The sequence below is a fragment of the Pseudomonas sp. BF-RE-22 genome (assembly GCF_019956155.1).
GTDB classification, from domain to species: Bacteria; Pseudomonadota; Gammaproteobacteria; order Pseudomonadales; family Pseudomonadaceae; genus Aquipseudomonas; species Aquipseudomonas migulae.
This window is the reverse complement of sequence record NZ_JAHBDD010000033.1, coordinates 1-57671: the sequence shown is the minus strand read 5'-3', so window position 1 is coordinate 57671 and position 57671 is coordinate 1. Positions and strand designations below refer to the sequence as shown.

Annotated in this window: 50 protein-coding genes (1 of these 50 running past the window's edge); 35 read left to right on the top strand and 15 right to left on the bottom strand. The window is 60.7% G+C overall.

The genetic code is table 11. The features are described 5' to 3' along the window. From KGA82_RS16940 to KGA82_RS16915, 6 genes are all read left to right on the top strand, one after another. Window positions 1–682 carry the 3' portion of an ABC transporter substrate-binding protein gene (locus tag KGA82_RS16940; RefSeq protein WP_223451408.1) on the top strand. 506 nt of this gene lie to the left of the window's left edge, so 682 of the gene's 1188 nt are visible here — the last part of the coding sequence; the start codon falls outside the window, past its left edge; the stop codon is at window positions 680–682. Then, the gene (locus tag KGA82_RS16935; protein ID WP_223451406.1) at window positions 679–1740 is read left to right on the top strand and encodes a FecCD family ABC transporter permease; all 1062 of its coding nucleotides are present in this window, start codon (window positions 679–681) and stop codon (window positions 1738–1740) included. Before KGA82_RS16940 ends, KGA82_RS16935 begins: the two co-directional genes overlap by 4 nt. Further along, entirely contained in the window at window positions 1734–2489 is a 756-nt protein-coding gene (locus KGA82_RS16930) for an ABC transporter ATP-binding protein (protein ID WP_223451404.1), read from the top strand. The genes KGA82_RS16935 and KGA82_RS16930 overlap by 7 nt, the downstream gene beginning before the upstream one ends. A gap of 192 nt (window positions 2490–2681) precedes the next feature. After that, a complete protein-coding gene (locus KGA82_RS16925) occupies window positions 2682–3695 on the top strand; it encodes an iron ABC transporter substrate-binding protein (RefSeq protein ID WP_008026448.1) in 1014 nt (337 codons plus the stop codon). Between the two features lie 3 nt (window positions 3696–3698). Next, a complete protein-coding gene (locus KGA82_RS16920) occupies window positions 3699–5297 on the top strand; it encodes an ABC transporter permease (protein ID WP_223451661.1) in 1599 nt (532 codons plus the stop codon). After that, window positions 5294–6364, top strand: coding sequence for an ABC transporter ATP-binding protein (locus KGA82_RS16915; protein WP_207284299.1), 1071 nt, complete (start codon window positions 5294–5296; stop codon window positions 6362–6364). The genes KGA82_RS16920 and KGA82_RS16915 overlap by 4 nt, the downstream gene beginning before the upstream one ends. Here KGA82_RS16915 and xerC read toward each other — a convergent pair. Then, a complete protein-coding gene (gene xerC, locus KGA82_RS16910; protein WP_223451395.1) occupies window positions 6361–7251 on the bottom strand; it encodes a tyrosine recombinase XerC in 891 nt (296 codons plus the stop codon). The genes KGA82_RS16915 and xerC overlap by 4 nt on opposite strands. Window positions 7252–7684: 433 nt before the next feature. On the opposite strand from xerC, the gene arnB reads away from it, so the two are divergent. The 11 genes from arnB (at window position 7685) to KGA82_RS16855 (ending at window position 22268) form a co-directional block, all read left to right on the top strand. After that, the gene (gene arnB, locus KGA82_RS16905; protein ID WP_223451386.1) at window positions 7685–8833 is read left to right on the top strand and encodes a UDP-4-amino-4-deoxy-L-arabinose aminotransferase; all 1149 of its coding nucleotides are present in this window, start codon (window positions 7685–7687) and stop codon (window positions 8831–8833) included. Continuing rightward, window positions 8830–9849: an undecaprenyl-phosphate 4-deoxy-4-formamido-L-arabinose transferase gene (arnC, locus tag KGA82_RS16900; protein WP_223451384.1), complete on the top strand. Its 1020-nt coding sequence runs from the start codon at window positions 8830–8832 to the stop codon at window positions 9847–9849. The genes arnB and arnC overlap by 4 nt, the downstream gene beginning before the upstream one ends. After that, window positions 9846–11837, top strand: a complete 1992-nt coding sequence (gene arnA, locus KGA82_RS16895; RefSeq protein ID WP_223451382.1) for a bifunctional UDP-4-amino-4-deoxy-L-arabinose formyltransferase/UDP-glucuronic acid oxidase ArnA — start codon at window positions 9846–9848, stop codon at window positions 11835–11837. The genes arnC and arnA overlap by 4 nt, the downstream gene beginning before the upstream one ends. Beyond that, window positions 11837–12721 (top strand): 4-deoxy-4-formamido-L-arabinose-phosphoundecaprenol deformylase, encoded by an 885-nt coding sequence (gene arnD / locus KGA82_RS16890; protein ID WP_223451380.1) that lies wholly within the window; start codon window positions 11837–11839, stop codon window positions 12719–12721. The genes arnA and arnD overlap by 1 nt, the downstream gene beginning before the upstream one ends. Beyond that, window positions 12718–14367 carry a lipid IV(A) 4-amino-4-deoxy-L-arabinosyltransferase gene (arnT, locus tag KGA82_RS16885; protein ID WP_223451372.1) on the top strand — a complete coding sequence of 550 codons (1650 nt, stop codon included), beginning with the start codon at window positions 12718–12720 and terminating at the stop codon, window positions 14365–14367. Before arnD ends, arnT begins: the two co-directional genes overlap by 4 nt. Then, window positions 14364–14708: a 4-amino-4-deoxy-L-arabinose-phosphoundecaprenol flippase subunit ArnE gene (gene arnE, locus KGA82_RS16880; protein WP_223451370.1), complete on the top strand. Its 345-nt coding sequence runs from the start codon at window positions 14364–14366 to the stop codon at window positions 14706–14708. The genes arnT and arnE overlap by 4 nt, the downstream gene beginning before the upstream one ends. Beyond that, window positions 14705–15106 (top strand): 4-amino-4-deoxy-L-arabinose-phosphoundecaprenol flippase subunit ArnF, encoded by a 402-nt coding sequence (arnF, locus tag KGA82_RS16875; protein WP_008026471.1) that lies wholly within the window; start codon window positions 14705–14707, stop codon window positions 15104–15106. Before arnE ends, arnF begins: the two co-directional genes overlap by 4 nt. Next, the gene (locus KGA82_RS16870) at window positions 15103–16482 is read left to right on the top strand and encodes a UDP-glucose dehydrogenase family protein (protein WP_008038398.1); all 1380 of its coding nucleotides are present in this window, start codon (window positions 15103–15105) and stop codon (window positions 16480–16482) included. The genes arnF and KGA82_RS16870 overlap by 4 nt, the downstream gene beginning before the upstream one ends. Window positions 16483–16821: 339 nt before the next feature. Then, the gene (locus KGA82_RS16865) at window positions 16822–20454 is read left to right on the top strand and encodes a toxin VasX (protein ID WP_223451368.1); all 3633 of its coding nucleotides are present in this window, start codon (window positions 16822–16824) and stop codon (window positions 20452–20454) included. 7 nt (window positions 20455–20461) lie between these two features. Continuing rightward, entirely contained in the window at window positions 20462–21568 is a 1107-nt protein-coding gene (locus KGA82_RS16860; protein ID WP_223451367.1) for a hypothetical protein, read from the top strand. A gap of 97 nt (window positions 21569–21665) precedes the next feature. Next, window positions 21666–22268 (top strand): GNAT family N-acetyltransferase, encoded by a 603-nt coding sequence (locus tag KGA82_RS16855; protein WP_223451366.1) that lies wholly within the window; start codon window positions 21666–21668, stop codon window positions 22266–22268. Here KGA82_RS16855 and KGA82_RS16850 read toward each other — a convergent pair. Next, complete coding sequence (locus tag KGA82_RS16850) at window positions 22171–23142, bottom strand: LysR family transcriptional regulator (RefSeq protein ID WP_223451360.1); 972 nt, start codon at window positions 23140–23142, stop codon at window positions 22171–22173. The two genes, KGA82_RS16855 and KGA82_RS16850, sit on opposite strands and share 98 nt — an antisense overlap. A 296-nt stretch (window positions 23143–23438) precedes the next feature. Between KGA82_RS16850 and argH the strand changes: the two genes are divergently transcribed. The 9 genes from argH (at window position 23439) to KGA82_RS16805 (ending at window position 32938) form a co-directional block, all read left to right on the top strand. Beyond that, window positions 23439–24866 carry an argininosuccinate lyase gene (gene argH, locus KGA82_RS16845; RefSeq protein ID WP_223434211.1) on the top strand — a complete coding sequence of 476 codons (1428 nt, stop codon included), beginning with the start codon at window positions 23439–23441 and terminating at the stop codon, window positions 24864–24866. 150 nt (window positions 24867–25016) lie between these two features. Continuing rightward, window positions 25017–25895, top strand: coding sequence for an amino acid ABC transporter permease (locus KGA82_RS16840; RefSeq protein WP_008026479.1), 879 nt, complete (start codon window positions 25017–25019; stop codon window positions 25893–25895). Between the two features lie 10 nt (window positions 25896–25905). After that, window positions 25906–26670 (top strand): amino acid ABC transporter ATP-binding protein, encoded by a 765-nt coding sequence (locus KGA82_RS16835; RefSeq protein ID WP_008026481.1) that lies wholly within the window; start codon window positions 25906–25908, stop codon window positions 26668–26670. A gap of 38 nt (window positions 26671–26708) precedes the next feature. Then, window positions 26709–27533 carry an ABC transporter substrate-binding protein gene (locus KGA82_RS16830; RefSeq protein ID WP_008026483.1) on the top strand — a complete coding sequence of 275 codons (825 nt, stop codon included), beginning with the start codon at window positions 26709–26711 and terminating at the stop codon, window positions 27531–27533. A 140-nt stretch (window positions 27534–27673) separates the two neighbouring features. Beyond that, entirely contained in the window at window positions 27674–28516 is an 843-nt protein-coding gene (locus tag KGA82_RS16825) for a polysaccharide deacetylase family protein (RefSeq protein ID WP_008038392.1), read from the top strand. After that, window positions 28509–29396, top strand: coding sequence for a polysaccharide deacetylase family protein (locus KGA82_RS16820; RefSeq protein ID WP_223451358.1), 888 nt, complete (start codon window positions 28509–28511; stop codon window positions 29394–29396). The genes KGA82_RS16825 and KGA82_RS16820 overlap by 8 nt, the downstream gene beginning before the upstream one ends. Next, entirely contained in the window at window positions 29393–30742 is a 1350-nt protein-coding gene (locus KGA82_RS16815) for an MmgE/PrpD family protein (RefSeq protein WP_223451356.1), read from the top strand. The genes KGA82_RS16820 and KGA82_RS16815 overlap by 4 nt, the downstream gene beginning before the upstream one ends. 150 nt (window positions 30743–30892) lie before the next feature. Beyond that, window positions 30893–32071 (top strand): MFS transporter, encoded by a 1179-nt coding sequence (locus tag KGA82_RS16810; protein ID WP_008026490.1) that lies wholly within the window; start codon window positions 30893–30895, stop codon window positions 32069–32071. A 159-nt stretch (window positions 32072–32230) separates the two neighbouring features. Next, a complete protein-coding gene (locus tag KGA82_RS16805) occupies window positions 32231–32938 on the top strand; it encodes an HPP family protein (protein WP_223451355.1) in 708 nt (235 codons plus the stop codon). Window positions 32939–32989: 51 nt separating this feature from the next. Here KGA82_RS16805 and astA read toward each other — a convergent pair whose 3' ends face one another. From astA to KGA82_RS16770, 7 genes are all read right to left on the bottom strand, one after another. Then, complete coding sequence (astA, locus tag KGA82_RS16800) at window positions 32990–34024, bottom strand: arginine N-succinyltransferase (RefSeq protein ID WP_223451353.1); 1035 nt, start codon at window positions 34022–34024, stop codon at window positions 32990–32992. Next, on the bottom strand, window positions 34021–34959 hold the full coding sequence (gene ctlX, locus KGA82_RS16795; RefSeq protein WP_223451351.1) for a citrulline utilization hydrolase CtlX: 939 nt from the start codon (window positions 34957–34959) through the stop codon (window positions 34021–34023). The genes astA and ctlX overlap by 4 nt, the downstream gene beginning before the upstream one ends. Window positions 34960–35214: 255 nt before the next feature. Further along, window positions 35215–35694: an Lrp/AsnC family transcriptional regulator gene (locus tag KGA82_RS16790; RefSeq protein WP_008026500.1), complete on the bottom strand. Its 480-nt coding sequence runs from the start codon at window positions 35692–35694 to the stop codon at window positions 35215–35217. A gap of 12 nt (window positions 35695–35706) precedes the next feature. Beyond that, window positions 35707–36468 carry an ABC transporter ATP-binding protein gene (locus tag KGA82_RS16785; protein ID WP_008038375.1) on the bottom strand — a complete coding sequence of 254 codons (762 nt, stop codon included), beginning with the start codon at window positions 36466–36468 and terminating at the stop codon, window positions 35707–35709. 51 nt (window positions 36469–36519) lie between these two features. Continuing rightward, window positions 36520–37230, bottom strand: coding sequence for an ABC transporter permease (locus KGA82_RS16780; RefSeq protein ID WP_008026504.1), 711 nt, complete (start codon window positions 37228–37230; stop codon window positions 36520–36522). Continuing rightward, window positions 37227–37952: an ABC transporter permease gene (locus tag KGA82_RS16775; RefSeq protein WP_008038374.1), complete on the bottom strand. Its 726-nt coding sequence runs from the start codon at window positions 37950–37952 to the stop codon at window positions 37227–37229. The genes KGA82_RS16780 and KGA82_RS16775 overlap by 4 nt, the downstream gene beginning before the upstream one ends. Before the next feature lie 75 nt (window positions 37953–38027). Beyond that, window positions 38028–38807 carry a transporter substrate-binding domain-containing protein gene (locus KGA82_RS16770; protein ID WP_223451349.1) on the bottom strand — a complete coding sequence of 260 codons (780 nt, stop codon included), beginning with the start codon at window positions 38805–38807 and terminating at the stop codon, window positions 38028–38030. A 448-nt stretch (window positions 38808–39255) separates the two neighbouring features. Here KGA82_RS16770 and KGA82_RS16765 point away from each other — a divergent pair, with 448 nt between their 5' ends. Together KGA82_RS16765 and KGA82_RS16760 are read left to right on the top strand one after the other, a co-directional pair. After that, window positions 39256–40362 (top strand): enoyl-CoA hydratase/isomerase family protein, encoded by a 1107-nt coding sequence (locus KGA82_RS16765; protein ID WP_223451347.1) that lies wholly within the window; start codon window positions 39256–39258, stop codon window positions 40360–40362. A 3-nt stretch (window positions 40363–40365) separates the two neighbouring features. Next, window positions 40366–41517: an acyl-CoA dehydrogenase family protein gene (locus KGA82_RS16760; RefSeq protein ID WP_008026512.1), complete on the top strand. Its 1152-nt coding sequence runs from the start codon at window positions 40366–40368 to the stop codon at window positions 41515–41517. 116 nt (window positions 41518–41633) lie between these two features. Here the strand turns inward: KGA82_RS16760 and KGA82_RS16755 are convergent, their stop codons facing one another. The 6 genes from KGA82_RS16755 to KGA82_RS16730 form a co-directional block, all read right to left on the bottom strand. Continuing rightward, on the bottom strand, window positions 41634–42407 hold the full coding sequence (locus KGA82_RS16755; protein WP_084320700.1) for an enoyl-CoA hydratase: 774 nt from the start codon (window positions 42405–42407) through the stop codon (window positions 41634–41636). Window positions 42408–42420: 13 nt separating this feature from the next. Continuing rightward, window positions 42421–43548, bottom strand: a complete 1128-nt coding sequence (locus KGA82_RS16750; RefSeq protein WP_008026517.1) for an acyl-CoA dehydrogenase — start codon at window positions 43546–43548, stop codon at window positions 42421–42423. Window positions 43549–43680: 132 nt separating this feature from the next. After that, window positions 43681–44874 carry an acetyl-CoA C-acyltransferase gene (locus KGA82_RS16745; RefSeq protein WP_223451345.1) on the bottom strand — a complete coding sequence of 398 codons (1194 nt, stop codon included), beginning with the start codon at window positions 44872–44874 and terminating at the stop codon, window positions 43681–43683. A gap of 12 nt (window positions 44875–44886) precedes the next feature. After that, window positions 44887–45648, bottom strand: coding sequence for an SDR family NAD(P)-dependent oxidoreductase (locus KGA82_RS16740; protein WP_008026522.1), 762 nt, complete (start codon window positions 45646–45648; stop codon window positions 44887–44889). Window positions 45649–45664: 16 nt separating this feature from the next. Then, entirely contained in the window at window positions 45665–47329 is a 1665-nt protein-coding gene (locus KGA82_RS16735; protein ID WP_008038364.1) for an AMP-binding protein, read from the bottom strand. Between the two features lie 250 nt (window positions 47330–47579). Beyond that, window positions 47580–48596 (bottom strand): AraC family transcriptional regulator, encoded by a 1017-nt coding sequence (locus KGA82_RS16730; RefSeq protein ID WP_223451343.1) that lies wholly within the window; start codon window positions 48594–48596, stop codon window positions 47580–47582. 153 nt (window positions 48597–48749) lie between these two features. Between KGA82_RS16730 and KGA82_RS16725 the strand changes: the two genes are divergently transcribed. From KGA82_RS16725 to efeO (KGA82_RS16695), 7 genes are all read left to right on the top strand, one after another. Continuing rightward, complete coding sequence (locus KGA82_RS16725) at window positions 48750–50453, top strand: molecular chaperone HscC (RefSeq protein ID WP_223451341.1); 1704 nt, start codon at window positions 48750–48752, stop codon at window positions 50451–50453. Between the two features lie 167 nt (window positions 50454–50620). Next, window positions 50621–52168, top strand: coding sequence for a hypothetical protein (locus tag KGA82_RS16720; RefSeq protein ID WP_223451339.1), 1548 nt, complete (start codon window positions 50621–50623; stop codon window positions 52166–52168). Beyond that, window positions 52165–53166 carry a DUF3829 domain-containing protein gene (locus tag KGA82_RS16715; protein ID WP_223451337.1) on the top strand — a complete coding sequence of 334 codons (1002 nt, stop codon included), beginning with the start codon at window positions 52165–52167 and terminating at the stop codon, window positions 53164–53166. The genes KGA82_RS16720 and KGA82_RS16715 overlap by 4 nt, the downstream gene beginning before the upstream one ends. 105 nt (window positions 53167–53271) lie before the next feature. Beyond that, on the top strand, window positions 53272–54114 hold the full coding sequence (gene efeU / locus KGA82_RS16710) for an iron uptake transporter permease EfeU (protein ID WP_223451335.1): 843 nt from the start codon (window positions 53272–53274) through the stop codon (window positions 54112–54114). Between the two features lie 110 nt (window positions 54115–54224). Further along, a complete protein-coding gene (efeO, locus tag KGA82_RS16705; protein WP_223451333.1) occupies window positions 54225–55424 on the top strand; it encodes an iron uptake system protein EfeO in 1200 nt (399 codons plus the stop codon). Between the two features lie 17 nt (window positions 55425–55441). Continuing rightward, window positions 55442–56740 carry an iron uptake transporter deferrochelatase/peroxidase subunit gene (efeB, locus tag KGA82_RS16700; RefSeq protein WP_223451331.1) on the top strand — a complete coding sequence of 433 codons (1299 nt, stop codon included), beginning with the start codon at window positions 55442–55444 and terminating at the stop codon, window positions 56738–56740. Between the two features lie 24 nt (window positions 56741–56764). Beyond that, window positions 56765–57589 (top strand): iron uptake system protein EfeO, encoded by an 825-nt coding sequence (gene efeO / locus KGA82_RS16695; RefSeq protein ID WP_223451330.1) that lies wholly within the window; start codon window positions 56765–56767, stop codon window positions 57587–57589. Window positions 57590–57671: the final 82 nt, after the last annotated feature.

The following is a 57671-nucleotide window of genomic DNA, read 5'->3' as shown; positions in this document are numbered from 1 at the left end:
CAACCCGATGCAAAACACCGAGCCGACCATGCGCCTGTTCGGCCAGTTGTTTGGCAAGGAAGAGCGCGCCGAGGCGTTTATCGACTTTCGCAAACAACAGATCCGTCGTGTCACCGACGTCATCGAGGCCAAACACCCTGCGCGGCCCACAGTGTTCATCGAGCGAATCGGTGGGTACACCGACGATTGTTGCCTGAGTTTCGGCAACGAAAATTTCGGCCTGTTTGTCGACATGGCCGGTGGCAACAACATCGCCAAAAGCATCATTGTGAACACCTTTGGCCAGTTGAATCCCGAACAGGTGATCGTCGCCAACCCGGATCAAGTGGTCGTCACCAGCGCCAACTGGCAAGCCTTTGCGCCCGGCGGTCGCTGGGTGGGTGTCGGACCGGGCGCGGACCTGACACAAGCGCGGCACAAACTGGCCTGGTACACCCAACGCCCGGCCTATGCCGGCATCAAGGCGCAGAACGATCAAGCGTTTCATGCCATCTGGCATCAGTTCTACAACAGCCCCTACCAGTTTGTGGCCATCCAGCAATTGGCCAAGTGGTTTCATCCGGCGCTGTTTGCCGATCTGGATCCCGACGCCGCGTTTCGCGAACTCCACGAGCGCTTCCTGCCCGTGCCCTACCAGCCGGGCTACTTCGTCAGCCTTGAGAAAACCGGGGGCAAGCCATGAGTTCGTTAGGTGAACTGCCTATTGCGCAGAGCGCGACGTACCGCCAACGGGTCCTGCGAAAACGGCTGATCCTGGTTGCGCTTGCGGTGTTGCTGGTGTTCAGCGTGTTGCTCGATCTGGCGCTGGGGCCGGCCAGTTACAGCCTGAAGGAGGTGCTTGGCGCCTTGTTTTCACCGGACACGGCGTCGGCGCAAGTGCGGGTGGTGATGTGGGACATCCGCTTGCCGGTCGCGCTGATGGCGGTTGCGGTCGGCGCGGCGCTGTCGCTGGCCGGTGCGCAGATGCAGACAATCCTCAACAACCCGCTGGCCAGTCCGTTCACCCTGGGCCTTTCTGCTGCCGCCAGTTTTGGCGCGGCAATGGGACTGGCTTTCGGGGTGGCGCTGTTCCCGCTGGCGGCGCAGTACATGGTGCCGCTGAACGCGTTCATCATGGCCATGCTCTGCGCGCTGCTGATCCACTTTCTGAGCATGCGTCGCGGCGTAACCGCCGAAACCATCGTGCTGCTCGGCATTGCCCTGGTGTTTACGTTTAACGCGTTGTTGGCACTGGTGCAGTTTTTTGCCACCGAGCAAGCGGTGGCGGCCGTGGTGTTCTGGACCATGGGCAGCCTGACCAAAGCCACCTGGCCAAAACTCGGGGTGATTTGCGCGGTGATCCTCATCACCCTGCCGATCTTCGCCAAGCGGGCCTGGGCCCTGACGGCCCTGCGCTTAGGCGATGACAAAGCCGCGAGTTTCGGGATCAACGTGCGCAGCCTGCGCTTCCAGACGCTGATCATGGTCAGCCTGCTCGCCTCGTTTCCGGTGGCCTTCGTCGGCACCATCGGTTTTATCGGGCTGGTCGGCCCACACATTGCCCGGATGCTGATTGGTGAAGATCAACGGTTCTTTTTGCCGGCGTCATTGCTGACCGGAGCGCTGATTCTGTCCGCCAGTTCGGTGGTCAGCAAAACCCTGATCCCCGGCGCGATTTTCCCTATTGGCGTGGTCACTTCGCTGATCGGCGTGCCGTTCTTCATCTCTTTGATCCTTGGCGGGAAGAAAAACACATGGTGAAGCTCCAGCTTGAAAACCTTGGCGCCCGCTATGGCCAGCGCGAGATCATTAGCGGCGTGACTACGGCAACGTTTATCGGTGGCCAGGTGGTCGCGGTGGTCGGGCCCAATGCAGCGGGTAAATCCACCCTGTTCAAACGCATGGCCGGGCTGATCGACGGCCCGGGACAGGTCAACTTGCAGGGCTCGAAAAAGGGGCCGCAGGGCATCAGCTATATGCCTCAGGGCTTGAATGCCAGCGCCCGGCTGACCGTCTATGAATCTGTGTTGCTGGCCCGCAAACAACTGACACCGGGGTGGGTCGTTCACGACGACGAACTGAAACTCGTGGACCAGATTCTCGACGCGCTCGGCATCACCGAACTATCCTTTCGCAACCTCGGTGAACTCAGTGGCGGGCAGCAGCAATTGGTATCGATCGCACAAACGCTGGTGCGCGAACCGGAAATCCTGCTGATGGACGAACCGACCAGCGCGCTGGACATGCATCGGCAGGTTCAAGTGCTGAACTTCATGCGCGCACTGGCACGCAAACGCGAAGTCATTGTATTTATTGCCATCCATGACCTGAATCAAGCGCTACGTTTTGCCGATCAGGTATTGGTGATTGCCAATGGAACGTCCCGGGGGAGCGGCCCCAGCGCTGAAGTGATCACCGAACAGATGCTGCGCGATGTCTACGAGGTCGAAGCCAGAATCGAGATTTGCAGCCGTGGCCAGCGCCATATCCTGATCGACGACATCGTTTGAATCAGATCGACCGCGCAAGGGGCTGAGTCACTGCTAATCTGAATGAAAATGACATGTATTAACGGTTTATTTAACGTTTTTTTCTCATTGTACCCACTACATTCCAGCGATCCGAAACATGCAAATGATTCGCATTGGTTGACCCGCGAATTCCTGCGCATGACGCCCAAAAAAACAGGAGCTGCCCGAAGCATGAATCGCCATATCCCCTCTTTCCTGAAAAAAGCCCTGCTGGCCACTGCCCTGCTGAGCGCCGGCCACGTCTACGCCGCCGATGCCGACGGTATCGTGGTCTACAACGCCCAGCACGAAAGCCTGACCAAAGCCTGGGTCGAAGGTTTTACCAAGGAAACCGGGATCAAGGTCACGATACGCAATGGCGACGACACGGAAATGGGCAATCAGATCGTGCAGGAAGGCGCGGCCTCCCCGGCTGACGTGTTCCTGACCGAAAACTCCCCGGCCATGGTGCTGGTGGACAACGCCGGGCTGTTTGCGCCGGTGGCGCCGACCACCCTGGAACAGGTCGATGCAGCCTACCGTCCGGCCCACGGCAAATGGGTCGGGATCGCGGCGCGCTCCACGGTGTTTGTCTATAACCCGGGCAAACTGCCCGAAGCCGAATTGCCGAAGTCGCTGATGGACCTCGCCGACGCCAAGTGGAAAGGCCGTTGGGCGGCCTCCCCGGCCGGTGCCGACTTCCAGGCGATTGTCGCCGCCGTGCTGGAGCTCAAGGGCGAAGCCGCCACGCTTGAGTGGCTGAAGGGCATGAAAAACAACTTTACCGCGTACCGGGGCAACAGCTCGGTGCTCAAAGCGGTCAACGCCGGACAAATTGACAGCGGCGTGATTTATCACTATTACCGCTTCGGTGATCAGGCCAAGACCGGCGAGAACAGCAAGAACACCGCCCTGCACTACTTTAAGCACAAAGACCCGGGCGCGTTTGTGAGTATTTCCGGTGGCGGTGTCCTGGCGTCCAGCCAACACAAGGATCAAGCACAGGCGTTCCTGAAATGGGTCACCGGCAAAGACGGCCAGGCGATCCTCAAGACCGGCAACTCCTATGAATACGCTGTAGGCAAGAACGCTGAATCCAACCCCAAACTGGTGCCGCTGCAGCAGCTCGACGCGCCGAAAGTCGACGCCTCGAAACTCGACAGTAAAAAAGCCGTGGAGCTGATGACTCAGGCCGGACTGCTCTAATTGATACCTGAAACATTACCCGCGGGCGTCGCTGAGGCGATTCCCGCAACTTTACGCCGCCGCTCCCGCGGATTGTTCGTGGGTCGCGGCGGTGCGTGGGTGATCGGTTTGTCGGTGCTGGTTTCTCTGCTCGCGCTGCTGCCCATCGCCTTTGTCATCGGCGTGTCCGTACAAACTAGCTGGTCGACCTTGCTGGCACTGGTGTTCCGGCCACGGGTTGGCGAGCTGTTGATCAATACGGTGTTGCTGGTGTTGATCACGATCCCCTTGTGCATCGCGCTGGGCGTGACACTGGCCTGGCTGACCGAGCGCAGCGATCTGCCGGGGCGACGCTGGTGGTCGTTGCTGGCGACCGCGCCGCTGGCGGTTCCGGCATTCGTCCACAGCTATGCCTGGGTCAGCCTGGTGCCGCCGATTCACGGGCTGTTTGCCGGGGTTCTGGTGTCGGTCATCGCCTACTTCCCCTTCCTCTACTTGCCGATCGCGGCGACCTTGCGTCGGCTCGATCCGGCCATTGAAGATGTCGCGCAATCGATGGGGCTCAAGCCCTGGGCCGTGTTTTTTCGCGTCGTGCTGCCGCAGTTGCGCCTGGCCATTTGCGGCGGCGCCTTGCTGGTGGGGCTGCACCTGCTGGCCGAATATGGCCTGTACGCGATGATCCGCTTCGACACCTTCACCACGGCGATCTTCGATCAGTTCAAATCCACCTTCAACGGACCTGCCGCGAACATGCTGGCCAGTGTTCTCGCGCTGTGCTGCCTGGCGATGCTCACCGTTGAATCGACGGCGCGTGGCAATGCGCGTTATGCCCGCGTCGGTTCCGGAAGCGCCCGGGAGCAGCAGCTCGTGCGCCTGAAAAAGGTGCCCACGGTGCTCGCGCTGACCTTGCAGATCGTGACCTGTGCCCTCGCGCTCGGGGTGCCGTTGATCACCTTGGGCAAGTGGCTGATCGCCGGTGGTGTGCACGTCTGGCAGATGGATGACTTGATGCCGGCACTGCAACAGACGCTGCTGCTCGGGATTGCGGGTGCGGCCCTCACCACCTGTGCGGCGATCCCGATTGCCTGGCTGTCGATCCGCTCGCCGGGGCGGCTGCAACGGGTCCTCGAAAGCTGCAACTACATCACCAGCTCATTGCCGGGCATTGTGGTCGCCCTGGCCTTGGTGACCGTCACGGTACATTTCGCCCGGCCGATTTATCAGACCACGATCACCGTGCTGCTGGCGTATCTGCTGATGTTTTTACCCCGTGCGCTGGTCAGCTTGCGGGCCGGCATCGCCCAGGCGCCGGTGGAGCTGGAGAACATCGCGCGCAGTCTCGGTCGCTCGCCCGGCCGCGCACTGTGGCTGATTACCCTGCGCCTCGCCGCGCCCGGTGCAGCCGCGGGTGCCGCGCTGGTGTTTCTGGCGATCACCAATGAATTGACCGCCACCTTGCTGCTCGCGCCGAACGGCACGCGCACGCTGGCGACCGGGTTCTGGGCGTTGACCAGCGAGATCGACTACGCCGCTGCCGCGCCATATGCCTTGCTGATGATCCTGCTGTCACTTCCGTTGACCGGGCTCCTCTATCACCAATCCAAAAAAACGGCTGGCCGATGAACGCTCTTGAACTGCATTCGATCTGCAAATCCTATGGCTCGCAACGCGCCCTGGAAAACATCAGCCTGTCGGTGCCGACGGGCAGCCGCACGGTGATCGTCGGGCCTTCCGGTTCGGGCAAAACCACCTTGTTGCGCATGATCGCCGGTTTCGAGTTTCCGGACTGGGGTCGCCTGACACTCAACGGCCAGACGTTGGTGGACGACACCCACGAAGTCCCGGCGCACCAACGCCAGATAGGTTATGTCCCGCAGGACGGCGCCCTGTTCCCGCACATGACCGTGGCCGCCAACATCGGTTTCGGCCTGTCGACCAAGGGTGCGCAAAAACAGGAGCGTATCGCTGAACTGATGGACAGCGTGGCACTGGATTCCAGCATGGCCAATCGTTGGCCCCACGAGCTTTCCGGCGGCCAGCAACAACGCGTGGCTCTGGCGCGGGCACTGGCGCAGCAGCCGCGCCTGATGTTGCTTGATGAGCCGTTTTCCGCGCTCGACACCGGCTTGCGAGCGGCCATGCGCAAACTGGTCGCGCGGTTGCTGGCAGACGCCGGGGTCACCACCATCCTGGTGACCCATGACCAAAGCGAGGCGCTGTCGTTTGCCGATCAACTGGCGGTCATGCGCGATGGCCAACTGGTGCAGTCAGGTCATCCACTGGACCTCTACCGCTACCCCGGCGACGAACAAACCGCGCTGTTCCTCGGCGATGCGGTGGTCATGCCCGCCAGGATCGAAGCTGGCTGGGCGCATTGCGATCTGGGGCGGATCCCGGTCAACAACCATCGCAACAACCGTTGCGCGCAGATCATGCTGCGGCCTGAGCAGCTGCAAGTGGTCGGCATCGTGCCGAGCGCGGTGGAGGCCACCGGGTGTCGCGCAGTGGTGACCGAGCGGGATTTCAGCGGCAATACCTGCACCTTGACCGTGGAACTGGAGTCGCCGCCATCCGCCGAACAGCCCGGTCGCACGCTCATGGTGCGCAGTTCGGGCCTGTACGCGCCACCCACCGGCAGTGCGGTGCACGTCTCGACCATCGGTCACGCCCACGTGTTGAGCGAAGCTTAAAGGTCGAAACGATCCACGGCCCGTCGCCGCTCGTTGTCATCCCGCACGTCGTAGTTGGCGGTTGTCTGGATATTGCTGTGATGGGCGAGTTTCTGCGCGATCGACAGGTCATGTTCCTCGATCACGCGGGTAATGAACGAGCGGCGAAAATCGTGGGGCATGATCTTCACCCCAACCTGCGCACCGCGCTGGCGGGCGATGTAATAGATCGCGTGCTTGGTGATGCGCTCACGAGTGATGTGGCTGCCACGGCGAATGCGATTGAACAGGAATGGATCATCCACTTCGCCTTCCTTGAGCTGCGAGCGGCGCAGCTCCAGCCAGGCATCCAGTTTGGCGAATGCCCAGGCCGGTGCGTATTTGATCAGTTGCTTGTTGCCTTTGGCGGTCACCCGCAGGCTGCGCTCGGTGAAGTCCACCTGATCGAGGTCCAGGTTCACCGATTCCGATTTACGCATGCCCGAGCCATACAGAATCCCGATGATCGCCGCGTCACGCAGGCCTTGTGGCCGAGGGTCCGCGGCACAGACCGCCATCATTTCCTGAATCAGCGAGCGTCGCAGGTTGCGCCCCTGGGACAGCCGCGTACCGGCAATCCCCTTGACCGAGCGCATTTTCAGCAAGTGTTCCTGGCTGATCAGGGTCATGCGCCACGCCTCGTTCATCACCCCGCGCACAGCGTTGACGTACAGCGACGACGTATTCGGCGCGTAGCCATCCTCACGCAGTGCCGCGACCAGCGCGATCACATCCTCGGGCTGAAGCTCGTGCCAGGGAATTTCCTCGACGTTCATGTCTTCGAAGCCCAGACGGTCGGCCGCATCCTGCAACACATAACGCATGGTCAGTTGGCTGGACGGCGCCAGTCGCGCCAGATACACGGTCATCGGGCTCTTTGCAGCAGTTGAATCAGCAACAGGTAAGTCAATCAAAACAAAACGGCCTTGAGTGGAAACAGATCATTAAAACAACTAAGGATTGAAACATCCTTCATATAAAGCGGAACACTTCTGTAGGACCTTTCTACTAAAAACGCGATGAACGGCAGTAGTCTGAACACGGGCTTAATAGCTGTCAGAAAAACGATTCGCCGACTGGTTTTTCATGTTCCTTTCACAAAAACGCGCCTAACCTCTTATGAATACGGTGAGCCGCAAGGGGCTCCCAACCTGCCGGTCCAGGCAGGAAAAGTCAATGAAAGCGGATTGTCAGCATGATGAGTCAACTCATTGATGCAGCTTTAGATTGTTCGGCTACGCTTTTATTGGATCCAATAATTATCTAGAGCCACACCACTAAGCCAACAGCCTTGAGGTGCCCATGAGTCAGGCTTTTCTCCCCTTCTCCCGCCCCAGTATCGGCGATGAAGAAATGGCTGCCGTAGAGCAAGTATTGCGCTCCGGCTGGATCACTACCGGACCGAAAAACCAGCAACTGGAAGAACACTTCGCCAACTACGTGGGCTGCCGTCATGCCGTGGCACTTTCCTCGGCGACCGGCGCCATGCACGTCACATTACTGGCCTTGGGCATTGGTCCCGGCGATGAAGTGATCACCCCGTCCCAGACCTGGGTCTCCACCGCCAACATGATCTGCCTGCTGGGCGCGACACCGGTGTTCGTCGACGTTGACCGCGACACGCTGATGAGCAACATGGAGCACATTGAAGCGGCCATCACCCCGCGCACCCGGGCAATCATTCCGGTGCATTATGCCGGCGCCGCCTTCGATCTCGACCCGCTCTATGCGTTGGCCGACAAACACGGCATCCCCGTTATTGAAGACGCCGCCCACGCCGCCGGAACCCTCTACAGAAATCGTCACGTCGGCGCGAAAGGCACGGCGATCTTCTCGTTCCACGCGATCAAGAACATGACCTGCGCCGAGGGCGCGATGTTCGTCACGGATGATGAAGCGCTGGCCAACCGGGTGCGCATGCTCAAGTTTCACGGCCTCGGCGTCGATGCCTACGACCGCCTGACCCACGGCCGCAAACCCCAGGCCCAAGTGATCGAGCCGGGGTTCAAATACAATCTGGCCGACATCAATGCCGCCATTGCTTTGGTGCAACTGGAGCGCCTGGACCAGATCAACGCCAAGCGCACCGAACTGGCCAAGACTTACCTGCAACGGCTGGAAGGCTCACCGGTGCAACCGCTGGCGATTCCGGCCTACCCGCAGCAGCACGCCTGGCACTTGTTCATCCTGCGCATCGACACCGAGCGCTGCGGGCTGGACCGTGAGGCGTTCATGAAAGCCCTGCAGGAACAAAACATCGGCACCGGCATTCACTTCATCGCCACTCACCTGCACACCTACTACCGCCGGCGATTCCCCAACATCTACCTGCCCAATACCGAATGGAACTCGGCGCGCCTGTGTTCGATCCCGTTGTTCCCCGACATGACCCACGACGACGTCGACCGTGTGGTCAGCGCCATCGAAGCCACTGTGGACAGCCGCCTGTGAAACCTTATCCGATCCGTTGTGTGTCAATTGTCATCCCGGTCTACAACGAACAGGACAGCCTGCCCGAACTGCTCAGGCGCACCGAAGCGGCGTGCCAGCAATTGCACCATGACTATGAAATCGTATTGGTCGACGACGGCAGCCGTGACCACTCGGCGCAGATACTTGAAGAAGCCGCCAGTCGCGAGTGCAGCCCGGTGGTGGCGGTCATTCTCAACCGCAATTACGGCCAGCACGCGGCAATCATGGCCGGTTTCGAGCAGTGCAAGGGGGATGTCGTCATCACCCTCGATGCCGATCTGCAAAACCCGCCCGAAGAAATTCCACGGTTGGTGGCTCAGGCCGAACTCGGCTATGACGTGGTCGCCACGGTGCGCAACAACCGCCAGGACTCGGCCCTGCGCCGTTGGCCGTCGAAGCTGATCAACCTCGCCGTGCAGCGTTCCACCGGCGTCGCCATGAGCGACTACGGCTGCATGCTCCGGGCTTACCGCCGGACCATTGTCGACGCCATGCTCGCCTGCCGCGAACGCAGCACGTTCATTCCGATCCTGGCCAACAGCTTTGCCCGGCACACCACGGAAATCCTGGTGACCCACGCCGAGCGCGAACACGGCGAATCGAAGTACAGCCCCATGCGCTTGGTCAATCTGATGTTCGACCTGATCACGTGCATGACCACCACGCCGCTGCGGTTGCTGAGCATTGTCGGCTTCGCCATGGCCGGACTGGGCGTGGCATTCGCCATGGCGTTGATCGTCCTGCGGCTGGTGTTCGGCGCCAGTTGGGCCGGTGACGGTACGTTCGTGCTGTTCGCCGTGCTGTTCGTGTTCACCGGCGGCCAGTTCATCGGCATGGGCCTTTTGGGCGAGTACCTCGGGCGCATGTACAGCGACGTTCGCGCCCGTCCGCGGTTCTTCATCGAAAAAGTCCTGCGCGGCCAGCCGGCCAGCCCGGCGCCTGTGGTCACCGTCGACGGCCTCACTTCCACCTCTTCAGATCAGGTTCTCTCATGAGCGCAAAAGCTGTTGTCTTCGCCTATCACGATATTGGCTGTGCCGGCCTCGAAACCCTGCTCGCCAGCGGTTACGAGATTGCCGCCGTGTTCACCTATGCCGATGATCCGCAGGAAAACGCGTTCTACGGCTCGGTTGCGCAACTGTGCGCCCGTCAGGGGATCCCGGTGCACGCGCCGGAAGACGTCAATCATCCGCTGTGGATCGAACGCATCGCCAAGCTCAACCCCGATTACCTGTTCTCGTTTTATTACCGCTACCTGCTCAGCGAACCGTTGCTGGCCACGGCCACTAAGGGCGCGTTCAACCTGCACGGTTCGTTGCTGCCGCGCTATCGCGGTCGTGCGCCGGCCAACTGGGTGCTGGTCAATGGCGAAAGCGAAACCGGCGTGACCCTGCACCGCATGGTCAAACGGGCCGATGCCGGCGCGATCCTCGCCCAGAAAAAAGTAGCTATTGAGCGCAGCGACACCGCGCTGAGCCTGCACGGCAAGTTGCGCGTGGCCGCTACCGACCTGCTGCGCGACACGCTGCCAGCGTTGCTCGCCGGGAAAGTCAGCGAGACCCCGCAGGACGAATCGAAAGCCACGGTGTTTGGTCGCCGCACGCCTGCCGACGGCAAGTTGATGTGGCAAAAACCGGCCGAAGAACTGTTCAATCTGGTACGCGCCGTGACCCAGCCTTATCCCGGCGCGTTCTGCGCGGTGGGTGAGCACAAACTGATTGTGTGGAGCGCCGAAGTCGCCCAGGGCAACGAAGGCCAGGCACCGGGCCGGGTCATCAGCGTCGATCCGTTGCGCATTGCCTGCGGCGAAGACTCCCTGGTGATCACTGCCGGCCAACGCAACGACAACGGTTTGTACCTGAGCGGCCCGCAACTGGCCAACGAACTGGGGCTGGTCGACGGTTCCGTGCTGTGCGGTGCCGAATCAGGGCGCGCGCCACGTCGCCCCCGCGTGCTGATCCTCGGCGTCAACGGTTTCATCGGCAATCACTTGTCCGAGCGTCTGCTGCGTGACGACCGCTACGAGGTCTACGGCCTGGATATCGGCTCGGACGCCATCGAACGCCTGCGCAGCCATCCGCATTTCCACTTCGTCGAAGGCGACATCAGCATTCACTCCGAGTGGATCGAGTACCACATCAAGAAGTGCGACGTGGTCCTGCCGCTGGTAGCAATCGCCACGCCGATCGAGTACACCCGCAACCCGCTGCGCGTGTTCGAGCTGGACTTCGAAGAAAACCTGAAACTGGTGCGCTACTGCGTCAAATACAACAAGCGCGTGATCTTCCCCTCGACCTCGGAAGTCTACGGCATGTGCCAGGACGCCAAATTCGACGAAGACACCTCCAACCTTGTGGTCGGGCCGATCAACAAGCAGCGCTGGATCTACTCGACCTCCAAGCAATTGCTCGACCGCGTGATCTGGGCCTACGGCCAGAAAGGCCTGAACTTCACCCTGTTCCGCCCCTTCAACTGGATGGGCCCGCGCCTCGACCGACTGGACTCGGCGCGCATCGGCAGCTCCCGGGCGATCACGCAACTGATCCTCAACCTGGTGGAAGGCACGCCGATTCGCCTGTTCGATGGTGGTGAGCAAAAACGCTGCTTCACCGACATCGCAGACGGCGTCGAAGCGTTGGCGCGGATCATCGATAACGACAACGATGCCTGCAACGGCCAGATCATCAACATCGGCAACCCGGACAACGAAGCCAGCATCCGTCAGTTGGGCGAGGAACTGCTGCGCCAGTTCGAAGCGCACCCGCTGCGCGACAACTTCCCGCCGTTCGCCGGCTTCCGCGACGTCGAAAGCAAGGCGTTCTACGGCACCGGTTACCAGGACGTGTCCCACCGCAAACCGAGCATCGACAACGCCAAGCGCCTTTTGGACTGGGCGCCGACCGTGCAGATGAGCGAAACCATCGGCAATACCCTGGATTTCTTCTTGCGTGAAGCGATGCTCGAAATCGCGGACAAGCACTGATGCAGGCAGGCCTTCGGATTGATGTCGACACCTACCGGGGTACTCGGGAAGGAGTGCCCCGGCTGCTGGAGATGCTCGATGAAGCCCAGGTCAAAGCGACGTTTTTCTTCAGCGTCGGGCCGGACAACATGGGGCGCCACTTGTGGCGCCTGATCCGTCCGCAGTTCCTGTGGAAGATGCTGCGTTCCAACGCCGCCGGGCTGTACGGCTGGGACATCCTGCTGGCCGGCACCGCATGGCCGGGCAAACCCATTGGCCGCGACCTCGGGCACTTGATGCGCCAGGCCCGGGATGCAGGTCATGAAGTCGGCCTGCATGCCTGGGATCACCACGGCTGGCAGGCCAATGCCGGGCGCTGGAGCGACGCACAGTTGATCGAGCAGATTCGCCAGGGCGTGGACACGCTCGGCGACATCCTCGGGCAAAAAATCGAGTGTTCGGCAGCCGCCGGTTGGCGCGCGGACGAGCGCGTGATCGAGGCCAAGCAGGCTTTCGGCTTTCGCTACAACAGCGATTGCCGTGGCCACAGTCTGTTCCGCCCGATATTGGCCGAGGGTGATCTGGGCGCGCCGCAGATTCCGGTCGACCTGCCGACCTTCGATGAAGTGGTTGGCCCAACGCTCGCGGCCAAGGACTTCAACGGGTTCATTCTCGATCGATTCTCCCCGGAAAAACTCAACGTCTATACGATCCACGCCGAAGTAGAAGGGATTCTGATGGCCAACGATTTTCGTCAACTGCTGGCCGCTGCGCGCCAGCGAGGTATCCATTTTCAACCCTTGGGCGAATGGCTGCCCAAGGCGCCAGGCACCTTGCCGACCGGTCGCGTACTGCGCGGCACGCTCGACGGCCGTGAAGGCTGGCTGGGAGTGCAAGGTGCATGAGTAAACGCTGGGTACTGCCGCTGCTGCTGGGTCTTTTCCTGCTGGGCTACCTGCTGCCGATGGGCACCCACGGTCTGTGGATTCCCGATGAAACCCGTTACGCGCAGATCAGCCAGGACATGCTCTTGAGCGGCAATTGGATCTCGCCGCATTTCATGAGCCTGCGCTATTTCGAAAAACCGGTGGCCGGGTACTGGATGATCGCCCTTGGCCAGGCACTGTTTGGCGATAATCTGTTCGGGGTGCGGATTGCTTCGGCCATCAGTACCGGGCTCAGTGCGATGCTGTGTTACTTGATCGCCCGCCGGCTGTGGAACGAGCCACGCAAAAGCTTTGCCTGCGCGTTGCTGTACATGAGTTTCACCGTGGTCGCCGGGCAAGCCGGCTACGCCAATCTCGATCCGCAGTTCACTTTCTGGGTCAACCTGAGCCTGGTCGCCTTGTGGTTTGCGTTGGACAGCACCACCCGCGCCCGACGCCTGATTGCCTGGGCAACACTGGGCCTGGCCTGTGGCATGGGCTTCCTGACCAAGGGCTTTCTCGCCTGGCTGCTGCCGGTGCTGATCGCCCTGCCCTGGATGCTCTGGCAAAAACGCTGGCGTGAACTGTTGATCTACGGCCCGCTGGCAATTGCCGTGGCCATCGCCGTGAGCCTGCCCTGGGCCTTGGCAGTGCACGCGCAGGAGCCCGATTACTGGCGGTTTTTCTTCTGGCACGAGCACATCCGCCGGTTCGCCAGTGAGGACGCGCAGCATGACGCGCCGTGGTGGTTTTATCTGCCGTTGCTGGTGGCGTTCAGTCTGCCGTGGGTGGTGCTGCTGCCGTCTGCACTTCGTCAGGCATGGCAAACCCGCAGGCAGGCAAACATCGCGTTCCTGCTGTTGTGGTTGCTGATGCCGCTGCTGTTTTTCAGCCTGAGCAACGGCAAGTTGCCCACCTACATCATGCCCTGCCTCTTGCCACTGGCCTTGCTGCTGGGGCATGCGCTGACGGATCGCTTGCGGCTGGAGCAAGGCCGGGTACTGGGCCTCAATGGTTTGCTCAATCTCATGCTGGGCCTGGCCACCCTCTTCACCCTGGTGTACCTGCAACTGAAAAAACCGCTGTACGACCACGAGTTGCACAACCTGGTGCTGGTGTTCATCGGCCTGATCGGCTGGATCATGGCCAACCTGCTGCAAGCGTTCCGGCCCTTGCAATGCTGGGCGGCGCCGGCCTTCGGCAGCCTGCTGCTGGTCGGGGTCTTGCCGGCGGCCATACCCGAATCGGTGGTGGCGAACAAAATGCCCGACCAGTTTGTCCTTGAGCATGCCCGGGAACTCGGCGAGACCGCCAGTTTGTTGAGTAACGATCTGGGCGCGGCTTCGGCCCTGGCCTGGCGCCTGAAACGCCCGGACGTGGCGTTGTACAACACGATAGGCGAACTGAAATATGGCCTCGCTTATCCTGACGGCGTGTCGCAACGCGTCGACCCTGATCGCGTGCAACAGTGGATGCACGATGCCCGTCAGCGTGGCTCGGTAGGCGTGCTGATGCGGGTCAAGGGTGAAGACGAGCTGCGTGAAATCGACCGCTTGCCCAAGGATGGCAAACGCTATGAACAAGGCAACCTTGTGATTTTGATATTCCCTCAGGGTGCGTCATGAGCCTGTTGCTGGTATTGGCGGCCTGCCTGCTGACCTGCCTGGGCCAGATCGCCCAGAAATACGCCGTGGAGAACTGGCGCGGCAAGACGTCGGGCTGGGGCGAGATATTGCGCTCGCCATGGCTGTGGCTGGCCCTCGCCGCGTTGGGCGCGGGTTTGCTGGTGTGGCTGCTGGTGTTGCAGCGACTTGAAGTCGGCGTCGCCTATCCGATGTTGAGCCTCAATTTTGTGCTGATCACCCTGATCGCTCGCTTTGTCTTCCACGAAACCATCGACCGCCGCCACTGGTTGGGCGTGGCGCTGGTGATCGGCGGTGTGATTTTGCTGGGGTTGAACGCATGAGCCTGCGCCGGGGCATCGCCTTCGCCCTGGGCAGCGTGCTGCTCGGCAGTGCCGCGCAGTTGGGCATGCGCTGGAGCATGACGCGCCTGCCGTCACCGGAGCACTTGCTGACCGCCAGCCTCGACCCGAGCGCCGTCGCCGTGGTGCTGGCCGCCATCCTCGCTTATGCCCTGTCGATGCTCAGCTGGCTCGTGGCCCTGCGCGATGTGCCGCTGGGCCGGGCTTACTCGCTGCTGAGCATCAGCTACGCGCTGGTGTACCTGCTGGCCGCCGTCCTGCCAGTGTTCAACGAAGACTTCAGCCTTTCCAAAAGCCTCGGGGTGGCCCTGGTCATTCTGGGCGTCATCACCATCAACGCTCGACCTGCTCACGCGTCCACACTCAGGAGTGACCTATGAAAATCAGTGTATTTGGTAGCGGTTACGTCGGCCTGGTGCAGGCCGCTGTCCTGGCTGAAGTCGGCCACGACGTGGTTTGCATGGACATCGACGAGAAAAAAGTCGAGTTGCTGCAGCAAGGCCACGTGAGCATTTTCGAGCCGGGGCTGGCCAGCCTGGTGCGCGAAAGCCTGGAGGCCAAGCGGTTGCAGTTCACCACTGATGAAAAATTCGCGGTGCAACACGGTCAGGTGTTGTTCATTGCGGTGGGCACGCCGTCCCGGGACGATGGTTCCGCGGATTTGCGCTACGTGCTGTCGGTGGGTGAAGCGGTGGCCCGCCACCGCGAGCAGCCGGTGATTCTGGTGGAGAAATCCACCGTCCCCGTGGGCACCGGCGATACCTTGCGCACGCACATCGACAAGTGCCTGATCAAGGTCGGCCGGTTGCTGCAGTTCGATATCGTCTCCAATCCGGAGTTCTTGAAAGAAGGTTCGGCCGTCGCCGATTGTCGGCGCCCGGACCGTATCATCATCGGTTGCGAAAACGATGACGTGCGCGATGTCATGCGCGACCTCTACGCACCGTTCAACCGCAACCATGACCGGATCATGTTCATGGACCTGCGCAGCGCCGAGCTGACCAAGTACGCCGCCAACTGCATGCTGGCGACCAAGATCAGCTTCATCAACCAGATCGCCGAACTGGCCGAACACCTCGGCGCCGACATCGAATCTGTGCGGCTGGGCATCGGCGCCGATTCGCGCATCGGCTACCACTTCATCTACCCCGGCTGCGGTTATGGCGGCTCGTGTTTCCCCAAAGACATGCGCGCCCTGATCCACAGCGCCGAGGAAGCGCATTGCTCCAGCGACCTGCTGCAAGCGGTGGAAGCCATCAACCAGCGGCAGAAACACAAGCTGTTCGAGCGCATCAACGCGTTCTACAAAGGCGATTTGCGTGGCAAGACGTTTGCTGTGTGGGGCCTGGCGTTCAAGCCCAACACCGACGACATGCGCGACGCGCCGAGTCGGGTACTCCTGGAATCGCTGTGGGCCGCCGGTGCCAGCGTGCGGGCGTTCGACCCGGAGGCGATGCAGGAAACCCAGCATTTGTATCCCGACGAAGCGAAGCTGATGCTCATGGGCACCCCGGAATCGGTGCTGGCCGGCGCTGATGCGTTGATCATCTGCACCGAATGGCAGCAGTTCAAGGCGCCGGATTTCAATCTGATCCAGCAACGATTGAAAGCGCCGGTGATATTCGATGGACGCAATCTGTATGACGCGGACCGGTTGGCACGCAGCGGGTTTATGTACTTTCCGATGGGGCGAGGCGACTCGCGCAAGTTACCGATTCCGCATCAACAATGGCCAGTGGCTTCAGTTGTTGCTTGATCGTCAAGTCACCGAGTATGCGCCAGCAGTCCCTGACGTTCGGGCTGCTGGCATTGATGCTGTTCAGTGTTGGGGTTTGTCCCTTCCTACGCTTTGCGCCCGCGATACAGCGCCCCCACCCCCCATCCCTACAGACCGCTCTTACAACCATGCGTCTTGTGACGAAGGCAGTCGGCACCTGACCGCAGATTACGACTTCACGGAGCCGTCCTACGCCAATTATCGAATCGCCTGACATCAACCAATCGGTTGATCCGCGCAAAGTCCTGAGTCTTGAAATAGACACAAGGACCTGTGGATGCTCAGCACTTTCACGCCAGTGGCTTCGGCGGGTCACCCATGACCCACCCTGCCAACCTTGCGGCGGCGGCCGCCTCGAAAACCGCCATTGGTTCCCCCGGAGCCTGCCCTCTGCGCAAAACCCATGTGCAGTTGCTACCCCTGCGCTATGGCCTGGTGGAAAAGCCCCTCGATCCCGGCTCCGAACTGAAATTACCCTACGCCCTGACGGCCCGTCCGTTGGGCATTCGTATGCTGCGCGATGGCTGGTTGTATGTGATCGACAGCGTGACCGGTGAACTCCACGAATATCAGGTGCACAACGGCTTGATCAGCGCCCTGCTGCACAAGGGCAATAAGGTCGGCAGTGATCAGCGCACGCCCATCGAGGAACGTCCGGCGCTGATTTTTTCAAGGCGCAGCACGCTGTACGTGACCTTCGCTGAAGTGCAGTGGACAGCGGCGAAATGCGCCCAGGTCATCGACAGTCGTGAGGAACGCGAACACTTCATGCAGGTCGTCGATCTCGGCCCGGTGGATTGCGAAACCGGTGGCACGCACTTGCTGACGGTCGAGCAAGGCAAACAGTGGCTGGCGGAGATTGCGACCGCCCCGGCCCGGCAGGCGCAAGCCGTACAAGACCGCACTGAACAGGCAGCCGAGTCGCCGCCGGACGCGGTTTTATTGCCGACAGTGCAGGTCAGCGACGCCCCCGAGCACGAACGTGAACCCTATCTGTGGGAGCAGCCGCGGCGCTTTCGCGAGGCGCATATCGGCGAGTTTCTGGGCCAGGTGCGCGGGCCTTATCAGGACGACACGCTGTTCCTAGTGGTGCAGGATGACCTCGGCGTGTTGCGTGATCTGGCCGAGTATCAAGACACTGTCGTCGGTTGGGTCGACGACTGGAGCAATGCCGACGCCAACGAGCGCGATTACTTGCTGGCCTTTTACATCGAATCCCTGAGCCGGCTAAGTGCCGGGGATATCGGCGGGCTGGCCAAGGCTGACGGCAACCCGACCGTGCAGGCCTTGTTCGCCGATCTGGAGCAGTTGCCGGAACCGGATCAGGAACACACCCGCCAAGCCTTGCTGGATTATTTGAACAAGGGTGGCAAGGTCGAGCCTGCAGGCGTAGCAACGCCCCCGGAACTGGAGCAATTGCGCAAAGACGCCCATGCCGAGGCGTTTAAATTCGCCAGATACCAAGGCGCCACACCCGACTTCACCGCCCACGGCCGCGCCAGTGACGAGGCGGATCGCCGTTACTACACGCGCCAGCATTTCGAGGTGGCCCCCGACGATTTCGTCGAGAGTCACCTCGATACCCTGATCAAACTCGGCCATGAGCAAGACAAGCGCATAACAGACATGCTCGAAGGTTCCAGTTTCAGTGGCAAACGCGGGGTCAACGATTTGATCGACCGCCCGGCCATGGACGCGGCGCTGTCTCAGCATCGCGACGACCTCAGCCGCTGGAACCGGATGCTCGATCGCATCACCGCCGACCGCACGATGCTGGTGGGTGCCGGTCGCTTCCACCGTTCGGCCTGGTACTACGACGCGCAGGATCAACAGCAACTGCATCAGGCTTTCACCACCGAATACGCCTGCCTCAAAGACATATGCCGCAGCGACCACGCCAGCGAAATCCTGCTCGGTTATCTGGAGGAACACCCGGAACTGACACGGCCACTGTTCTACACCTTGCCCCTGCGCCTGCAACCGGAAAAGGCCGCGCAATACGCAGCGTTGTTCAACGCCGGCATGGGTGTGTTCAACAACTTGCCGCTCTGGTTGGCCGAGTTGAACAAGATCGAACAGCTGGGTTTGCCGGCGCTCGACGACCTGCCCGACCCCACCCGCGCGGTCGCCGATGCCGCCCAGCACAGCCTCAGCCCCGCACTGAACCTGGGCTTGAACCGCGCGCTGGAAGGGTTCGACCTGACGGGCGAGAAAATCCCCGACCTCGACGAACTGTTCCGGCAACTGCCCAAGGCGCTGTCGGGTCGCATCCTCGACGCCGCGAAAACCACCGGCGTGACCTTCACCGTCGCCAGCCCGGCGGAACACGCGGCGCTGCAAACCACCCTCAAGGAACTGCTGAAGGAGCGCGACTACCTGAAAACCCTGACCCGCGAACGCAACCAGCTCACCCACAACAAAAACCGCCAGGGCCACAAAACGCCGCGGGCGGTGGAGTTGCAGGGCGAAATCGTGCGGGTGCGCGGGCAGTTGACCCAGCTCGAAGGGCGATTGGCCGGGGCGCTGAGCCCGATTGCGGAACTGCCGGATCAGTCGGTTCGGCTGTACGGCGCGGCGCAGGCCCGGGCGGGTGTGACGGCGGTGTTTCCGCCGGCGCAGCAGCTGGAGGTGCGGAGTTTGCTGAAGGACATTCGGATTGGGGTGAGCTCGGTGCCGAATGGGCAGTTGATTCGGAGCGAGGGGATGGGGTTGTTGGTGTTTTTGGTGCAGGGGGTGAATTTGCTTGCGGTCATGAGGGAGACGCTTAGCCAGTCACGGGATAAGCGTAAGTTGGCGCCTTTGTTGAATGCAGCGGCTGCCACCGGGGCTGCGGGATTTACTGCTGCGCAAAGTCTGGCGGATACCGCTCTGAAAGCGCGTAGTGCTGAGCTCGTGTCGGGGCTTCAACACCGTGCTTTGCAGAATGTGCATGTGTCGATGGGGAAGATGCATGTGGGGCTGGGTTTCTTTACTTACCTTTTTGGTTTTGCCTCTTCAGCCATCAGCCTCCATTCCCAACGGCAGAAATGGCAGCAGGCGACACGGACCGGAGATCGCGCCGAACAGATTGGCGCAGCGCTTGCCACTTTGGGCGCAGGTGGCATGACGGCTGCTAACGCCTACGGCCTAAGCCACACTGTGCACGCCACCTTCAAGGTCGTGACGGCGCGGAGTACCGCCGCCCGAACCGCAGCTTGGGCCGCGGCGGGCACTCGACTGTCCACGGTGTTCTTCCGCTTTAATCTGGCCGGCGCCTTATTCACCGTACTGGAGTTTGGGGGCACCTGGTTGTTCAACCGCTACAACCTCAGCGCCCACGACAAATGGTTGAAAACCACACCCTGGGGCCTGGATGCCGATCATCGCGGCAACCACACTCTGGATGAATATCGGCGTTATCTGGACTATTTGCTCAACGCCCCGTATGCACAACTGGGCCCGAACGAGGATGACTCGTGGCTGAAAAACCTGCTGCTGAAAGCCAAGCCCAGCGACATTCATCTGGTCCTGCCGAGGTTCAATCTCGGTGACTTCCAACCGCCTCTTAGTGGTAAACCGGCTCATCGATTGGGAATAGGTGCTCGGCGCCTTTCCGTGCCCCTTCACAGCCGAGGTGTTCCGCAAGAACGCAAGGAGGTCATCAGTGATGAGGTGTTGGCCAGCTTGCGCATCGTGCAAGCGGCACGGGATCGGCTGGTGCTGTGCCTGCGATACCCAGTCAATCCTGACGCCGAGTTTACCCCGGCGGTTGAAACGCTGGAGCTGGCGGTCTGTGTCGAGACACTGAACGCCAACGGAGCGTGGGTGCCACGGATTCAAATCATTCGAATCAACCCTCGCAGCACAGGGCGTTTCCCGGTACTGCCGCTTCAATCTGCCACTGACCATCCACCGTTGTTGCTGGTTGAAACCCATTTGCTGGAGATGGCCGACCATGCCCACAAAGAGTGATGTTCCCATGCCTGACCCGGTTGCTGTGCAATCCCGCAACGCCGGTGATGTCGAGCCGTTTCCCAGCGGTAGGATCACTTATCTCGCGCCGTTGCCCTTGCCGACGGCCATGCCACCGCATGGCCCTCATATTGGGGAACTGAATGACGTGTACATCGATTTCGGATTGGGATCGCCGCAGATTTTTTCATGGCAGGTCATATTAGGCGGGCCATTCACCGGCGCCTGGATGTTCATTTTCCTTTTACCTCTCTTTAGTTTTTGTTTTGGTCTCGTTCTTGGGTACGAGTGGCTTTACTCATGGGAGTTTGCGGTAGATGTTTTTTTCGCTGCTTCAGAGCTCGGACTCTTAACCGCATTTTTTTCTCTGCTCATCGGCCTGGGCGTCTGGCACCACAACCACAAAAAACGCCTCAGCATCATCCCCACCCGCTTCAACCGCCAACGCCGCGAAGTCTGCTTCATGCCCGAAGGCGCCACCGAACCGCTTTTCGTCCCCTGGGAATCCCTCTCCGCCTGGGTCATCGAAGCCCAAGGCGCCACTCAATACGGCATCCACCGCCAATACGGCATGGGCATCGGTTTCCAGCACGGCGAGACCCTGACCAGCGTCGAATTCCCCTGCTGTGGCCTCTCCTTGGCCATCAGCCACTGGGAAGCAATCCGCGGCTACATGGAACATGAAATCCACGACCTCAAATCCATCCAGGACCTGCAAGACCTGCAAGGCCCCGACGACCCGCCCCGCGAAGGCCTGCACACCTTCCACAACGCCCGCGCGCGCCTGCACCAACAAATGCGCGACGGCCAGCGCAATTGGCTATCGGGATTCTTCTGGTACCTGTACCACGTCATGACCTTGTGGACGATTCCGAACCACCTCGTAGAATGGGAAGTCCGCCGCCTGCAGAAAATGGGTCCGCAGGCCATGCCCGATGTAATGCGCGAATGGTCCGAGCCGCTGCCGAAAGAGCACTGGGCGAAACCGAGTGAAGAACTCGTTCGGATGAGCCTACAGGTTCGCGCCCTGCACAAACGCCAACCGCGCCGACCGATCACTGAGATTTTTGCCGAGGTGCAGCGCTTGAATCCGACCGACAAACGTCGCGCATGAACGGTGACAACCGTGAGGAGGACCATTTCCAATCGTTGCCCACCAACCCATCACCGAACGCAGCCCGAACCTTCGGCAGTTCCTACCTGTGACAGACATGACAATTACTTTACGCCGCGCCTTGATTACTGACGCCCCCGCCCTCCCCGACATCGAACGTTGCGCCGCTGAATTGTTTCGCGCCGAGCCTTCATTGGCCTGGCTGGCCGACAGCCCTGTGCCCGATGCCGAACACCATCAACGGGCAATCGAGACGGAGCAGGTTTGGGTGGCGCAATCGGCGGAAGGTGTACTTGCAGGTTTTCTCGCTGCGCGGGAAATCGACAACCAACTGCATATTCAGGAACTGTCGGTCAGCCAGCCATTTCAGGGCCGGGGCATTGGTCGAAAGTTACTGTTAACCGCTGTTTCATACGCTCGCGGGCAAGAACTCGCCGGTCTGACTTTGACCACGTTCCGCGACTTGCCGTGGAATGAACTGTTTTATCGGCGCATGGGCTTTGCAACATTGAGCCCTGCTGAAACAGGCCCGCGTTTAACCCAGGTTTTAAACGACGAAGTCGCCCACGGTTTACCCGGCGGGCGCCGTTGTGCGATGCGATTCAGCCTTGAACCGGCACCTTCAAATCCACTCCCAATGCCTGGGCAAACGCCTTCACCAACGGACTGCGCACGGTGTTGTGACGCAGGATCAGATTGAACGGTGTGCTGATGTGAATGAGGTCCGGCCGCACCGCGCGGAACTGCCCTTGGGCGACCATCGACGCAGCGTAATGCTGCGGTAGAAAACCCACGAAACGCCCGGTCTTGATCAGCAGCGCCACGGCTTCCACCTGGGTCGCCGAGGCGGAAAAACTGTCGTACCGGGCAAAATTCAGTTTGTCGCGATGGATCGCGTAGCGGTGGTTGATGCACTCGTAATCCTTGAGCACGTTGCTGCCGATTTCTGCGTCCGGCACCGAGAACAACGGGTGGCCGATTGCGCAGTAAACCTGCGAGCGTTCTTCATACAGCGTGTAATAGTCGAACTCTTCGCGTTTCTGATAAACCGGCACGATACCGGCCACCAGGCGCCCCTCTACGACCCCTCTTTCAATTTCATCCAGTTGTGACGCCTGAAGTTGAAACCTTACTTTAGGCGACTCTTCATTTATCCGTCTAAGCGCTGCAACTAACGGCGAATTAAGATCGGAAATAGTGTTATCAATAACGCCCACACCCAAGTCGCCAATAAGTTCGTTCTGCGCTGAACTAAGCCTGTCGCGAAAGTTGTCGACCGAGGCAAATAAATCAATCGACGCCTGATACACCAGGCGGCCTTCTTCGGTCAGATGAAAGCCCTCGCGACCTCGGGTGCACAAGCGCATGCCGATGCGAATTTCAAGGTCGGAGATCTGTTTGCTGATGGCCGCCAGCCCCACATTCAGCTCGTTCTGCGCCGCACTGAAACCACCGGCCTCGACCACGGCCTTGAACACTTTGAGCAGTTTGAAATCCAGCCCGCTGAGGGCCAGTGGCGCCCGATGCGCCGTTTTTGGCGCCGGGTTTCCGGAATTGGAAAGTGGGGTTTCCATAATGCTTATTTACCTCTGGCGCGCTATTCAACAACCTGTGCCCAACAACAAAAACATAGCTGGCCAATAATAATGAACACAGAAAACCAGGCTTGGCAACCGCTAATAATCCCCGTACTTCAGTGCCAACTCACTGATTTCGAACTACTAAAAGCTGACACTTCGATCAGCTCTCGCAACGCTGCAACTGCCCTCTTGAAAACTGCTTAGGCCGAACCACGCCCGAATTATTTCCGGCGGGTCTTCCCGGCTCTGCGCATCAATTTCAGTTCGCTTTACCGACGAGGAAAACAACAATGTCTCAAACCACCGACCGTCTCTGGGGTGCCCGCTTCAAAAGCGGCCCATCCGAAGCCCTGGCGGCCCTGTCCCGTTGCCCTGAGCGCTACTTTCGCCTGACCCCGTATGACCTCGCCGGTTCCAAGGCCCATGCCCGTGAACTGCAGCGCGCCGGGCTGTTGAGCGAGCAGGAAACCCACACCATGCTGGCCGCGCTGGAAGGTATCGGCGCTGACTTCAAAGCCGGCAGCATCGCGCCAACGCTGGATGACGAAGACGTCCACACCTTCATCGAACGCCTGCTGACCGAGCGCCTCGGCCCATTGGGCGGCAAGCTGCGCGCCGGCCGTTCGCGCAACGACCAGACCGCCAACGATCTGCGTCTGTTCCTGCGGGACCACGTGCGGACCCTGGCCGTCGAAGTGCTGGCCTTGCAACAAGCGCTGGTCGACCAGGCCGAACAACACATCGAAAGCATCTGCCCCGGTTTCACTCACCTGCAACAGGCGCAACCGATCGTCTTTGCTCACCACTTGCTCGCTCACGCCCAATCGATGCTGCGTGACGTGCAACGGCTGGTGGACTGGGACATCCGCACCTCGCTGTCGCCACTCGGCGCCGCCGCCATGGCCGGTTCCGCCATCGCGCGCCTGCCGCAACAGTCGGCCAAGGAAATGGGTTACAGCGGCGTGTGCGAAAACTCCATCGACGCCGTGGCCAGCCGCGATCACGTGGCCGAGTTCCTGTTTATCGCCAGCATGCTCGGGATCAACATTTCCCGCCTCGCGGAAGAATTCTGCCTGTGGTCCTCGCGGCAATTTCGCTGGGTTGCACTGGACGATGCCTACGCCACCGGCAGCTCGATCATGCCGCAGAAGAAAAACCCGGACATTGCCGAGCTGGCCCGGGGCAAGGCGGGTCGCCTGATCGGTAACCTCACCGGCCTGCTTTCCACCCTGAAATCCCTGCCGCTGTCGTACAACCGCGACTTGAGCGAAGACAAGAACGGCGTGCTCGACAGCGTCGACACCTTGCTGCTGGTGTTGCCCGCCATGGCCGGGATGGTCGCGACCATGAAGGTCAACGTTGAAGAGCTGCGCCGTCAGGCACCGCTCGGGTTCACCCTCGCGACCGAAGTGGCCGACTGGCTGGCAGTGCGCGGCGTGCCGTTCAAGGAAGCCCATGAAATCACCGGCGCGCTGGTTCAGGCCTGTGAGAAACACGACATCGAGTTGTGGGAAGCCTCGCCGGCACTGTTGGCCGAGATCGATCCGCGCCTGACCCCGGAAGTGCGCGACAGCCTGACGCTGGAAGCGGCCATCGCCGCCCGTAGTGGTTGGGGTGGTACGGCGCCGCAGCAGGTACGCGAGCAGATCGGCCGGTTGAAGACCGCCCTCGCCGCGCAACACGAATGGACCGAGAACTATCAAGGCTTCCGCCTCTAACAGCCTCCACGCATAACCCTGTGGGAGCTAGCCTGCTAGCGATTTGGCTCTGTCTGACAACCATTCGCTGATTGACACACCGCAATCGCTAGCAGGCTAGCTCCCACAAGGATCTGTGTTGGATTTGAAAGAACAGTTCGGAGAAACAACATGAGCCAGACTCAGGCAGAACGACTCCAGGCGGAGCGCAAACTGGCGGAAAACCAGTTCGATATCACCCAGTACGATCACGTGCCACGGCGTTACTACGGGCGGATCTTTTTCGCCACGGTCATCGTCATCGCGATCATCGGCCTGGTGCGGGCCTTCGCCGAAGGCAAGATCGAGTGGTCGTACATCGGCCAGTTCCTCACGTCCCAGGCGATCATGTGGGGCTTGCTCAATACCATCGTCATGGCCGTGCTGGCGATGGGGCTGGGCATTGTGTTCGGGGTGATCACGGCGATCATGCGCATGTCGGCCAACCCGATCCTGCGCTACGTGGCAGTGACCTACACCTGGCTGTTCCGCGGCACGCCGCTGATCCTTCAACTGCTGTTGTGGTTCAACCTGGCGCTGATCTTCCCCACCATCGGCATCCCCGGCGTGTTCGAAATGGACACCGTAAGCCTGATGACGCCGTTCGTGGCCGCCCTCCTCGGCTTGAGCATCAACCAGGGCGCCTACACCGCTGAAGTTGTGCGCGCCGGTCTGCTGTCGGTGGACACCGGGCAGTACGAAGCCGCCAAGTCGATCGGCATGCCACGCCTGCAAGCGCTGCGCCGGATCATCCTGCCGCAGGCCATGCGGATCATCATTCCACCGGTCGGCAACGAGTTTATCGGCATGGTGAAAATGACCTCGCTGGCGAGCGTCATCCAGTACTCGGAGCTGCTCTACAACGCTCAGAACATCTACTACGCCAACGCCCGGGTGATGGAGCTGCTGATCGTCGCGGGTATCTGGTACCTGGCCACGGTCACCGTGCTGTCCTTTGGTCAAAGCCGTCTGGAGCGTCGTTTCGCTCGCGGCGCCGGCAAGCGTTCTTGAGGAGTCGAACATGAGAAGCATCGTCAAGGCCGTGAGCCTGAACAAGTATTACGACCATTTCCACGCCCTCAAGGACATCAACATCGAAGTCGAGCAAGGCGAAGTGCTGTGCATCATCGGCCCGTCCGGCTCCGGCAAAAGCACCTTGCTGCGTTGCGTCAACCAGCTGGAAAAGATCGACAAGGGCGGCCTGTGGGTCGACGGCGAGCTGGTGGGTTACCGCATCGTCGGCAACAAACTGCACGAACTCAACGAGTCGCAGATCGCCCGTCAACGCCTGGCCACCGGCATGGTGTTCCAGCGTTTCAACCTGTTTCCGCACATGACTGTGCTGCAAAACATCATCGAAGGGCCGTGCCAGGTGCTCAAGCGTTCGCCCAAGGAGGCGCACGAAGAAGCTTTGGAACTGCTCGCCCGCGTCGGCCTGGCCGACAAGCGCAACAGCTACCCGATCGAGCTTTCGGGTGGTCAGCAACAACGTGTCGCCATTGCTCGCGCATTGGCCATGCGGCCCAAGCTGATGCTGTTCGATGAACCCACTTCGGCACTCGACCCGGAACTGGTCGGTGAGGTGCTGTCGGTGATGCGCGATCTCGCGCAATCCGGCATGACCATGATCGTCGTCACCCATGAACTGGGCTTCGCTCGCGAAGTATCCAACCGCATGGTGTTCATGGACGGCGGGCAGATCGTGGAGGCAGGAAGCCCCGAAGAAATACTAATAAGTCCGCAAAACCCGCGCACCCAAAGCTTCATTTCTGCCGTTCGAACCTAAGCGCCGGCTGGCGTAACAACACACATAAGAGAACGACCATGAAGAACATCGTAATCCCAGCAGTACTCGCAGGCCTGATGGCATCCAGCGTCAGCTTCGCCGCCGAATTGCCGGCCAGCATCAAGGAAAAAGGCGAGATCGTCGTCGCGATCATGCCGAACTACCCGCCGATGGATTTCAAGGACCCGGCCACCAATACCCTCACCGGTGTGGACGTTGATCTGGGCAACGCCCTGGCCGAACGTCTGGGCGTGAAGATCAAATGGCAGGAAACCGGCTTCGAGCAAATGATCAACGCCCTGACCACCGACCGCGTCGACATGGTGCTGTCGGGTATGACCGACACCAAAGAGCGTCAGGCCAGCGTGACCTTCGTCGACTACTTCACCAGCGGTCCGCAGTTCTACACCCTGCAGAAGAACAAGGACTTCAACGAAATCACCGACCTGTGCGGCAAGAAAGTCGGCACCAGCCGCCGGACCACGTTCCCGGCGGAAATCGCTGAATACAGCAAGGCCAACTGCGAAGCCGCCGGCAAACCGGCCATCGTGGTGATCGGCACCGAAGGCTCGGCGGATGCCCGTGCGCAACTGCGTCAGAGCCGTATCGATGCCGCGATGCAAGGCAGCGAGACCTTGTCGTACCTGAAGACTCAGGAAAAGGACATGTACAAAACGGTCGGCCAGCCGATTTCCGTGCAGTTCTCCGGCATGGGCCTGAGCAACAAAAAGCCTGAGCTGAGCGAAGCGGTGAAGGTTGCGTTGCAGAGCATGATCGATGACGGCAGCTATCAGACCATCCTGAAAAAATGGGACCTGGAGCTGGGCGCAATCAAGACGGCAACCATCAACGCCGGCAAGTAATGCTTGCCCTGTAGGAGCCGGCTTGCTGGCGATAGCGGTGGATCAGTCGCTATGAATGTTGGCTGACACACCGCCATCGCCAGCAAGCCGGCTCCTACAGGTTTGGTTGCGTTTCGACTATTGAGAACGGAGCAACAACGATGTCGTCCTCCCCAACCTGGCCCGACCAGCACAAGGCCTGCCTTGCCCTGGCCTTCGACCTCGACGGCCCCACCGGCGATGCGATGCTCAACGGCTCGATCTGGCACAAGCCCGAGTACTTCGGTTTTGGTGGTTACGGCCCTTACCGGGCGCTGCCACGGATCCTCGACCTGCTCGACGAATTCCGCATTCCGACCACGTTTTTCGTTCCGGCCTGGGTCGTGGAGAACTGGCCGAAACAGTGCCAGGCGATTGTCGAGCGCGGGCATGAAGTGGCGTACCACGGCTACAAACACGAATCCTTTTACGCCCTGACGCTGGACCAGCAAAAGGACGTGATGAAGAAATCCCGCGAGGTGTTCTGGAAACACCTGAACATCCGCGCCGAAGGTTTCCGCACGCCGTCCGGCGACTGGCGCGCCGAGACCCCGGCGATGCTGGTGGAAGCCGGCGTGACCTACTCCAGCAGCATGCGCGGCGACGACCGACCGTACCTGGTGAACGTGCCGGGGTTCGACACGCCACTGGTGGAAATCCCCGGTCGCTGGGAAATGGACGACTACGCCTCCCTCGCCTACACCCGCGCGCCGGACTTTCCTTCGGGACTGGACCGCACGGCCAGCTACGAGCTGACTCTGGACAACTGGTGCCGCGAGTACGACGGCGCCATGAATGAAGGGTTGTGCCTGACCACCCTGTTCCACCCCAAGATCACCGGCAAACCGGGACGCATCCTGTTGCTGGAAAAACTTTTCGAACACATGCGTCAGCGCGACGACGTGTGGTTTGCCACTTGCCGCGACGTCGCCCAGTGGTGGCTGAAGGAGCATCACCATGGCTGATTCCATCGTCTGGCCCGACGGCTATCGCTGCGCCGTGGTGCTGACCGTCGATTACAACGACATTCACGGGATTCTCACCCAGGCGCCGGAAGTCGCCGGGCGCGACAAGACACTGTCTGTATGGCGTTACGGCAGCCAGCGCGGCGTCGAGCGTCTGCTGGGTTTGTTCAAGGAACTGGGGGTTCGCAGCAGCTGGTTTATCCCTGGCATCGTCGCCGAAGAAAACCCCGAACACCTCCAGGCGATTCAGGCCGGAGGGCATGAAATTGCCTGCGCTGGGTATCGCCATCAAAACTACGACACCCTCGATCTGGCGCAGCAGAGCGCCGAAATTGCCGCCGGCTGCGAGGCTCTGCAAGCATTGACCGGCCAGCGCCCGACGGGGTTTCGCATCCCCGCCGGCAATGGCGCGCCGGGGTTCATCGAGGCGCTGAGGGATCAAGGCATTCATTGGTCATCCTCCTGGCGCGGCGATGATTTGCCGTTCGCGCATCCCACTGCGCCGCAGGTGATTGAACTGCCCTTGCACTACGAGCTGGAAGACGAACCCTACTTCGCGTTCAACCTGAGCCCGGCGGTGCCGCCGGCGCAATCGCGGATCGCTTCCTACAGCCACACCCTGGGCAACCTGCAAATGGACTTCGCCGGGTTTCACCGCTTCGGGCTGTGTTACGTGCTGCGTTTGCACCCGGAAATCATTGCCACGCCGGGACGGATCGGCGTGTTGCGCGAATTGCTGCAGGGCATTCAGCAACACAACGATGTGTGGATCGCCACCGGAGCCGAAGTCGCTCAGTGGTGGGCCGATTCCGCGACGCCTGTGACAGAGGATCACCCGGCGTCAGTGTACGAACGGCATTATCGGGACTACCTCCTATGACCGAGCGCTTGCAACGACTGGCGCAGTTTTGCGTCGACACACGATTTGAAGACTTGCCCCCGGCATTGGTTGCACAAGCCAAACGGCACATTCTCGACACCTTTGGCGCGACGCTGGCCGGGGCTGATAGTGATGTGGCGAAACAGGCGCGCCTGGTGTTCGCCGGTGAAACCGGCGGCACGCTGGTCTGGGGTGCGGACCTGCAGGTCGGCGCCGCTCAGGCTGCAATGCTCAACGGCGTCGCCGCACATGCGCTGGAACTGGACGACACCGGTGGCTGTGACCATTCCGGCGCGGTGGTGCTGCCGGCGGTGATGGCCGCTGTTTCGATGTCCACGCGGCCTGTCAGTGGTCGCGAGTTCATCACGGCGGTGGTCATCGGTTACGAAGTCGGCCGCCGCGTGCTCGAAGCCTGTGGCGGCTATTCGGCGCACAACGGCGCCGGCTGGCATTCCACCGCCACCTGCGGCGTGTATGGCGCGGCGGCGGCAAGTGCACGCATCCTGGGTTTGAACGCCGGACAAATGCTCTCGGCACTGGGCATTGCCGGCAGTTTCAGCGGCGGCTTGTGGGCCTTCATCCACGACGGCTCACAGAGTAAAAAACTGCACAGCGGGCGCGCCGCCGAAGGTGGATTGCTGGCGGCACGGTTTGCGCAGCAAGGCATCACCGGGCCGTCGAAGCTGTTCGATGATGTCTGGGGCGGTTTTCTGAAAACCCTGGCCGGGGCGTCTTCACAACCTGAAGCACTGGATGCCGACCTGGGCGTCGTGTGGAAGCTCGGCCGCTGTTCGATCAAGCCGTACGCCTCATGCCGTGGCACGCATTCGGCCATCGACGCGTTGGGGTTGTTGCTGGATCAACTGCAGGTGGATGTCGATCAGGTTGAAGACCTTGAGGTTTCGCTGTGCGGGTTTCTGCAAGACATGTGCGGCGCTCAGGAGGTGAGCAGCCTCGCGGCGGCGCAGATGAGCTTGCCGTACGCCCTCGCCGCACGCTTGGTCCATGGGCATTGCCGGCTGGAGGCGTATGACGAGGAGCAACGGCGTGTTCCACAGATTGCGCTGTGGATGTCGCGCATTCGTCTTGTAGTGGACCCGCAACTGTCAGAGGATGGCGAGCCCGTGGTGAGCGTGCGGACGGTGGACGGTCGGCAGGCGAGCCTGTGCGTCGACCCGCCACTGGGTGCGCCGGGTAATCCGTTGAGTGATGACGCGCTGGAGCAGAAGTTTTTCAGTCTGGCGGTGCGGGTGATGCCGAGGTCGCAGGCAGAGGAACTGATCGGGCAGTTGTGGCGGTTGGAAACGCTGGAATCGGTTGGTTCGCTGGATCGGTGGTTGAGTTGAATTTTGCGTTGCCTGTGCGGGCCTCTTCGCGGGCAAGCCTCGCTCCTACAGGGGCAGCGCAACCGTGTAGGAGCGAGGCTTGCCCGCGAATGGCGCGACACGGTACATCGTCGAACACCCTGAAATCTGAATAAGGACATTTGCCCCACCGTGGCCACTTACTCGCTTGTTATCCGCCGGTTGATGATCGTATCGCTGACCATCGTCGTCAGCCGCGCCATCACCAGCCCGTTGCTCACGTTGTTCCTGAGCAACAAACTGGGCCTCAACCAACAGGACGTTGGCTTGCTGCTGGGCATCGCGGTGTTCATCGCCACCCTGCTCGCGCTCTACGGCGGCTACATCATCGACCGCCTCGAAAAACGCCGGCTGCTGATCCTCGCCATGCTCTCCAGCGCCATTGGTTTCGTGCTGCTGACCTTCGCCGAAAACCTCTACTTGACCACCCTGACCCTGGTGATCACCGAAACCGCTTCGGCGCTGTTCCTGATTGGCTCGAAGGCGATCCTCAGCGAAAACCTGCCCATGGGTCAGCGCGCCAAGGCCTTTTCCCTGCGCTACACCCTGACCAACATCGGTTACGCCACGGGGCCGATGCTCGGCGTGGTCATCGCCGGTGTCTACCCGATTGCGCCGTTCCTGATTGCCGGCGGCATTGCGTTTTTCAGCATCTTTTTGATGAGCGGGATCCCGAAAGATTCGAGCCAGACACCCGCGATCGGCCAGCCGCAAAGCTTTCTGAAAACCCTGATCACCCTGAAAAACGACCGCACGCTGATTATGTTCACTTGCGGCTGCCTGCTCAGCACCGTGGTCCATGGGCGCTTCACCCTGTACCTGTCGCAATACCTGCTGGTGACCCAGGATTCCAAACGCGCCCTGGAAACCATGGCCGCCCTGCTCGCCTGCAACGCCATCAGCGTGATCCTGCTGCAATACCAGATCGGCCGTTTCCTCAAGCGTGAACAACTGCGCTACTGGATTGCCGGTGGCACCAGCCTGTTCATCCTCGGCCTGATCGGCTTCAGCCTGGCGGATAGCCTGGTGTCGTGGTGCATCGCGATGTTCATCTTCACCCTCGGCGAAATGATCATTTACCCCGCCGAATTCCTATTCGTCGACACCCTGGCCCCGGAAGAACTGCGTGGCAGTTACTACGGCGCGCAAAACCTGGCGGCCCTGGGCGGTGCCCTTAGCCCGGTGATTTGCGGTTTCCTGTTGATGCACACCCCGGCGCCGACGATGTTTTATGCCCTGAGCGCGCTGACCGCCATGGGCGGTTTCCTGTGTTTCATGAGCGGACGCCGGGTGGCTTTACAGCAAAATTAATGCACTGAAACTGCATTAATATGAATTTGTCTCCGTCTGGAATGAGCGGCACACTGTGCCTCGTTCCTCCCCCAATAGTTGGAACGACTTCAAGGGCTTTCTGGGTATCCCAGCTAAGCCTTTTTTTTGCCTCGACTTTTGCAACGGACCGTTCACCTCATGTTTGCTCGCTGGTTCCCCGCCGCCATCAATACCCGACCTTCTGAATGGAGCCGCGCCGCCATCGGCATGGCCCTCGGTACGATGTTCAGCGTCTGGCTGTGCTCACAGGTTTTCGGCATCGAAGTGGCGCAGCACCTGATCGGTCCGCTGGGCGCCTCGGCAGTGCTGTTGTTCGCAGTGTCCTCCGGCGCGTTGGCGCAACCCTGGTCGATTCTCGGCGGTTACTTGAGCGCAGGAGTGATCGCATTGTTGGTCGCCCACGTGCTCGGACGAACCCTTGGCAGTGCTTGCCTGGCCGCGGGCATGTCGCTGATCCTGATGTGCTGGCTGCGTTGCCTGCATCCGCCGGCCGGTGCCTTGGCGTTGCTGCTGGTATTGGCAGACCCGGCGACCATCGCCCTGGACTGGAAAGCCCTCGCCCCGGTAATGCTCGGCGCCTCGACGATGTTGCTCAGCGCGCTGGCATACAACAACCTGACGCGCATTCGTTACCCAAGACGCGCCAGTGAACCGGTGCCGATGGTGCCGGCCGATCACCCGCCCATCGACAGCCAGGCGATCACTGCCCAGGATCTGAAACGGGCGCTGGCGGACATGGAAGCGTTCTTTGACGTCACGCCCGAAGACCTTGAGCAGTTGATTCAAGCCAGTGAGTTGCATGCCAAACGGCGCAGTATCACTGAAGTCCTTAGCCGCAGAACCTGACACCCTACAGACCCCTTCAGGAGCGAGCAGTCTCGCTCCTGAAGGTTCGAGTCACGCCGCAGATAATTGCTTGGCCGGCACCGCCAGACTCACCGCCCGCACCGATGCACCGACACTCAACCCCAGTGTTTTTGCGGTCTGGGCATCGACAATCAACGTGCCCGCCGCCACCCGCGCCGGTGCTGCGGTAATCCGGCACTCGGCAAACTGGCGGTTGTGAATCAGGTAAGTCGCCGCCTGTTCTCCGGGGGTGCCAATGCTCAATTGCAGTACCTGACTGTCACGCACCGCGCGGATGTCGGCGGTGGAGCATTCAATCAGCGGCCCGCCATCGAAAATGTCGATGTAGTCGCGGTGTTCGAATCCTTCCGCCTGAAGCATGCCCAGCGCCGGCTCGGTGTTGGGATGGACGCGGCCAATCACCGAGCGCGCTGCTTCCGGCAACAGGCAGGTCGGCAGCGGAAACTTGGGCATCAGTTCCGCGATGAAGGTCTTGTTGCCCAGGCCGGTGAGGTAATCGGCATCGGCAAAGTCCATCTTGAAAAAGTGCCGCCCCAGCCCTTCCCAGAACGGTGAAATGCCCGCTTCGTCCGAGTAGCCGCGCATCTCTGCAATGACCTTGTCGCCGAAGTGCTGACGGAACTCTGCGAGAAACAGGAACCGCGCCTTCGACAACAAGCGCCCGTTCAGGCCGCTGCGATGATCGGCGTGCAGGAACAGTGAGCACAACTCCGATTGCCCGGTCATGTCGTTACCCAGGAACAACGTCGGCAGTTGTTGATTGATCCCGAGGTTTTTCGACGCCGCGACAAACAAGCCCATTCGATAGTTGTACCAGGGCTCGCGCAGGCCGACGGCACCGGCCAATGCGCAAATACCGATCGCTTCTTGCTGGTCGTTTTCCAGCACAAACAAGTAGTCGGCATCGGCACGCTCGGCGTCGCCGGCAAAGGTTTTCGCGGCCCATTCCAGACGCTGGCGCAAACGCGGTGCATCGGCAGGCAAGGTGGTCAAACCGGTCCCGGCGCTATGAGCCAGGGCCAGGAGTGCCGGCAGGTCAGCCGGTGTGGCGGGACGGACGATCATCGCACTTGCTCCTTGGCAGTCAGGTGTTTGGGCAGGAATACTTCGGCCAACATGCAGCGGGCGCTGCCGCCGCCGATGCGTTCGATGGTGTCGATGTTCACCGGCAGCGGCGTGGTGTGGGCCTCGATCAACCGACGCTGACTGGTGTCCAACGCTTGCCAGGCGGTACGTGACATCACCAGCACGGGGTCGCCCGCACTGCTTTGAACTTCCAGCATGTTGCCGGCAAAGGATTCCAACTGGCTCCAGTTCAGCGCGATGACTTGCTTGCCGCTGTCTTCCAGCCGCGAGCGCAGGACCCGGCGTTCGCTCGGGTTCGTGACCGATGCCAGGCAGGCAATGGCCAGCCGCGTACCGACGCTCATCATCACGTTAGTGTGGTAAATCGCGACGCCCTGACGGTCCTGCGCCGTGAACGCGCACAGCTCGTAACCCAGATGGTTGACCACCTCATCCAGCGCCCGGGCGTGGGTGCGGGTGGAGTAGCCGGCGTAGCAAATCCGCTGCTGACGATCCAGCACCATACTGCCGGTGCCTTCAAGGAAGACTTCCTGCTGTTCGAGGCTGGAAAGGTCCAGCAACTGCTCGACCCGGTATTCGTCGCGCAGCCAGTCGAGCACACCTTTATCCCGCTCCAGGCGCCGGTTGTGGCCCTGCATCGGATACAGCACCAACGTGCCGTCGGGGTGGCTGCTCCACCAGTTGTTGGGAAAGATCGAGTCTGGCGTGTGCGGGGCTTCAAGGTCGTTGTGCACAAGGACCTCGACGCCTTGCCCGCGCAGTGCGGCAACGTAGCCGTCGAATTCTTGCAGGGCCTTGAGCTGAACGTCTTCGGACACGGCGGCCGGGCGCTGAAAACGGTTGTTCGCCGCCGTGTCCTGATTGAAAGAGAAACGTGTCGGGCGAATCATCAAAACGGTATTGGTGGTTTGCATGGGCACAGATTCAATGAGGGTTGAGAGAGGCTCATTGTCTGTTTCGGGAGCGGGAAAACCCGGTTGATAAGGGTTTTTAAGGTGATGGAAACGGCTGAAGATTCCGGCCCCTCCAGCCGATTCGGCAAACACCCAGAACCAAATGTGGGAGCGAGCCTGCTCGCGATTGCGGTGTGTCAGACAACATTATTGCTGGATGACATACCGCTATCGCCGGCAAGCCGGTCTCGCTCCCACAGGGGACTGGCTTGTTCACTACTCCATCGTGGTCTTGACCATCGCCAGTTCCGGGTGGCTGACCAGTTTGTCGATGTGCAGCTCCGGGTCGTCGAACCAGACTTCGGTCAGCACCCGGTAATGTTCCATGTCGCGGCAACGCATGCGCAGGCTGTAGTCGAACGCGCCGCTGATCAAGCGACACTCCAGCACCTGCGGGCAAGCACGGACCTTGGCTTCGAAGGCTTTTTGCGCCGCCCGCCCGCTCTGATTCGACAGCGCCACCAACACCAGCAAAGACAGCCCCGGTGTCAGTTTTTTCTCATCGAGGATCGCCCCGTAACCGCGAATGACCCCGAGCTGTTCAAGCTTGCGCACCCGTTCCAGGCATGGCCTGGGGGTCAGGTGCACGCGCTCCGAAAGCTTTTGGTAAGTGATGCGCCCTTCATGGCGCAGCACTTCAATGATTGCCTGATCGATACGATCAAGCACGATCGACAGATCGCGGATATCCGCCATGTACGTCTTGCCTCACTTCAAACGACCCGATAGGAATTGCTGCAAACGTTCACTGTTTGGCCGGTCGAGGATCGTCGCATCACCCTGCTCCTCGACCCGCCCCTGATGCAAGAACAACACCTGGCTCGACACCTGCCGGGCAAAGCCCATTTCGTGGGTCACCATCAACATGGTCCGGCCTTCTTCCGCCAGTGCCTGAATCACCTTGAGCACTTCGCCGACCAACTCCGGATCAAGGGCCGAGGTCGGCTCGTCGAACAGCAGAATTTCCGGCTCCACCGCCAGCGCCCGGGCAATCGCCACCCGTTGCTGCTGCCCACCGGACAGAAACGCCGGGTATTGATCGGCGACTCGCTGCGGCAAGCCGACCTTGTCCAGATAAGCCCGTGCACTTTCCTCAGCCGCCTTGCGGCTGATGCCCAGCACCCGGCACGGCGCCAGCACGATGTTTTCCAGGACGGTCAGGTGACTCCACAAGTTGAAATGCTGGAACACCATCGCCAGGCGCGTGCGCAAACGCTGCAACTGTGCCGGATGGGCGACGCGCATACCACCCGCACCCGGGCGAGTGATGACCCGCTCGCCGTCGAGTTCGATGGCGCCCTCGTCCGCCCGTTCCAGAAAATTGATGCAACGCAGCATGGTGCTTTTGCCTGAACCGCTGGCACCGATCATGCTCACCACGTCCCCTGCCCGCGCATTCAACGAGACGCCCTTGAGCACTTCATTGTCACCAAAACGTTTATACAGATTTTCAACCGTGAGTTTGTACATGCAGACACCCCTGCAGCAGCACCCGATTCGGCGCTGCTCTGGATAATTGGATTAATGAGTCGGCCCGAGAAAGCTCAGCCAGCGCTTTTCCGCGAGGCGAAATGCGCCGACCAGGCCAAACGACAACGCGAGGTACAGCAGGCCGGCAATGCCGAACGCCTGAAAGGTCATGAAGGTCGCAGCGTTAGCGTCGCGGGCGACTTTGAGAATGTCTGGAATGGTTGCGGTGAACGCCACCGAAGTCGCGTGCAGCATCAGAATCACTTCGTTGCTGTAATACGGCAACGCCCGGCGCAGCGCCGAGGGCAGGATCAGTCGCAGGTACAGGCGCCAGCCGCTCAAGCCATAAGCGTGGGCGGCCTCGATTTCACCGTAGGGAATGCTGCGGATCGCCCCGGCAAAAATTTCCACGGTATAGGCGCACGTGTTGAGGGTGAACGCGAGCAGCGTGCAATTCATCGCGTCGCGAAAGAACGCTTCGAGCAGCGGCTGCGAGCGCACCACCGCGATGCCGTAGATCCCGCTGTAGCAAATCAGCAGCTGGATATACAGCGGCGTACCGCGAAACACGTAGGTAAACAGCTGAACCGGCCAGCGCAGCAAGCCCCAGCGCGAGGTGCGCAGGATCGCCAACGGCAACGACAGGACAAACCCCATCGCGATGCTCGCCACCAGCAACCACAGGGTCATCGCCAGGCCAGTGAGGGTCTCGCCGTCGCTGAACAGAAAGGGTTTCCAGTATTCGGCAATCAACTCGATCATCGCGCCATCCCCCGTACGCCCTGGTTGTAACGTCGCTCCAACACACGCAAGGCGTAGTTCGACGCGCTGGTGATCAGCAGATAAAGCGCCGCCGCCATCAGCAGGAAATCGAGCATGTTGAAGGTGCTTTTACCGGCCTCCTGCGCGACCTTGACCAGGTCCGACAGGCCGATGATCGACACCAGCGCCGTGGCCTTGAGCAACACCAGCCAGTTGTTGCCCAGGCTCGGCAAGGCAAATCGCATCATTTGCGGAAACACCACGAAGCGAAACCGCTGCCAGCGGTTCAAACCGAAACACGCCGCGGCTTCCTGCTGTCCACGCGGCACGCTGAGGATCGCCCCGCGAAAGGTCTCGGTGAAATACGCGCCATAGATAAACCCGAGGGTGATAATCCCGGCCACGAACGGGTCGATTTCCATGTACGGCCAGCCCATCGCTTCGGTCAGGCTGCTCAGCCAGCCTTGCAGGCTGTAGAAAATCAGCAGCATCAGCACCAGGTCCGGCACACCGCGAATCAAGGTGGTGTAGAAGGTTGCCGGCAGGTTCAACAGCTTCAGCGGCGACAGCTTTGCCGCCGCGCCGAGCAGCCCCAACGCCATGCTCACCAGCAGCGAGAGCGCCGACAGTTTCAGCGTGACCCAGGTGCCGTGCAGCAACAATGGGCCATAGCCTTGCAGGGCCGAAACATCGAGCCCGATCAGATTCAGGAAGGAATTCACGCCAGTCACCTGTCTTGAGGCGCCCACGATGAAACACTGTGCCGGTTCACGGCACAGTGTCTTGGGGCGCGAGGATCAGTTGTTGTAGAGGTCCAGATCGCCGAAATGCTTCTGCTGGATCTGTGCGTAGATGCCCTTGTCGTGCAGGGCCTTGATGGCGGCATTGAGCATGCCTTTGAGTTCTTCGTTGTCCTTGCGCACGCCGATGGCGATTTCCGACGGCACCAACGGGTCGCTGATGCCTTCGCTGTTCTGGAAGTCAGCCCCCTGTGGCGATGTGAGGAAGCTCATCTGCGCTTGCAGCTTGTCCTGGATCGACGCATCGAGACGGCCATAAACCAGGTCGGCGTACACCTGATCCTGATTCTGATAAGCGCGCAGCTTCACGCCGCCCGGCCCCAGTTTGGCCTTGGCGTAGGTTTCCTGAATCGTGCCCTGCATGTAACCGATGGTCTTGCCCCGCAGCGACTCGGCGGTGGGCAGCAGCCCGGAGTCCTTGCGTGTAACGATGGCGGTCGGCCCGGCGTACAGACGGTCGGTGAAGTCGATCTGCTTTTTGCGCGGCTCGGTCACGGTCATCGACGATTCGATGGCGTCGAACTTGCCGGCCTTTAGGGCCGGAATCAGCCCGTCGAAATCATTGCTGACCCACACGCAAGTCAGTTTCAGCTCGGCACAGATCGCGTTGCCCAGGTCCACGCCAAAGCCCTGCACGCCGCCATCGGCGGTGGTTGACTCAAAAGGCGGGTAGCTTGGGTTGACGCCGAATCGCAGCTCTTTCCATTCCTTGGCATAGGCGCCGGTGGTGCAGCACAGCAGCGCGAGTGTCGGCAAAGTCAGCCATTTGATATTCATCTTCTTGAGTCCCGATTTGTTTGGAGTTATCGCGGCCTGGCGAACCGGACCGCCTTTATGGGCAGGAACAGAGAGTCGGTGCGGCGCGAGCCGCAACAGCGTTCTTATTGTTTTGTTCGAGGGGCCGCACGTTGCGGCCTCCAGCCTGAAACCCTCGGCACAGACGGCTTCAAAAGCACGGCCAGAATGCCAACAGATAACCTGTTGCAGGTGTCGTAAGGGCCGCTCCAGACGCCCCGATTGCGCTGATAAGGCTGTTTTCACAGCCGATTCGGTCGTGAGCGCGGCCCGCGGTGGTCTTGAGAGGGAAGTTCTTCAGCGCTATTACAAAAATGCACACGAGACCTGCACATATCCGGGTTGTACTAGGCAAATTTGCACTGTTACGATCCAGCATCGCTCGCGCGCGAGCTTCTCTATAAAGAACAATAAAAGCAGGGAGTTAGTGATGACTGCTCAGGTTTCATCGAAGTGGACTTCGTCCATGGATGCCACGCAAAACGACGTGCTGGCCGAGGTTCGCAACCATATCGGTCACCTGACCCTCAACCGTCCCGCCGGCCTCAACGCCATTACCCTCGACATGGTGCGCAATCTGCAGCGTCAGCTCGACGCCTGGGCGCAGGATTCGAACATTCACGCCGTGGTCTTGCGCGGTGCCGGCGAAAAAGCCTTTTGTGCCGGCGGCGACATCCGCTCGCTGTATGACAGCTTCAAAAACGGCGACACCCTGCACGAAGACTTCTTCGTCGAGGAATACGCCCTCGACCTCGCGATTCACCATTACCGCAAACCGGTTCTCGCCCTGATGGACGGCTTCGTCCTGGGTGGCGGCATGGGCCTGGTGCAAGGCGCCGATTTACGCGTGGTCACCGAGAAAAGCCGCCTGGCGATGCCGGAAGTGGCCATCGGTTATTTCCCGGACGTCGGTGGCAGCTACTCCCTGCCGCGCATCCCCGGTGAACTGGGGATCTACCTGGGCGTCAGCGGCGTGCAGATCCGTGCGGCGGATGCGCTCTATTGCGGCCTGGCCGACTGGTATCTGGACAGCAGCAAACTGGCGACGCTGGACGAAAAACTCGATCAGCTGGAATGGCACGACACGCCGCTCAAGGACCTGCAAGGCCTGCTGGCCCGACTCGCCGTGCAGCAACTGCCGGACGCGCCATTGGAAGCGCTGCGCCCGGCTATCGATCACTTCTTCGCCCTGCCCGATGTGCCGGGTATTGTTGAACAACTGCGCAACGTCACGGTTGCCGACAGCCATGAATGGGCGACCACCACCGCCGACCTGCTGCAAAGCCGTTCACCGCTGGCCATGGGCGTGACCCTGGAAATGCTGCGGCGCGGTCGGCACCTGAGTCTGGAAGACTGTTTTGCCCTGGAGCTGCACCTGGACCGTCAGTGGTTCGAGCGCGGCGACCTGATCGAAGGCGTGCGCGCCTTGCTGATCGACAAAGACAAGACCCCGCGCTGGAATCCGCCGACCTTGCAGGCGCTGGACGCCGCACACGTCGCGAGTTTTTTCACAGGGTTTGACCGGAGCGGGAGCTGAGCCATGCACGATATCGAATTGAGCGAAGAGCAAGTCATGATCCGCGACATGGCCCGGGACTTTGCCCGCGGCGAAATCGCGCCCCACGCGCAAGCCTGGGAAAAGGCCGGCTGGATCGACGACGGTCTGGTGGCGAAGATGGGCGAACTGGGGCTGCTGGGCATGGTGGTGCCCGAGGAATGGGGCGGCACTTATGTCGATTACGTCGCCTACGCCCTGGCGGTAGAAGAGATTTCCGCCGGCGACGGCGCCACGGGCGCACTGATGAGCATCCACAATTCCGTGGGTTGCGGGCCGGTCATGAACTACGGCACCGACGAACAGAAACAGACCTGGTTGCCGGATCTGGCCAGCGGCAAGGCCATCGGCTGCTTCTGCCTGACCGAGCCGCAAGCCGGTTCCGAGGCGCATAACCTGCGCACCCGCGCCGAACTGCGCGACGGCCAGTGGGTGATCAACGGCGCCAAGCAATTCGTCAGCAACGGCAAACGGGCGAAACTGGCGATTGTGTTTGCCGTGACCGATCCGGACCTGGGCAAGCGTGGCATCTCGGCGTTTCTGGTGCCGACCGATACCGCCGGTTTCATCGTTGATCGCACCGAACACAAGATGGGCATTCGCGCCTCCGATACCTGCGCGGTGACCCTGAGCAACTGCACCATCCCCGAAGCCAATCTGTTGGGTGAACGCGGTAAAGGCCTGGCCATCGCCCTCTCCAACCTCGAAGGCGGACGCATCGGCATCGCCGCGCAGGCCTTGGGTATCGCGCGTGCCGCATTCGAAGCGGCGCTGGCCTACTCCCGTGATCGCGTGCAGTTCGCCAAGCCGATCATCGAGCACCAGAGCATCGCCAATATGCTGGCCGACATGCACATGCAACTCAACGCTGCACGGTTGATGATCCTGCATGCCGCGCGGTTGCGCAGTGCCGGCAAGCCGTGTCTGTCGGAGGCTTCGCAGGCCAAGCTGTTTGCCTCGGAAATGGCTGAGAAGGTCTGCTCGTCAGCGATGCAGATTCATGGCGGGTACGGGTATCTGGAGGATTACCCGGTGGAGCGTTACTACCGGGATGCGCGGATCACGCAGATTTATGAAGGGTCGAGCGAGATTCAGCGGATGGTGATTGCCCGAGAGTTGAAGAATTATCTGGTGTGAACCTTAAAAAGCTTCGCGGGCAAGCCTCGCTCCTACAGGTTATCGGTGTTCGCATGAACAACACATAACCCGTAGGAGCGAGGCTTGCCCGCGAAGACGTCCGTGAGAACGCTACATCACTTACCGACGAACTCCGCCTCACGCTTGGCAATAAACGCCGCCATCCCTTCCTTCTGATCCTGCGTCGCAAACGCCGCATGGAACACCCGACGCTCAAAGCGCACGCCTTCCGACAGGCTCACTTCGAAGGCGCGGTTGACGCTTTCCTTGACCATCATCGCAATCGGCAACGATTTCTTGGCGATCAACGCGGCGACTTTCAGCGCTTCTTCCAGCAATTCATCCGCTGGCACGATTCGCGCGACGATCCCGCATCGCTCCGCTTCAACCGCATCGATCAAACGCCCGCTCAGGCACATTTCCATCGCCTTGGCCTTACCGACGGCGCGAGTCAGGCGCTGGGTGCCGCCCATGCCCGGCAACACGCCGAGGTTGATTTCCGGTTGGCCGAACTTCGCGTTGTCCCCGGCGAGGATGAAGTCGCACATCAGCGCCAGTTCACAACCACCGCCCAGGGCAAAACCGTTCACAGCAGCGATGATCGGCTTGCGGCGGTTGGCCACGCGGTCGCTGTCGCTGAACAGATCGTCGAGGTAGATCTGCGGGTAGGTCAGCTCAGCCATTTCCTTGATGTCGGCACCGGCGGCGAAGGCTTTTTTCGAGCCGGTCAGCACGATGCAACCGATGTTCGAATCGGCTTCCAGGCCATCGAGGGCGTGGTTCAGTTCGCTGACGATCTGCGCGTTCAACGCGTTCAGCGCCTGCGGACGGTTCAGGGTGATCAGGCCAACACGGCCGTGGATTTCCAGCAAAATCGTTTCGTAACTCACAATGGACTCCTTCTTAAAGACTGCGCGAAATGACCATGCGCTGAATATCGCTGGTGCCTTCGTAGATCTGGCATACCCGCACGTCGCGGTAGATCCGCTCCAGCGGGAAGTCGTTCAGGTAACCGTAACCGCCGAGGGTTTGCAACGCTGCAGAGCAGACCTTTTCGGCCATTTCCGAGGCAAACAGTTTGGCCATGGACGCTTCGACCAACGCCGGTTTGCCGCTGTCACGCAGCGCGGCGGCGTAATGCACCATTTGCCGGGCGACGGCGATCTGGGTCGCCATGTCCGCGAGGCGGAACGCGACGGCCTGATGCTCGATGATCGGTTTGCCGAAACTCTCGCGCTCACGGGCGTAATCCCGCGCCGCTTCAAACGCGGCTCGGGCCATGCCCACCGATTGCGAAGCGATACCGACGCGGCCGCCTTCGAGGTTGGCCAGGGCAATTCGATAGCCTTCACCCTCCTCGCCCAAGCGGTTGGCCACCGGCACTTTGACGTCTTCGAACAGAATCTGGCAGGTGTCGGACGCATGCTGGCCGAGTTTGTCTTCGACGCGGGCGACTTTGTAGCCCGGTGAATCGGTCGGCACGATCAGTGCGGTGATCCCGCGTTTGCCGGCGCTCGGGTCCGTCACTGCAAACACGATCACCACGCCGGCGTTCTGCCCGGAGGTGATGAACTGTTTGCAACCGTTCAGGACGTAATGATCGCCTTCCAGGCGCGCACGGGTTTTCAGGCCGCTGGCATCGGAGCCGGCCTGCGGTTCGGTCAGGGCGAAGGCGCCGAGCATTGCACCGCTGGCCAACGGTTTGAGAAAGCGTTCTTTCTGGTCGTCGTTGCCGTAGTTCAGGATCGGCACGCAGCCGACCGAGTTGTGCACGCTCATGATGGTCGAGCAGGCGCCGTCGCCGGCGGCGATTTCTTCCAGGGCCATGGCGTAGGCCAGGTAACCGGTGTCGCACCCGCCCCACTGTTCGGGCACCAGCATGCCGAAGAAGCCCAGTTCAGCCATTTCGCCGATGGCTTCCTTGGGAAAACGGTGCTCACGGTCCCATTCGGCGGCGAACGGTTTCAGCCGTTCCTGGGCAAACTGCCGGGCCGCTTCGCTGATCTGCAGTTGTTCGTCATTGGGAATCATGGCAAATCCTTAAAAATGTAATCGCCCTTGTAGGAGCCGGCTTGCTGCGGGCGGCGTTCCGACGATGGTGTGTCAGTTGGCACAGATGTAGCTGACACTCCATCGCCAGCAAGCCGGCTCCTACAGGTCAGATCAGTACAGGCATTCCACGGCCATCGCCGTGGCTTCGCCGCCGCCGATGCAGATCGCCGCAACACCGCGTTTCAGGCCTTTCTGGCGCAGGGCCGAGAGCAGGGTCACGAGGATCCGCGCGCCGGACGCACCGATCGGGTGGCCCAAGGCGCACGCGCCGCCGTGCACGTTGAGTTTCGCGTGGGGGATTTCCAGATGGGTCATCGCTGCCATGCCGACCACGGCAAAGGCTTCGTTGACTTCCACCAAGTCCACGTCATTCAGCGACCAGCCGGTTTTCTTCATCAGCCGCTTGATTGCGCCAATCGGTGCCACCGGGAACAGGCCCGGCGTGTCGGCGAATGCCGCGTGACCATGGATCACCGCCAGCGATTTCAGGCCGCGCTTGTCCGCTTCGGAACGGCGCATCAGCACCAACGCCGCCGCACCGTCGGAAATCGAACTGGAGTTCGCCGCCGTCACCGTGCCGCCTTCGCGGAAGGCCGGTTTCAGCGAGGCAATCTTGTCCAGTTTGGCTTTCGGCGGCTGTTCGTCGTTGCTGATGACGACTTGCTCTTTGCCGACGGTCACGGTCAGCGGCACGATCTCGTCCTTGAAGCTGCCGTCCTCGATCGCCTGCTGCGCGCGGGTGGTCGAAGCGATGGCAAAGGCATCCTGGGCTTCGCGGCTGAAGCCGTTGGTTTCAGCGCAATCTTCCGCGAAAGTGCCCATCAGGCGGCCCTTGTCGTAGGCGTCTTCCAGGCCGTCGAGGAACATGGAGTCGAGCACACGGCCATGGCCCATGCGATAACCGCTGCGGGCGCGGTCCAGCAGGTATGGCGCGTTGGACATGCTTTCCATGCCGCCCGCCACCACCACATCGGCACTGCCGGCGAGCAGCATGTCATGGGCCAGGATGGCCGCTTCCATACCGGAACCGCACATCTTGTTCAGGGTGGTGCAGCGGGTCGATTTATCCAGCCCGGCGCCCAGTGCAGCCTGGCGCGCAGGGGCCTGGCCGAGGCCGGCGGGCAGCACGCAGCCAAACAGCACTTCTTCAACCGCGTCCGGCGCAACACCGGCGCGTTCAACGGCGGCGCGAATCGCGGCGGCACCCAATTGCGGTGCAGTCAGGCTTTTCAGTTCGCCCTGGAAACCGCCCATCGGGGTACGGACGGCGCTGACGATAACGATTGGATCGTGGGAAAGGGTCATGACAAATCCTCCTTACTTGGCGGCCATGCGCAAGGCACCGTCGAGACGGATCACCTCGCCATTGAGCATGCTGTTATCAATGATATGCCTGACCAGCTGCGCGTACTCGGCCGGTTTGCCCAAACGTGGTGGAAACGGCACGCCAGCGGCAAGGGAATCGCGGACTTCCGGGGTCATGCCGGCCATCATCGGCGTCTCGAAAATGCCCGGAGCGATGGTCATCACACGGATACCGAAGCGCGCCAGTTCACGAGCCGCCGGCAAGGTCAGGCTGACAATCGCGCCTTTCGATGCCGCATAGGCCGCCTGGCCGATCTGGCCGTCATAGGCTGCGGCGGAAGCGGTGTTGATGATCACACCGCGCTCGCCATCGGCATCCGGCTCGGTTTCGGCGATGGCCGCCGACGCCAGACGCAGCATGTTGAAGCTGCCGATCAGGTTGACGTTGATCACCTGGCTGAAACTGGCCAGTGCATGCGGACCGTTTTTGCCGAGGATCTTCTCGCCACGCACGATGCCGGCGCAGTTGACCAGACCGTTCAGGCCACCGAAGGCTTTGACCGTGGCCTGCACCGCCGCTTCCGCCGCCGCTTCGTTGCTGATGTCCGCGACCACGCTTTGCGCGCCAAGACGTTCAGCCTGGGCCGCGACCGCCTCGGCGTTCATGTCCACCAGCATCACTTTGGCGCCGGCCGCGACCAGCATTTCAGCCGTGGCCGCACCGAGCCCGGAGGCACCGCCGGTGACGAGAAAAACCTTGTTTTCGATCTGCATCATTGTTTCCTTGGATTCAAGCTGAAACGTTCTTCGCTGCGGCCTCTTGAGCCTTGGCGATTTCCTGGTTGCGCAAGATAAAGCGCTGCAATTTGCCGCTTGGGGTTTTCGGCAACTCGCTGACAAATTCGATTTCACGCGGGTAAGAGTGCGCGGCCAGACGTTTGCGCACATGTTGGCGCAGCTCTTCGGCCAACTCCGGCGCGGCGCGGTATTGCGCGCTGAGCACGACGAAGGCTTTGACCAGTTCGGTGCGCTCCGGATCGGGTTTGCCGACCACGGCGGCTTCGACGACGGCCGGGTGTTCGATCAATGCGCTTTCCACATCGAACGGGCCGACACGGTAGCCGGAGGTGGTGATGACGTCGTCACTGCGGCCGACGAAACTGATGCTGCCGTCCGGGTTCCACTCGACAGTGTCGCCGCTCAGGTAATAGTTGCCGACGAAGGCTTTGGTCGGTGCGCCTTCGTAGCCGTTGAACCAGCACATTGGCGATTGAGTGCGGTCGATGGCGAGGATGCCGGGTTGGCCGACACCCAGTTCCTTGTACTCCTCGTCCAGCACAACGATGCGGTGGCCCGGCGAAGCAAAACCGGCGGCGCCCATGTGGATCGGATGATCGAGGCCGTGGTGGTTGCACAGGACCATGCCCAATTCGGTCTGGCCGTAATGGTCGTGAATGACCACGCCGAGGTTGTCGGCGAACCAGCGGATCACTTCCGGGTTCAACGGCTCGCCGGCGCTGCTGACGATGCGCAGTTTGCCTTTGATCGACTTAGCGAACTCATCGCCACCGGCGATCAGCAGGCGATAGGCGGTCGGTGAACCGGTGAGGTTAGTGATCCCGTATTTGTTGATCACCCGGCAGGTGCTTTCGAGGGTGAACGGGCCATCGTAAAAGGTGATCGGATGCCCCATCGCCATCGGCCCGGTGACGCCGAAATAGATGCCGTAGGCCCAACCCGGATCAGCGACGTTCCAGAAAGCGTCTTCAGGGCGCAGGTCCACGGCGTCGCGGGTGTAACTCTCGAACGCGACGATTGCCTTGAGCGGCACCGACAACGCTTTCGAAGGGCCGGTCGTGCCAGAGGTGAACATCAGCAGGAACGGGTCTTCGCCGGTCAGCAGCACCGGTTCGCAGTCAGCGGAATAGTTGGCCAGTTCGGCCCAGAAACTGAAATCGCCACGGACGATGCCCTGGCCTTTTGCACCACCGACGGTGACGATGGTCGGGCAGTCGGCGACTTCAGCGAGTTTCGAGCGATTGACCGCGTCGGTCACCACCACTTTGGCGCCGGAGCTGCTCAAGCGGTGTTCGATGGCCTTGGGGCCGAACGCGGTGAACAGCGGCTGATACACCGCGCCGATGCGCCAGGTGGCGAACACGGTGATCAACAATTCGATATTGCGCGGCAGCAGGCCGGCGACCTTGTCGCCTTTCTTTACGCCCTGCGCCAGCAGGAAATTGGCGAAACGTGCAGCCTTGTCCTGCAAGTCGCTGAAGGTGTACGTCGCACTGGTGCCGTCCCGGCCTTCCCAGAACAGCGCGATGCGACCTGGTAACGCATGCCGGTCGCAACACTCGACACAGGCATTGAGGGCCGTCAGGTTACCCGCAAGTGCGGCGTCGACGGTGTGCTGATAATTGAACTGTGACGTGGCAGACAAGTAATCGCGCATTGCCAGAATCCCTCGGTATTTTTATTAGGTTGGGGGAAGCGTAACCAACAGCGAAATACTCGCTCTGCGCGGGGGGTGGGGCAATGGTCAAAGCTATCAAGTTGTCTGACTGGTTTGGCCAAGATCCAACAGATGTGGCGCCGGGTTTGACGCCTTCGCGGGCAAGCCTCGCTCCTACAGGTTCACTATTAATCCTGTAGGAGCGAGGCTTGCCCGCGAAGAGGTCAGCTGCATCAATACAAAATCAGGATCAGTCGGCCTCGGTCAGAATCAAACTCCGATAATGCCCCGGATTCGACCCCGACCATTTGCGAAACGCCTTGTAGAACGAGCTCGCATCGGCAAACCCCAGCCGCGTGGCGATTTCGGCGAAGCTGATACTCGGCTCCGCCAGCCAGACAATGGCCAGTTCCTTGCGCACGCTGTCCTTGAGGCCTTGATAGGTCTGCCCCTCCTCCGCCAACCGCCGTCGCAAGGTCGAGGCCGACATGCACAGTTGCTGTGCCAGAGGTTCGGTTTCCGGCCACTGCTCGGCGGGCAATTGCCGCAAATCGTGCTTGATCCGACTCGCCAGACTCTCCGGGTCGCGGTACTTGACCAGAATATTGGCCGGCGCATGGGCCAGGAAGCGCTTGAGTTCTTCCGCGCTGCGCTTGATCGGCAGGTCCAGGCAATCGGCCGAAAAAATCATTCGGGTGCGTGGCCGGTCGAAACGCAGGTTCTCGGAAAACATCACCTGATAGTCATCGCAAAAGTCCGGCGCCGGGCAGCGCAACTCGATGGCCAGAATCGGAATCCGCCGCCCGGCCAGCCAACACGCAACACCGTGAACGATCATCCAGTAGGTGAAATAGGTGAACGCGCGGCGAGGGTCCTGGTCGTCTTCCAGCAGGACGATTTCCGCGAGACTTTGCTGACGAACCAGCTGCGCGGGCAGGTGTTCGAGCATCAACGACAGAAACCCCAGCCCCGAAGTCAGGCCGGCGGCCAGGCTCGGCTGGACCATTGAGCAGCGGCACAGAAACTCCAGGCTGCCGGATTTGAGCTTGCGCGGGTCCATGCCAAAAAACTCATCGTCGCCACGCCGGGCCAGCAACCGCCACAAACGCGCATAGGCCGTGGCCGGGACACGGGCAACGGCGGACTCCAGCAGCGCCGGATCGATGCCGACCTTGTTCAACACCTCGTCGGTGGCAGCGCCAGGGGCGCAACTTTGCAACAGCGCTTCACGCACCAGTTGAATGGAAATGGTGTCTTTTTCCGACATTGGGCTCGCTCGGGTGCACTGAACAATCTGTCGGCCATCTTAGGCAGCGCTCCACAAAAAGCCAGTATTGCGCACAAGGAGGCTCAATTCCGCTGTTCCGTGGCCGATAGGCTGTGGGCAGAAATCCGGAAATGACATGGAGTTGTAAACGTTATGATCGTCGGCATTGATTTGGGCACCACCAACAGTCTGGTTGCCGTTTGGCGCAACGGCGCCCCCGAACTGGTTCCCAATGCGCTGGACAGTCTGCTGACCCCAAGCGTGGTCGGTCTCGACGATGAGGCGCGTATTTTAGTGGGTCGGGCCGCGAAAGAGCGTTTACAGACCCATCCACATCTGACCGCGGCATTGTTCAAGCGCCACATGGGCAGTGCCCACGAGCTTCAACTCGGGACTCGACGGTTCCGTCCGGAAGAACTGTCGTCACTGGTGCTGCGCAGCCTCAAGGAAGATGTCGAACGCCGCTATGGCGAAACAGTTACCGAAGCGGTGATCAGCGTACCCGCCTATTTCAATGACGCTCAGCGCAAAGCCACGAAAATCGCGGGCGAACTGGCAGGTCTCAAGGTCGAACGCCTGATCAACGAACCGACTGCCGCCGCCCTCGCCTATGGTTTGCATCAACGGGACACGACCAGTTCGTTTCTGGTGTTCGACCTCGGTGGCGGGACCTTCGATGTGTCGATTCTCGAACTGTTTGATGGCGTGATGGAAGTCCGTGCCAGCGCTGGTGACAATTTTCTCGGCGGTGAGGATTTCGACAGCGTGCTGGTTCAGGCGTTTGTCACCGCCCACGCCAACCGCAGCAACATGCCGTCATTGACCGAGCCGAACATCGCCCATCGCCTGCGCCGTGAAGCCGAACGGGTTCGGCACGCACTGGGGCAAGCCGACAGCGCAACCTTCGTCCTGCGTCATGGCTCTGGGCAATGGGAGCAGACGTTCACCCAGACCCAGTTGGCCGACCTATACGGCCCGTTGCTCGCACGCTTGCGCACCCCCATCGAAACGGCGCTGCGCGATGCTCGCATTCGGCCATCAGAGCTTGATGAAGTCCTGTTGGTGGGCGGCACGACCCGCATGCCGCTGATTCGGCGGATGGTCGCCGGGTTGTTCGGACGATTTCCGTCGATCACGCTTAACCCGGATGAGTCGATTGCCCTGGGAGCCGCGGTACAAGCGGCGCTCAAGGCCAGAGACGCAGCGCTCGAAGAAGTGGTGCTGACAGACGTCTGCCCTTACACCCTTGGAATTGAAACCGGGATCACGGTCGGCGATGGCGTAGAAGCCGGCCATTACCTGCCGATTATCGAACGTAACTGCGTCGTACCGGTGAGCCGGGTCAAGTCGGTCTATACCTTGCGCGACAATCAACGCAAGGTGCAATTGAAGGTTTATCAGGGCGAAAGCCGCTGGGTGAGAGAAAACATTCACCTGGGCGAAATGGAATTGGACGTGCCATTGGCACCGGCTGGCGAGGTCGGCATTGACGTGCGTTTCACTTACGACACCAACGGCCTGCTTGAAGCCGAAGCCTTGATAACGCGTACCGGCGAGCGTCGCACGCTGGTGATCGAGAACAATCCGGGAGTCCTCAGCCCCGAAGAGATTCAGCAACGTTTGGCCACGCTCGCGAGCCTCAAGGTTCACCCCCGGGAACAACAGGTCAACAGCCTGCTGACCGCACGCCTCGAACGGCTATACCAGGAAAGCCTCGGCGACTTGCGTCAGCACCTCGATCACATGGCCAACCGCTTCAAGCAGACGCTCGACAGTCAGGATGATCGGGCCATCCGTGAGCTGCGTGTGCAACTGATGCAACAACTCGATGAGCTCGAACAAGGCCTATGGCGATGAACTGCTGGGCCATTCTGGGGCTGGAGGCCGACGCTGACTCCCGCAGCATCAAGCGTCAGTACGCGACGCTGCTCAAAGTGCACCGTCCGGATGAAGACCCGAGCGGTTTTCAACGCCTGCGCGAAGCGTACGAACAGGCCTTGGCATGGAGCCGTCGTGAGTCGGTGATGCCCGCGTTCAGCGACGGCGAGCAAGCGGGAGAAGCATCGTCACCGGATACCTCGTTTCGCGGCACGCTCGAAGTCGAACCTGACCTTGCGCCGTTCGGGCTGAGCGCCGCGCAGCAGCGGGCGAAACAGTTATTGGAGGACGTTACGCCCGACCTGCTCGATCAGCGCCTGGACCAGGCGCAGGCCACCCATTGCAGCAGAGAATTCGAAGAACTGTTGTTGATGATGTGCCTCGAACCACGCGAAGACGGCATGTTGCTCGCGCAATGGGGGTTGGAGCGTTTCAACTGGTTGACGACCTGGCAACGCGAGGATTTGTCCCCCCATGCCCTCCAGTTTCTTCATCAAGCTTACTGTCGTGAAGTCAAAAAACGCCTGCGAGAGCAGTTGGAGGCCGGGCACGTCGACGGGTTTATCGAAACCTTTCTGGCGCTCAAGCGCGCCGATTGGTTGCAGTCCTTTGAACGTCACGACTGGTTTAACGCAACCCTTGCCCAGGTTCTGGTGGAATCGGATTTCTGGTCCACGGAGCTGTTCGAAACGCTGTGTGCGCATCAGCAGTGGAACCCCGGCGACAATCAGAGACGCGGCCCAGAACCTTATTGGTCGATGCTGCTGGAGCGTCACCCCTACCAGGCATTTCTCGACGAGCAGCGACACCTCGCCAGCTTGAACCAGCGCAATCCCCAGAGCCGCGCTGCGCGACTGTTTCTGACACCGATGACGACCGCCGAGCGAAAAGCCTTTGCCCGGCGCTTTTTTGAAGATGACTGGAACGCTTGTCGCTATCTCAGCGAAAGGATCAAACGGCAGCATCCACAGCTGTGCCGCGTGTTGCCGGACTCCGATCCTTACTTCTGGCAAGCCTTGGTCCCGTCCGGGCGGACCTGGCCGGTCAACGTCGGGCTGCTTGCCGCCTCGCTGGCCTGGGCTGCCGGTAATGACAATGGAAAAGCCGGCCCCGGCGACAGTGTTTCAGACATGCTATACGGGCTCTACTCCCAGGCAATCCCCTGCTCTGTATTGTTGATCGTATTCAGCACTTTCGTGCTGGTAGTCTGCCGTCCGCTGGCGGATCGATTTTGGTCACTGGACGTGCGCTTGAGCCGCCCCGTAACCCGTCAGCTCAGCTTCAGGGATCCACCGCCGTTGCTCTTGCGTGAGTTTCTTCCCTGTTGGTTGATGGGTGGATTGACATGGACCGTTTTGGGCGCCGAAGCACTGGCCGCCTACGCCGCGGTGCTCGTGCTGCTGAGCGCCTTGAGCCGTATTACCTGGCCCGCAACACTGCGTGTAGCACCACCCAAACTACGAATTCCAGTGTTGGGGCCGGCGCTATCGATTGCGCTGATGGTGTGTGTGATCGGCCTGACCGTGCTGTTCTATATCATCGCCAGCAACCAGTTGATGGGACGCGACCAAGGATTGCAGCCGTTTGCCAAACGCGGATGCAGCGGCCCCCTCGACAGTCGACAGGAGTGCCAGGTAGCGCCGACTCGACAGCAATGGTATGGACAATTGAACGCGGGAAAGGCTCATCCATGAACAAAAGTACAATGGCCTTCACTGCGGTGCTGACCCTGACATTTCTGGGTGCATTGAACGAATACCGAAGCGTCCTTCTGACGCCGATCAAACGCTGGATCGATCAACCCGATCTCGCCGAGCAGGAAAAAGCCAGCGCCCTGCGCCCGGTGATTGCCTGCCTGAATTCCGTCGACAGTCGTTGGCGTCATGCCTATACCCGTTACCTGAATCGGGACCGGAAGACCGATCCCACTCTGAAAGAGCGCTTTCCCGAGGACTTCGGGCCGATGGTTGAGGTCCGTGAACGACTCGACTTTGTAAGTAATCACGATGCATATGGCTGTCGACTGAACTTGCAGCAAAAAAACAATCTGCAGAAGTCGGCACCTCTGCTGCTGCCGTTGCAGAATCGCCTCGAATCGTCCCTGCTGGCCGCCAACGAGGCGGCGCAACTGTTCGACTTTTTCCATACCGTGCCTGCCTATCAGGTCAGTCCTGCGGAAAAAGCGCAACGTGACAGCGTGTTTTTGCCGTTGGTAGATGAATACCTCAAGGCTTCAGACGCACTGCGCCGTCAGCTGGATATCGAGGACCTGAATGTTCGTGAGGTTCAGCTTAAGCAGCTCAAGGTCCGGGATGAGCTCAAATACGCCCATATCCTGACCTACATGCTGGAAGCACGAACCCTCATGCTCAAGCTCGACAACCACGTTCGCGAGCAGACCTTGTCCGTCGATGACCTGAGCGACGCTTCAAAAAACCTGCAACTGGCCTGGGACAATGGCGCCCGTTACCTGGAAGCCAACCCTGCAACCAGTACCGCCGACTACCCGGAAAAGATCTGGAACTACATGCGTTCACCGGGCGGAAGTTATCTGAAAGCCATCGAAAAACTGCGCGACGACTGGACAGCCAAGGCGTCACCGCAACAATTAAGCGATGATTTCGAGATTATCGGACGTCGCTACGACTGGTTGGTGGGGGTCTACAACGAGCAAGTCGAACCACTCTTTTAGACGTGCGTTCAGCTTAGGTTCAGGTAAATGTCAATTATTGGCATTTGGGAATGAGTGTCATTATGTTACAAATTAGCACCCTATCTATTTCCACGACGGTGCTGAATGCTTGTTCCTTTTCTGATCATGCTGCGCGAAGGCATCGAGGCCGCATTGATCGTCGGCATCATCGCCAGCTACCTCAAGCAAACCGGTCGTGGCCAGTGGATGCCGGCCGTTTGGATCGGCGTGTTTCTCGCCGCCGCGCTGGCCCTGCTGGTGGGCGGCGGTCTGGAACTGGTCAGCGCTGAGTTCCCGCAGAAACAACAGGAACTGTTTGAAGGTGTGGTCGGCCTGGTGGCGGTCGGCATCCTCAGTTCCATGGTGTTCTGGATGCGCAAGGTGGCGCGTTCGATCAAGCATTCGCTGCACGTCTCCCTCGATCAGGCGCTGGCTGGCTCTAAACATCAGGTCACGGCGCTGATCGCCATGGTGTTTTTCGCCGTCGCCCGGGAAGGCCTGGAAACGGTGTTTTTCCTGCTCGCTGTGTTCCAGCAAAGCGAAGGCCCGGCGGCCCCGATTGGCGCCCTGCTCGGCCTGATTCTGGCGATCATCGTTGGCTTCCTCATTTACACCGGCAGCATGCGCCTGAACCTCGGCGCGTTCTTTCGCTGGACAGGGCTGTTCATCCTCGTGGTCGCGGCCGGCATTCTCGCCAACTCGGTACAGGCGCTGCATGAAGCCGGGGTGTGGAATCAGCTGCAAACCGTGCTGTTCGATTTCAGCGCGACGCTGCCAATGGACGGGCCGCTGGGCTCGGTGCTGGCCGGGATGTTCGGCTACCAGGACACGCCCACCGTCAGCACCCTCGGCGCTTATCTGATTTACCTGCTGGTGGCGCTGGTGATGTTTTTTCTCCCGGCACCACCTGCCCTCTGTAGGAGCGAGCCCGCTCGCGATGGTCGTTAACGATAACGCGTAAAACCAGATGCCCAGCGGCGCCTGTGGCTTTTTCGCGAGCAGGCTCGCTCCTACAGGGGCGTACGCCAATGCATTTTTTCCAGTCAGTAAGGGCACCCATGTCAAATCAAGCCCCTCCTCAGGCCTCCCCTCCCCGTGCCTTGCGCTGGGCGGTGGCCGGTTCGATGATCGTGATGATCGCCGCCGGCGGCCTGTTCTACTACGCCTCGAAAATGGCCGCGGCCAAACGCCAGGCCAACCATGACGAAGTGCTGGTGACCATTCACCCTCACAGCTGCGAGCCGAATGCGTTGACAGTGCCGGCCGGTCGAGCCAGTTTCCGCATCGTCAACCGCTCGGATCGTGCCGTTGAATGGGAGATCCTTGACGGCGTGCTGGTGGTCGAAGAACGGGAAAACATCGCGCCCGGCCTGAGTCAGGTAATCAACGCCAACCTGTTGCCCGGCGATTACGCGATCACCTGCGGCCTGCTGAGCAACCCGCGTGGCACGTTGCACGTGACACCCACCGCGGCGTCCGATGCCGCGGCCAAAGCCAAGCCGTCGATGGTGGCTTTCGTCGGGCCGTTGTCGGAGTTCCGCGTTTACCTGAGCAGCCAAAGTACCGCGCTGATCAAAGCCGTCACCGCGCTCGAACAAGCCATCGAAGCCGGTGACCTGAGCCAGGCGCAAGCGTTGTACGTCCCGGCGCGCAGTGCCTACCAACGCATTGCCCCGGCCACACAACGCCTGGCGGAACTGGACAATACGATCAACGCCCGTGCCGATTACTTTGAAAAGCGTGAGCAGGACCCCGGCTTCGTGGGTTTCCATCGCCTGGAATATGCGCTGTTCCAGCAACGCAACCTCGACGGCCTGACACCGGTAGCCCAACAGCTGCTGACCGACGTCACCACGCTCAAGCAACAACTGCTCGCGCAATCGCTGCCCCCGGAACAACTGGTCAGCATCGTGGTGCGCAACCTCAATAACCTCGGCGATGTGCGCGCCAGCAGCGGTGAAGAAGAACGCTACAGCCACACCGACTTGAACGGTTTCGCCGGCAACCTTGAAGCTGCCCGCAAAGTCGTCGACCTGTTGCGCCCGCTGCTGACCAAGTCCGCCGCCGAACTGCTGCCAACCCTCGACAGCGCAATCGTCAGCCTTGATGCCGAACTCAACGGTTTCAAGGTCAAGGACGGCTATGCGAGCTATGACACGGTCGGCGCCGCGCAACGCAAACAGATCGCCGACAAGGCCAAGGCACTGGCCGATGCACTCGATGGAATCGATCCCGCCCTTGGCCTTTCCGGCCTGTAGCAGAAGACGACATTCAGATGAACGATTCAGAGCAATTCAACCTCCAGCGTCGCCGGGTATTGATGGGCATGGGCGCCACCGGTGTGGCGTTGGCCGCTTCGGCATTGAGCTGCCCGGCCATGGCCGCCAGCCCCGCGCAAGTCACCGAAGCACCGAGCAGCGACAGGACCGAAGACCACCACGACTTCCACGGCCAGCACCAAAGCGGCATCGTCACGCCGCGCCCGGCGTCGGGCATGTTGGTGTCGTTTGATGTGTTGGCCAGTGACCGTGAAGACCTCGAACGGCTGTTCCGCACGCTCAATGAGCGCATCGCGTTCCTGATGAAGGGCGGCCCGGTGGCGCAGGTCGATCCGAAACTGCCGCCAGTGGATTCAGGGATTCTTGGCCCGGTGGTCACGCCCGACAACCTGACCATCACCGTCTCGGTGGGTGAATCGTTGTTCGACGAACGCTTCGGCCTGGCCCACGCCAAACCGAAACGGCTGAGCCGCATGGTCGGTTTCCCCAACGATGCGCTGGAAGCCGATTGCTGCCACGGCGACCTGAGTTTGCAGTTCTGCTCCAACACCACCGACACCAACATCCACGCCCTGCGCGACATCGTGAAAAACCTGCCGGACTTGCTGCTGGTGCGCTGGAAACAGGAAGGCAGCGTGCCGCCCCAGGCACCGGCGAAACCCGGTGTGCCGGCGCAGAGTGCGCGTAACTTTCTGGGCTTTCGCGACGGCTCGGCCAACCCCGATTCCAACGACGCCAAGGCCATGGACCGCATCGTCTGGGTCCAGCCCGGCAGCGACGAACCGGCGTGGGCCGTCAATGGCAGCTATCAAGCGGTGCGGATCATCCGCAACTTCGTCGAGCGCTGGGACCGCACGCCGTTGCAGGAACAGGAAAGCATTCTCGGCCGGGTCAAAAGCACCGGCGCGCCCATGGGTGGTGCCCACGAAACCGAGGTGCCGGACTACGCCAAGGACCCGGAAGGCAAGCTGACCAAGCTCGATGCGCACATCCGTTTGGCCAACCCGCGCACCGCCGCGAGTCAGGCCAACCTGATCCTGCGCCGGCCGTTCAACTACTCCAACGGCGTGAACAAGAACGGTCAGCTGGACATGGGCTTGCTGTTCATCTGCTACCAGGCCGACCTGGAAAAAGGCTTCATCACCGTGCAAACCCGCCTCAACGGCGAGCCGCTCGAGGAATACCTCAAACCGGTCGGCGGCGGGTACTTCTTCACCCTACCGGGTGTGACGGGCGACCAGGATTTCATCGGTCGCTCATTGCTCAACGCCACACAAACAAAAGCCACCGCCTAACCCCCCCCAACACGGAACCGTCCCATGAAAAAGTCGCCACTCGCGTTATTGCTGACCCTTGGTTTGCTCAACACCCCGTTTTCGGCTTTCGCGGCGACGGCGCCGCTGGAACTGGTGGGGCCGATTTCGGATTACAAGATCTACGTCACCGAGCAACTGGAAGAACTGGCCAGCCACACTCAGAAATTCACCGATGCGGTGAAGAAAGGTGATCTGGCCACCGCGCAAAAACTCTACGCGCCGACCCGGGTTTACTACGAATCGATCGAGCCGATTGCCGAGCTGTTCAGTGACCTCGACGCCTCCATCGACTCCCGTGTCGACGACCACGAAAAAGGCGTGAAAGCCGAAGACTTCACCGGTTTCCACCGCATCGAATACTCGCTGTTTTCCGAGAAGAGCACCAAGGGCCTGGGCGAACTGGCGGATGGCTTGAACAAAGACGTCAAGGACCTGCAAACCCGCGTGGCCGGACTGACCTTCCCGCCTGAAAAAGTGGTGGGCGGCGCGGCGGCGCTGCTGGAAGAAGTCGCCGCCACCAAGATCTCCGGCGAAGAGGATCGTTACAGCCACACCGACCTGTATGACTTCCAGGGCAACATCGACGGCGCCAAGAAAATCGTCGACCTGTTCCGTCCGCAGATCGAGAAGCAGGACGCGGCGTTCATTGCCAAGGTCGACAATAACTTTGCCACGGTGAACAAGACGCTGGCGAAGTACAAAACCAGGGATGGCGGTTTTGAGACCTATGACAAAGTGAAGGACAGCGATCGCAAGGCGCTGGTCGGGCCGGTGAATACGTTGGCTGAGGATTTGTCGACGTTGCGTGGGAAACTGGGTTTGAACTGATTTTTTTGTAGCGTCTGAGCGGGCCCCTTCGCGGGCAAGCCTCGCTCCTACAGAGGATCGCATACCTCTGTAGGAGCGAGGC

Coding starts and splice junctions, on each gene's coding strand:
- ctlX (WP_223451351.1), bottom strand. CDS start 34,959: ATGCAAACCACCAATACCGTTTTGATGATTCGCCCGACACGTTTCTCT.
- arnT (WP_223451372.1), top strand. CDS start 12,718: ATGAGTAAACGCTGGGTACTGCCGCTGCTGCTGGGTCTTTTCCTGCTG.
- xerC (WP_223451395.1), bottom strand. CDS start 7,251: ATGACCGTGTATCTGGCGCGACTGGCGCCGTCCAGCCAACTGACCATG.
- KGA82_RS16815 (WP_223451356.1), top strand. CDS start 29,393: ATGACCGAGCGCTTGCAACGACTGGCGCAGTTTTGCGTCGACACACGA.
- KGA82_RS16740 (WP_008026522.1), bottom strand. CDS start 45,648: ATGCAGATCGAAAACAAGGTTTTTCTCGTCACCGGCGGTGCCTCCGGG.
- arnF (WP_008026471.1), top strand. CDS start 14,705: ATGAGCCTGCGCCGGGGCATCGCCTTCGCCCTGGGCAGCGTGCTGCTC.
- efeU (WP_223451335.1), top strand. CDS start 53,272: ATGCTTGTTCCTTTTCTGATCATGCTGCGCGAAGGCATCGAGGCCGCA.
- arnA (WP_223451382.1), top strand. CDS start 9,846: ATGAGCGCAAAAGCTGTTGTCTTCGCCTATCACGATATTGGCTGTGCC.
- arnD (WP_223451380.1), top strand. CDS start 11,837: ATGCAGGCAGGCCTTCGGATTGATGTCGACACCTACCGGGGTACTCGG.
- KGA82_RS16850 (WP_223451360.1), bottom strand. CDS start 23,142: ATGGAAACCCCACTTTCCAATTCCGGAAACCCGGCGCCAAAAACGGCG.
- KGA82_RS16835 (WP_008026481.1), top strand. CDS start 25,906: ATGAGAAGCATCGTCAAGGCCGTGAGCCTGAACAAGTATTACGACCAT.
- KGA82_RS16820 (WP_223451358.1), top strand. CDS start 28,509: ATGGCTGATTCCATCGTCTGGCCCGACGGCTATCGCTGCGCCGTGGTG.
- KGA82_RS16750 (WP_008026517.1), bottom strand. CDS start 43,548: ATGATTCCCAATGACGAACAACTGCAGATCAGCGAAGCGGCCCGGCAG.
- KGA82_RS16715 (WP_223451337.1), top strand. CDS start 52,165: ATGAACAAAAGTACAATGGCCTTCACTGCGGTGCTGACCCTGACATTT.
- KGA82_RS16760 (WP_008026512.1), top strand. CDS start 40,366: ATGCACGATATCGAATTGAGCGAAGAGCAAGTCATGATCCGCGACATG.
- KGA82_RS16925 (WP_008026448.1), top strand. CDS start 2,682: ATGAATCGCCATATCCCCTCTTTCCTGAAAAAAGCCCTGCTGGCCACT.
- KGA82_RS16825 (WP_008038392.1), top strand. CDS start 27,674: ATGTCGTCCTCCCCAACCTGGCCCGACCAGCACAAGGCCTGCCTTGCC.
- astA (WP_223451353.1), bottom strand. CDS start 34,024: ATGATCGTCCGTCCCGCCACACCGGCTGACCTGCCGGCACTCCTGGCC.
- KGA82_RS16790 (WP_008026500.1), bottom strand. CDS start 35,694: ATGGCGGATATCCGCGATCTGTCGATCGTGCTTGATCGTATCGATCAG.
- KGA82_RS16780 (WP_008026504.1), bottom strand. CDS start 37,230: ATGATCGAGTTGATTGCCGAATACTGGAAACCCTTTCTGTTCAGCGAC.
- KGA82_RS16865 (WP_223451368.1), top strand. CDS start 16,822: ATGACCCACCCTGCCAACCTTGCGGCGGCGGCCGCCTCGAAAACCGCC.
- argH (WP_223434211.1), top strand. CDS start 23,439: ATGTCTCAAACCACCGACCGTCTCTGGGGTGCCCGCTTCAAAAGCGGC.
- KGA82_RS16860 (WP_223451367.1), top strand. CDS start 20,462: ATGCCTGACCCGGTTGCTGTGCAATCCCGCAACGCCGGTGATGTCGAG.
- KGA82_RS16745 (WP_223451345.1), bottom strand. CDS start 44,874: ATGACCCTTTCCCACGATCCAATCGTTATCGTCAGCGCCGTCCGTACC.
- KGA82_RS16735 (WP_008038364.1), bottom strand. CDS start 47,329: ATGCGCGATTACTTGTCTGCCACGTCACAGTTCAATTATCAGCACACC.
- KGA82_RS16765 (WP_223451347.1), top strand. CDS start 39,256: ATGACTGCTCAGGTTTCATCGAAGTGGACTTCGTCCATGGATGCCACG.
- KGA82_RS16840 (WP_008026479.1), top strand. CDS start 25,017: ATGAGCCAGACTCAGGCAGAACGACTCCAGGCGGAGCGCAAACTGGCG.
- KGA82_RS16805 (WP_223451355.1), top strand. CDS start 32,231: ATGTTTGCTCGCTGGTTCCCCGCCGCCATCAATACCCGACCTTCTGAA.
- KGA82_RS16915 (WP_207284299.1), top strand. CDS start 5,294: ATGAACGCTCTTGAACTGCATTCGATCTGCAAATCCTATGGCTCGCAA.
- KGA82_RS16720 (WP_223451339.1), top strand. CDS start 50,621: ATGCCCGCGTTCAGCGACGGCGAGCAAGCGGGAGAAGCATCGTCACCG.
- KGA82_RS16730 (WP_223451343.1), bottom strand. CDS start 48,596: ATGTCGGAAAAAGACACCATTTCCATTCAACTGGTGCGTGAAGCGCTG.
- KGA82_RS16930 (WP_223451404.1), top strand. CDS start 1,734: ATGGTGAAGCTCCAGCTTGAAAACCTTGGCGCCCGCTATGGCCAGCGC.
- efeB (WP_223451331.1), top strand. CDS start 55,442: ATGAACGATTCAGAGCAATTCAACCTCCAGCGTCGCCGGGTATTGATG.
- KGA82_RS16870 (WP_008038398.1), top strand. CDS start 15,103: ATGAAAATCAGTGTATTTGGTAGCGGTTACGTCGGCCTGGTGCAGGCC.
- KGA82_RS16935 (WP_223451406.1), top strand. CDS start 679: ATGAGTTCGTTAGGTGAACTGCCTATTGCGCAGAGCGCGACGTACCGC.
- KGA82_RS16855 (WP_223451366.1), top strand. CDS start 21,666: ATGACAATTACTTTACGCCGCGCCTTGATTACTGACGCCCCCGCCCTC.
- arnB (WP_223451386.1), top strand. CDS start 7,685: ATGAGTCAGGCTTTTCTCCCCTTCTCCCGCCCCAGTATCGGCGATGAA.
- KGA82_RS16785 (WP_008038375.1), bottom strand. CDS start 36,468: ATGTACAAACTCACGGTTGAAAATCTGTATAAACGTTTTGGTGACAAT.
- efeO (WP_223451330.1), top strand. CDS start 56,765: ATGAAAAAGTCGCCACTCGCGTTATTGCTGACCCTTGGTTTGCTCAAC.
- efeO (WP_223451333.1), top strand. CDS start 54,225: ATGTCAAATCAAGCCCCTCCTCAGGCCTCCCCTCCCCGTGCCTTGCGC.
- arnE (WP_223451370.1), top strand. CDS start 14,364: ATGAGCCTGTTGCTGGTATTGGCGGCCTGCCTGCTGACCTGCCTGGGC.
- KGA82_RS16830 (WP_008026483.1), top strand. CDS start 26,709: ATGAAGAACATCGTAATCCCAGCAGTACTCGCAGGCCTGATGGCATCC.
- KGA82_RS16725 (WP_223451341.1), top strand. CDS start 48,750: ATGATCGTCGGCATTGATTTGGGCACCACCAACAGTCTGGTTGCCGTT.
- KGA82_RS16770 (WP_223451349.1), bottom strand. CDS start 38,807: ATGAATATCAAATGGCTGACTTTGCCGACACTCGCGCTGCTGTGCTGC.